Origin of the sequence: Bartonella sp. WD12.1, from assembly GCF_002022415.1 — a bacterium.
Taxonomy (GTDB): Bacteria; Pseudomonadota; Alphaproteobacteria; order Rhizobiales; family Rhizobiaceae; genus Bartonella.
In genome coordinates, this window is the sequence record NZ_MUBG01000001.1 from 1,095,756 (window position 1) to 1,145,000 (window position 49,245).

40 protein-coding genes, 3 tRNA genes, 2 rRNA genes and 2 pseudogenes (2 of these 47 running past the window's edge) are annotated in these 49,245 nt (G+C 36.6%); 21 read left to right on the forward strand and 26 right to left on the reverse strand.

Features of this window, described 5'->3' with window-relative positions:
* On the forward strand, positions 1-450 hold the 3' portion of the coding sequence (locus BWD121_RS04850) for an RNA methyltransferase (protein ID WP_078663611.1). Its footprint begins 366 nt before the window's first position; only the last 450 of its 816 coding nucleotides appear in the window; its start codon lies off the left edge, out of view; the stop codon is at positions 448-450.
* Positions 451-500: 50 nt separating this feature from the next.
* On the opposite strand, the gene mnmA is transcribed toward BWD121_RS04850, so the two are convergent.
* A complete protein-coding gene (gene mnmA / locus BWD121_RS04855) occupies positions 501-1,730 on the reverse strand; it encodes a tRNA 2-thiouridine(34) synthase MnmA (protein WP_078663612.1) in 1,230 nt (409 codons plus the stop codon).
* A gap of 358 nt (positions 1,731-2,088) precedes the next feature.
* Between mnmA and BWD121_RS04860 the strand changes: the two genes are divergently transcribed.
* Complete coding sequence (locus BWD121_RS04860) at positions 2,089-2,364, forward strand: DUF1153 domain-containing protein (RefSeq protein WP_078663613.1); 276 nt, start codon at positions 2,089-2,091, stop codon at positions 2,362-2,364.
* A 162-nt stretch (positions 2,365-2,526) separates the two neighbouring features.
* Here the strand turns inward: BWD121_RS04860 and BWD121_RS04865 are convergent, their stop codons facing one another.
* A complete protein-coding gene (locus BWD121_RS04865; RefSeq protein WP_078663614.1) occupies positions 2,527-2,877 on the reverse strand; it encodes a flagellar export protein FliJ in 351 nt (116 codons plus the stop codon).
* A gap of 583 nt (positions 2,878-3,460) precedes the next feature.
* Between BWD121_RS04865 and BWD121_RS04870 the strand changes: the two genes are divergently transcribed.
* Positions 3,461-4,162, forward strand: coding sequence for a response regulator transcription factor (locus BWD121_RS04870; protein WP_010704078.1), 702 nt, complete (start codon positions 3,461-3,463; stop codon positions 4,160-4,162).
* Between the two features lie 179 nt (positions 4,163-4,341).
* Here the strand turns inward: BWD121_RS04870 and BWD121_RS04875 are convergent, their stop codons facing one another.
* The gene (locus tag BWD121_RS04875) at positions 4,342-4,980 is read right to left on the reverse strand and encodes a histidine phosphotransferase family protein (protein ID WP_078663615.1); all 639 of its coding nucleotides are present in this window, start codon (positions 4,978-4,980) and stop codon (positions 4,342-4,344) included.
* A 209-nt stretch (positions 4,981-5,189) separates the two neighbouring features.
* On the opposite strand from BWD121_RS04875, the gene BWD121_RS04880 reads away from it, so the two are divergent.
* Positions 5,190-5,783: an EipA family protein gene (locus tag BWD121_RS04880; protein ID WP_078663616.1), complete on the forward strand. Its 594-nt coding sequence runs from the start codon at positions 5,190-5,192 to the stop codon at positions 5,781-5,783.
* A gap of 400 nt (positions 5,784-6,183) precedes the next feature.
* On the forward strand, positions 6,184-6,432 hold the full coding sequence (locus BWD121_RS04885; protein WP_078663617.1) for a hypothetical protein: 249 nt from the start codon (positions 6,184-6,186) through the stop codon (positions 6,430-6,432).
* Positions 6,433-7,355: 923 nt separating this feature from the next.
* Here BWD121_RS04885 and BWD121_RS04890 read toward each other — a convergent pair.
* Positions 7,356-8,474 carry a DegT/DnrJ/EryC1/StrS aminotransferase family protein gene (locus BWD121_RS04890; RefSeq protein ID WP_078663618.1) on the reverse strand — a complete coding sequence of 373 codons (1,119 nt, stop codon included), beginning with the start codon at positions 8,472-8,474 and terminating at the stop codon, positions 7,356-7,358.
* A 48-nt stretch (positions 8,475-8,522) separates the two neighbouring features.
* Complete coding sequence (locus BWD121_RS04895; RefSeq protein ID WP_078663619.1) at positions 8,523-9,479, reverse strand: Gfo/Idh/MocA family oxidoreductase; 957 nt, start codon at positions 9,477-9,479, stop codon at positions 8,523-8,525.
* 168 nt (positions 9,480-9,647) lie between these two features.
* Here BWD121_RS04895 and BWD121_RS04900 point away from each other — a divergent pair.
* A tRNA-Met gene (locus tag BWD121_RS04900) sits at positions 9,648-9,724 on the forward strand.
* 286 nt (positions 9,725-10,010) lie between these two features.
* On the opposite strand, the gene BWD121_RS04905 is transcribed toward BWD121_RS04900, so the two are convergent.
* The 8 genes from BWD121_RS04905 to xseA all read right to left on the reverse strand — a co-directional run bounded on the left by BWD121_RS04905 (position 10,011) and on the right by xseA (position 20,241).
* Positions 10,011-10,775, reverse strand: coding sequence for an ABC transporter ATP-binding protein (locus BWD121_RS04905; protein ID WP_078663620.1), 765 nt, complete (start codon positions 10,773-10,775; stop codon positions 10,011-10,013).
* Complete coding sequence (locus BWD121_RS04910; protein WP_078663621.1) at positions 10,762-11,646, reverse strand: ABC transporter ATP-binding protein; 885 nt, start codon at positions 11,644-11,646, stop codon at positions 10,762-10,764. The genes BWD121_RS04905 and BWD121_RS04910 overlap by 14 nt, the downstream gene beginning before the upstream one ends.
* A complete protein-coding gene (locus tag BWD121_RS04915) occupies positions 11,639-12,568 on the reverse strand; it encodes an ABC transporter permease (protein ID WP_078663622.1) in 930 nt (309 codons plus the stop codon). Before BWD121_RS04915 ends, BWD121_RS04910 begins: the two co-directional genes overlap by 8 nt.
* A 1-nt stretch (position 12,569) precedes the next feature.
* Positions 12,570-13,643, reverse strand: coding sequence for an ABC transporter permease (locus BWD121_RS04920; protein ID WP_078663623.1), 1,074 nt, complete (start codon positions 13,641-13,643; stop codon positions 12,570-12,572).
* A gap of 114 nt (positions 13,644-13,757) precedes the next feature.
* Complete coding sequence (locus BWD121_RS04925; RefSeq protein WP_078663624.1) at positions 13,758-15,359, reverse strand: ABC transporter substrate-binding protein; 1,602 nt, start codon at positions 15,357-15,359, stop codon at positions 13,758-13,760.
* 403 nt (positions 15,360-15,762) lie between these two features.
* Positions 15,763-17,388, reverse strand: coding sequence for an ABC transporter substrate-binding protein (locus tag BWD121_RS04930; protein WP_078663625.1), 1,626 nt, complete (start codon positions 17,386-17,388; stop codon positions 15,763-15,765).
* Positions 17,389-18,221: 833 nt separating this feature from the next.
* On the reverse strand, positions 18,222-18,848 hold the full coding sequence (locus BWD121_RS04935; protein WP_078663626.1) for a DNA-3-methyladenine glycosylase I: 627 nt from the start codon (positions 18,846-18,848) through the stop codon (positions 18,222-18,224).
* Complete coding sequence (gene xseA, locus BWD121_RS04940) at positions 18,826-20,241, reverse strand: exodeoxyribonuclease VII large subunit (RefSeq protein ID WP_078663627.1); 1,416 nt, start codon at positions 20,239-20,241, stop codon at positions 18,826-18,828. The genes BWD121_RS04935 and xseA overlap by 23 nt, the downstream gene beginning before the upstream one ends.
* Positions 20,242-20,715: 474 nt before the next feature.
* On the opposite strand from xseA, the gene BWD121_RS04945 reads away from it, so the two are divergent.
* Positions 20,716-20,997 carry a DUF6460 domain-containing protein gene (locus BWD121_RS04945; RefSeq protein WP_078663628.1) on the forward strand — a complete coding sequence of 94 codons (282 nt, stop codon included), beginning with the start codon at positions 20,716-20,718 and terminating at the stop codon, positions 20,995-20,997.
* A gap of 285 nt (positions 20,998-21,282) precedes the next feature.
* On the opposite strand, the gene BWD121_RS04950 is transcribed toward BWD121_RS04945, so the two are convergent.
* Complete coding sequence (locus tag BWD121_RS04950) at positions 21,283-21,711, reverse strand: hypothetical protein (RefSeq protein WP_078663629.1); 429 nt, start codon at positions 21,709-21,711, stop codon at positions 21,283-21,285.
* A gap of 337 nt (positions 21,712-22,048) precedes the next feature.
* Here BWD121_RS04950 and BWD121_RS04955 point away from each other — a divergent pair, with 337 nt between their 5' ends.
* The 3 genes from BWD121_RS04955 to BWD121_RS04965 are packed head-to-tail and all read left to right on the forward strand — an operon-like array spanning position 22,049 to position 25,437.
* Positions 22,049-22,795: an electron transfer flavoprotein subunit beta/FixA family protein gene (locus BWD121_RS04955; RefSeq protein ID WP_078663630.1), complete on the forward strand. Its 747-nt coding sequence runs from the start codon at positions 22,049-22,051 to the stop codon at positions 22,793-22,795.
* Between the two features lie 51 nt (positions 22,796-22,846).
* Positions 22,847-23,779 (forward strand): electron transfer flavoprotein subunit alpha/FixB family protein, encoded by a 933-nt coding sequence (locus tag BWD121_RS04960; protein ID WP_078663631.1) that lies wholly within the window; start codon positions 22,847-22,849, stop codon positions 23,777-23,779.
* The gene (locus tag BWD121_RS04965; protein ID WP_078663632.1) at positions 23,776-25,437 is read left to right on the forward strand and encodes an electron transfer flavoprotein-ubiquinone oxidoreductase; all 1,662 of its coding nucleotides are present in this window, start codon (positions 23,776-23,778) and stop codon (positions 25,435-25,437) included. Before BWD121_RS04960 ends, BWD121_RS04965 begins: the two co-directional genes overlap by 4 nt.
* Before the next feature lie 246 nt (positions 25,438-25,683).
* Here the strand turns inward: BWD121_RS04965 and BWD121_RS08610 are convergent, their stop codons facing one another.
* From BWD121_RS08610 to BWD121_RS04995, 6 genes and pseudogenes are all read right to left on the reverse strand, one after another.
* Positions 25,684-26,856, reverse strand: a complete 1,173-nt coding sequence (locus tag BWD121_RS08610; RefSeq protein WP_078663633.1) for a flagellin — start codon at positions 26,854-26,856, stop codon at positions 25,684-25,686.
* A 134-nt stretch (positions 26,857-26,990) separates the two neighbouring features.
* Positions 26,991-27,794 carry a pyrroline-5-carboxylate reductase gene (locus BWD121_RS04975; RefSeq protein ID WP_078663634.1) on the reverse strand — a complete coding sequence of 268 codons (804 nt, stop codon included), beginning with the start codon at positions 27,792-27,794 and terminating at the stop codon, positions 26,991-26,993.
* 350 nt (positions 27,795-28,144) lie between these two features.
* The gene (locus BWD121_RS04980) at positions 28,145-28,513 is read right to left on the reverse strand and encodes a YraN family protein (protein ID WP_078663635.1); all 369 of its coding nucleotides are present in this window, start codon (positions 28,511-28,513) and stop codon (positions 28,145-28,147) included.
* Between the two features lie 4 nt (positions 28,514-28,517).
* On the reverse strand, positions 28,518-29,405 hold the full coding sequence (gene rsmI / locus BWD121_RS04985; RefSeq protein ID WP_078664076.1) for a 16S rRNA (cytidine(1402)-2'-O)-methyltransferase: 888 nt from the start codon (positions 29,403-29,405) through the stop codon (positions 28,518-28,520).
* A 48-nt stretch (positions 29,406-29,453) separates the two neighbouring features.
* A pseudogene (pyrF, locus tag BWD121_RS04990) lies at positions 29,454-30,154 on the reverse strand (orotidine-5'-phosphate decarboxylase).
* Between the two features lie 66 nt (positions 30,155-30,220).
* Positions 30,221-31,315 carry an Mrp/NBP35 family ATP-binding protein gene (locus BWD121_RS04995; protein ID WP_078663636.1) on the reverse strand — a complete coding sequence of 365 codons (1,095 nt, stop codon included), beginning with the start codon at positions 31,313-31,315 and terminating at the stop codon, positions 30,221-30,223.
* Positions 31,316-32,110: 795 nt separating this feature from the next.
* Here BWD121_RS04995 and BWD121_RS08615 point away from each other — a divergent pair.
* The 9 genes and pseudogenes from BWD121_RS08615 (at position 32,111) to BWD121_RS05045 (ending at position 39,607) form a co-directional block, all read left to right on the forward strand.
* A complete protein-coding gene (locus BWD121_RS08615) occupies positions 32,111-33,283 on the forward strand; it encodes a flagellin (RefSeq protein WP_078663633.1) in 1,173 nt (390 codons plus the stop codon).
* A gap of 261 nt (positions 33,284-33,544) precedes the next feature.
* Positions 33,545-33,679, forward strand: a complete 135-nt coding sequence (gene rpmH / locus BWD121_RS05010; RefSeq protein WP_007476702.1) for a 50S ribosomal protein L34 — start codon at positions 33,545-33,547, stop codon at positions 33,677-33,679.
* A 115-nt stretch (positions 33,680-33,794) separates the two neighbouring features.
* Positions 33,795-34,166, forward strand: a complete 372-nt coding sequence (rnpA, locus tag BWD121_RS05015) for a ribonuclease P protein component (protein ID WP_078663638.1) — start codon at positions 33,795-33,797, stop codon at positions 34,164-34,166.
* A gap of 11 nt (positions 34,167-34,177) precedes the next feature.
* Entirely contained in the window at positions 34,178-36,016 is a 1,839-nt protein-coding gene (yidC, locus tag BWD121_RS05020; protein WP_078663639.1) for a membrane protein insertase YidC, read from the forward strand.
* Positions 36,013-36,659 (forward strand): annotated as a pseudogene (gene yihA / locus BWD121_RS05025) (ribosome biogenesis GTP-binding protein YihA/YsxC). Before yidC ends, yihA begins: the two are co-directional and overlap by 4 nt.
* 122 nt (positions 36,660-36,781) lie before the next feature.
* A complete protein-coding gene (locus tag BWD121_RS05030; RefSeq protein ID WP_078663640.1) occupies positions 36,782-37,474 on the forward strand; it encodes a glutathione S-transferase family protein in 693 nt (230 codons plus the stop codon).
* A gap of 487 nt (positions 37,475-37,961) precedes the next feature.
* A complete protein-coding gene (dapB, locus tag BWD121_RS05035) occupies positions 37,962-38,768 on the forward strand; it encodes a 4-hydroxy-tetrahydrodipicolinate reductase (protein ID WP_078663641.1) in 807 nt (268 codons plus the stop codon).
* Between the two features lie 30 nt (positions 38,769-38,798).
* Entirely contained in the window at positions 38,799-39,428 is a 630-nt protein-coding gene (locus BWD121_RS05040; protein WP_078663642.1) for a 2,3-bisphosphoglycerate-dependent phosphoglycerate mutase, read from the forward strand.
* Between the two features lie 94 nt (positions 39,429-39,522).
* Positions 39,523-39,607 (forward strand) — tRNA-Leu (locus BWD121_RS05045).
* A 351-nt stretch (positions 39,608-39,958) separates the two neighbouring features.
* Here the strand turns inward: BWD121_RS05045 and BWD121_RS08680 are convergent.
* The 3 genes from BWD121_RS08680 to BWD121_RS05060 all read right to left on the reverse strand — a co-directional run bounded on the left by BWD121_RS08680 (position 39,959) and on the right by BWD121_RS05060 (position 41,193).
* The gene (locus tag BWD121_RS08680; protein WP_346418132.1) at positions 39,959-40,291 is read right to left on the reverse strand and encodes a YqaJ viral recombinase family protein; all 333 of its coding nucleotides are present in this window, start codon (positions 40,289-40,291) and stop codon (positions 39,959-39,961) included.
* Positions 40,292-40,675: 384 nt separating this feature from the next.
* A complete protein-coding gene (locus BWD121_RS05055) occupies positions 40,676-40,963 on the reverse strand; it encodes a hypothetical protein (protein ID WP_078663643.1) in 288 nt (95 codons plus the stop codon).
* The gene (locus BWD121_RS05060; protein ID WP_078663644.1) at positions 40,960-41,193 is read right to left on the reverse strand and encodes a hypothetical protein; all 234 of its coding nucleotides are present in this window, start codon (positions 41,191-41,193) and stop codon (positions 40,960-40,962) included. Before BWD121_RS05060 ends, BWD121_RS05055 begins: the two co-directional genes overlap by 4 nt.
* A 1,219-nt stretch (positions 41,194-42,412) precedes the next feature.
* On the opposite strand from BWD121_RS05060, the gene BWD121_RS05070 reads away from it, so the two are divergent.
* The gene (locus BWD121_RS05070) at positions 42,413-43,324 is read left to right on the forward strand and encodes an outer membrane protein (RefSeq protein WP_078663646.1); all 912 of its coding nucleotides are present in this window, start codon (positions 42,413-42,415) and stop codon (positions 43,322-43,324) included.
* 1,237 nt (positions 43,325-44,561) lie between these two features.
* Positions 44,562-45,569: a YrzE family protein gene (locus tag BWD121_RS05075; protein WP_346418133.1), complete on the forward strand. Its 1,008-nt coding sequence runs from the start codon at positions 44,562-44,564 to the stop codon at positions 45,567-45,569.
* 1,026 nt (positions 45,570-46,595) lie between these two features.
* Here the strand turns inward: BWD121_RS05075 and BWD121_RS05080 are convergent.
* The 3 genes from BWD121_RS05080 to BWD121_RS05090 form a co-directional block, all read right to left on the reverse strand.
* Positions 46,596-46,672 (reverse strand) — tRNA-Met (locus BWD121_RS05080).
* A 114-nt stretch (positions 46,673-46,786) separates the two neighbouring features.
* Positions 46,787-46,902: ribosomal RNA gene (gene rrf, locus BWD121_RS05085) — 5S ribosomal RNA — on the reverse strand.
* Positions 46,903-47,006: 104 nt separating this feature from the next.
* Positions 47,007-49,245: ribosomal RNA gene (locus BWD121_RS05090) — 23S ribosomal RNA — on the reverse strand; it runs 574 nt beyond the window's last position.

Sequence of the window (49,245 nt, forward strand, 5' to 3'; positions counted from 1 at the left end):
TTGGTGCCAGTTTTATGCGGTATTTCTAATCATGATAATATGGGTGCCATTTTTCGCAATGCAGCTGCTTTTGCCTGCCATGGTATTATTGTTGATAAAACTTCATGCGATCCGCTATATCGAAAAGCAATTAGAGTTTCTGTTGGTGCTGCTCTAAAAATACCTTATACACAAGGCACTGATATTGATAGCATTATTGAAGCTTTAAATGATGCGGACTTTCATCTTTATGCCCTTTCCCCTTCTGCTCCACGCTATCTCAAAGAAGCAAAATCAACAAAACGCACTGCAATTATTTTGGGAGCGGAAGGTGATGGTTTGCCAGCTCATATTCTACAAAAATCAGAGACTTTACGCATTCCTATGGCTTATGGTTTTGATAGCCTCAATGTTGCTACCGCATCAGGTATTGCATTAGCACATTTTGCTGACTTTGATAAACTCAACTAAAAGTGAAAAATATTTTAAACTGTAAATACGCATTTTATTAGCTTACTATTTTATTTGCACGCAATAGCTTCTTTAATCTGAGGAAAAGTAATAGTTTTTGTTTCTAAATTATGCAAAACTTGTTTTAACATTGCCTCAGCACCTGCAGAACGTTCTGAATGTGTAATAAACCCGCCCCCCAGAACACGCGCCTCATTACTATTCTCACTATAAAAAACACAGGCCTGCCCAGGAGCAACCCCACTCTCGCTTTCTAATAAATCAACAGAAAAGACACTATTTTGATAATGTAAACGAGCTGGGCGTGGAGGACGCGTTGAACGAATTTTGACGACTACATCAATACCATTAGAAGGAAAATTGTCCAATTGCTCATCACCAAGCCAATTTACATCACGCAAAAAAAGTTTATGCGTTTCTAACATCTCACGCGGACCAACAATAACGCGCGCATTTTCCGCGTCGAGATAAACTACATAAAGCGCTTCACCAGTTGCAATCCCAATACCGCGACGTTGCCCAACAGTATAATTAATAATTCCTGAATGTTCGCCCAGAATTTGCCCATTGATATGCATAATAATTCCAGGATTTGTAGATTCTGGGCGCAATTTTGTGATAACATCAGAATATTTTCCTTGTGGAACAAAGCAAATGTCTTGGCTATCATGCTTATCGGCAACAACAAAACCCATTTCTGCTGCTATTTCACGAACACGTGCTTTTGGAAGATCTCCAAGTGGAAAACGCAAATAATCAATTTGCTCTTGCGTTGTGGCAAAAAGGAAATAACTCTGATCACGCTCAGCATCAAGAGGACGAAACAATGCTCGGTGCACACCACAAGAACGACTACGAATATAATGACCTGTTGCCAAAGCATCTGCACCTAATTCACGTGCAGTTGCCAATAAATCAGAAAATTTAACAGTTTGATTGCAAGCCACACATGGAACAGGTGTTTCTCCATGTGTATAGCTTTCTGTAAAAGGATCAATTACAGCTTCGCGAAATCGCTCTTCATAATCAAGAACATAATGAGGTATCTTCAATGTTTCTGCTACACGACGTGCATCTTCAATATCTTGTCCCGCACAACACGACCCCACACGATGCGTTGCAATACCATGATCATAAAGTTGCAAGGTAATTCCAACCACATCATAACCTTCTTTTTTTAAGAGGCCCGCCACAACAGACGAATCAACGCCTCCAGACATTGCAACAACAATACGAGAGTTTTCGGGCTGTCCTGGCAAATCAAGGCTATTTAAAGACATATGCTCATTCTCTACTTAAAATATGCGCTAGTAAATGGATTGTTTTCATATATATACACACTATCCATTATCTCTTTATATTGTTTTTTTATCCTTCCTACAACTAATAGTATCAGATTTTTAAAGAAGTGATGCAAAATGCAAAGAGACAGATAAAAAACAAAGAAAACAGCTTTTTTTCATTTTTTTTTAATAAAAAACTTTATCGAGAATGTCATAATGTACTGTTTTATTTATCTTTTATCTGTCCCTTTGTATTTGAACCGATTTTATTAATTTTTTTTCAACGTGTTTAGTTCTTTTTTAAAGCTCACGCTTTACAAGCATCTTAGGTCCTTGAACAAAAGTAGAGAATACAATGACCGATTTGATAAAAACACAAATAAAATATGTGATTGGCCCGGATGGTAGTCCACTTACAATTACCGACCTGCCACCACCAACAACAAAGCGTTGGGTTATCCGCCGTAAAGCTGAAGTTGTTGCTGCTGTCAGAGGTGGATTGTTAAGTCTTGATGAGGCGTGTCAACGCTATACTTTGACTGTAGAAGAATTTCTCTCATGGCAAAGTTCGATTGATGAACACGGCTTAGCTGGATTACGGACAACAAGAATCCAACAATACAGGCATTAATTGCCATTGATAGTGATGGATTTTCAGGCCTTATACTTAAAAATAGCCAGATTTTAAAAATCTGGCTATTTTCTATTATGATCCACAAACTAAAAATTTATATCTAATCTACAGTTTGTATCATTCAATCATAGAGTGCGAAACCTTACAAAAACATGGTCACTACTCACCTACTGCTCTTTTATTTTCTCGCACTTCAAGAACTTGTATACGTTGCAATTCTGTTTCAACTTCATGTAAAGTAATTTCAGCATTTGCTTTTTGAAGCTGTAAATCACGAATTGAATCTGTTAAATTATTGTGCCGTTTGCGTGCTGCACGAGCAACAGTCGAATAAGCAAAATGATGAATGTCATTATTTCCAGATTTACGTTCTTCACTGGCAATTTGTGCCTCTAACTCTAGCACCATTTGTTCAAATTCTTTGATCATTATTTCAAGCTGTGCAATTTCACGACGCTTCTCACGTACTTGAAACATTTTTAATCTTATCATATTCTGCTGCGACTTCATACTCATTACTCCTTGATTGCGCTAACAAAGAACGCACATTTCCCCTCTGACACAGATTTCTAGCACCACCCTTTCAACAAAAAAAGTAAACCATTCTTTTTTAGTCGAAAAATAACTCTTTTCTGTCTTCTTTAAAACACTTAATAAACACAATGTATTTACAAAGCATCAACTACTTATTCATTTTTCATTCCTATTATAGAATCAAAGAAACTTAAAACACAATAAATAAACTTCATAATTTTGAACAAAAAAATAATTATAAATAATCTATTATAAGATTTATTTTAAGTAAAAAATTAACAAAATAAGTAACTAATTTTTCTATTTAATTAAGAAAAGTAAGATTCTTTCTAAAATATTTTATTAACCTCTTCCAAAAATGAAAATATTTTGTTAACCACTATCTCAGATAGTGGGGAGAAAATAGTGGTGATTGTTACGCGTACCACTGCATTGTTTACAAACACTTTTAACAGTTAAGTGTTTGATTTTGTTGTTTTTTATCAATGGTGGGTTCTACCAATTGTATAAATGAAGAGCTCCTCTTGATTCGGAAGGAGCAAAGTGAGGAATTTTTAAAATGCGCGTATTATTAATTGAAGACGATAAAACAACCTCTCAAAGCATTGAATTAATGCTAAAATCAGGAAATTTTAATGTATACATTACTGATTTAGGTGAAGAAGGCGTCGATTTAGGTAAGCTTTATGATTATGATATTATTTTGCTTGATTTAAATTTACCTGATATGTCAGGTTATGATGTTTTGCGGACTTTACGATTAGCAAAAATAAAAACCCCCGTTCTTATTCTTTCGGGTATGAGCAGCATTGAAGATAAAGTGCGTGGTTTTGGTTTTGGTGCTGACGATTATATGACTAAGCCTTTTCATAAAGAAGAGCTAATTGCGCGTATTCACGCTGTCGTGCGTCGTTCTAAAGGGCATGCACAATCAGTTATTGTCACAGGTGATCTTACTGTCAATCTTGACAATAAAACAGTTGAGATTGCGGGTCGTCCCGTTCATTTGACTGGCAAAGAATATCAGATGCTAGAGCTTCTTTCCCTACGCAAAGGAACCACACTCACCAAAGAAATGTTTCTCAATCATCTTTATGGTGGGATGGATGAACCAGAGCTTAAAATTATTGATGTCTTCATCTGCAAGTTGCGTAAAAAATTGGATGCTGTATCATCGGGAGTTAATTATATTGATACAGTTTGGGGACGCGGCTATGTATTACGTGATCCATCTGAAGAAAATATACGCAAAACCGCTTAAATAATAAAATGCATAAGTGCGGTTTTGGAATGTTAAGTGTGAAGTTTTATTTCTTAAATAAAGGTTTTACACAATGATTTCTTTTATACAAAAATGCTTGTGGGTTAGTTAAGAAAGGCTAAAGTCATTCTATTAACCCACAGGATTAGGGTATTTTTAGTATAGTATAAACAATCTATTTAAAGCTTCTTTGTGCTTTCCAAAATAATATGACTATCAGTTTCATGTATATTTAGTGTCATAGCTGTTAGCTCAGCCAGTAATACTGTATAGTAAAATTGAATTGCGTGAGCATCAATTGTTTCTTCCAATACTTTTTTATTGTATAATTCAATAAAACGAGGGGGAATACGTAAAATTTGGCCGCAAATTTCAAATCGGAAAGAGCGTGTATTTATATCTTGTACAATCGTCACAACTATCTCGCCACCACGGGAAATGGTTGTATTTGCAATTAATAATAAATTCAGCAAAAGCTTAACTTCATTTTTTGGTAAAAGTAAATCAGAAGCTTGCCATTTCAAAGTTGCCTTTTCTTCTGCCATATACTGTTGAGCAACTTGCTCAGCAAAACGAGTATCTACCTGACTATCTACTGATCCTGAAGCACCAAAAGCTAATCGGAAAAATTGTAAGCATGCAGAAGCTTTTGAAACAGATGAACGTACCAATTGCAAAGCATCTTCTTCAACGCCTCCTTCATCATAAAGCTCCATCGCATTTTGAATGGCACCAATAGGTGAAATTAAATCATGGCAAATACGGCTACAAAGCAGCGCAGTAAGATCGGCAAACTTCAAAGAAACAGTTGATGTCATAATTTATTGATAACTCCCGAACTTAAAAATTTAAAACTCATTTTATGCTAGAACTTTTAACATTCAGTGCATATATGAAAATTAATAACTACATTAAAAAAATTTTGTGAGACAACTTTAAGGATTTAAACAGTTTTATGCCTTATTTTCTATTTAAATTGAATAAAAACTTTAACATCCTTTTATATGACAACTAAAAAGAAAATCCCATGACTCTCTCTTTTTTATCACGCTGGACTACAAATATTGTACTTTTGATAGCTCTTTTATTTGTAACGGTAGGTTCTGCAAACGCTGAACTTCAACCAATGGAAAAAAACAAATATTATTCAATGCAAGAAATTATCGGTTCTGGCCATAATTTTTTTGGACAAACTACAAATAATCTAGCAACTGCAATTGAAAATATTTTTTCGCGATACGGTCTTCCAAATGCTTATATTTTAGGAGAAGAAGCTTCTGGTGCTTTTTTTGCTGGGTTAACTTATGGTGAAGGGCAAATCTTTACCAAAAATTATGGTCAGCATAAAGTCTTTTGGCAAGGGCCATCTGTAGGGTGGGACTTTGGCGGTCAAGGCTCTCGTTTAATGATTCTAATTTATGATCTCAATGATATAAACAATTTATGGGGACGTTATGGCGGTATTTCAGGTTCAGCCTATTTAGTTGCGGGAGTCGGTTTTCATGCTCTTAAACGTAATAATACTTTATTGATTCCAATACGTACGGGGGTTGGTGCACGTCTTGGCATTAATATGGGATATTTAAAGTTAACACCCATGCCAACATGGAACCCATTTTAAACAATGTCTTATTGAAAGTAAGAAATGATGCGAATTAACCAATTCTTCTTTTATTTTTAGCGTTTCTATTTTCTGGGTTTAAGAGGATGTGTTGTTCTTTTTATTTGGCAAAATACTCTTTGCCTCATACATCAATTTGTTTCTATAACAGTTCCGTTATCACTTAATGCAATACAAGAAAGCTCTGATTTTTTATGCTCAAGTATGCTATAAAACTGATATACAATGACAAAAATACAATTTTTCAAAGATAAAATTCGATTCAATCAAGCAAAAAGCAATTTTTCCGATTGTTTCTACCTATATAATAGGCTCTATATCCCCTTAAACAAGAGCTAAATCATATAAAAACAAGCAACATATTCTTTGTGATAAATCTCTTATAACGGAAACTAACGCTATGCGTAAAAAAATAGAAGATTTTCAACAACGCTTATTAAAAATTCAAATCGATGACCTTAACAGTGATTCTAGCAATCAACTGCTCAATGAGCTGCGTAAAGAAACAAAAGAATTAGCTGCTACATTAGCTGCCCAAATAGCCTTAAAAGAAGGTGAAGATTCACCCATCAATACATTGATCAAAAACTCCAACAGTAAAAGTGATCTTGCATCTTGTATTCGCCAAAAAATAATCCGTACTACATAAATATTTTCTACATAACTGTCTTAATATTAGCTAACGTTTATACATTAAGAAGTTACTGAAGCGGTTAAATGGTGGTTGCAATTTTCTTCTTATGTTTAAAATTATACACCTTTTAACGATAAAACCCCCAGCATAAAAAACTGCCTAAATTATAATCTTTAAAAGCTTTTATAAGCGATCTAAATTACTATAAATCTTTAGACATCTTTTGTCGCAATTACTAATAACACATAAAATGTCGAAAAATTTCTTATATATCTCTTAACCATAACCGGTTCATGTTATATTTTATTTGTTTCGCGATCGTTTTTGGAAAATGCAATCATTATCTTATTTAAGCATTTACAGTAATCTTATAATATCAACTACTTATAATCACTAAATAATTTAAACTCTAATTTCTATATTAGGATAAAAACCCTTATTATGATTATAGTGACAATTGAATTATAAACCACAACATTCATTTGGAATAATTTTGAAATTTTGTCTCTTCTTGCTTTTTATATTGATCTATAAAGCACTGCTTACTCAATTGGCAATTATCTTATCTTTTTTTAAAGCCATTATTGATATTTTTCATGATGAAAAAACATTATAACGCTTATAATATTTTTAGCTTACATATTATCAGCTTGTTATTTAAATTTTGTTTTTCAATCTACCCGTTTATTAAAAGCCGTTTATATGGTTGCTAACAAAGATAAAGATTATATCAATCAATGACCTCACTATTATAAGTATTCTCATCGTATTTTGAGAATAAAAATATACTTCTCTCTATGAGAACCTTGTTGATGAGACATGTATAATTTAAAATTCATTTGATAAAATCACAGCGTAAAAAATTCTCTTCAAAAATGATGCATTCAAAAAATGAAAAGAATATAACAGGTTAGTCTTTTAAAAGTGCAAATATTCTCTTAAGAATGATAAAAATTTCTTATGTGTTGAATAATTACATCCTGATCACTTTGCGATAAATAAGGATGCATAGGCAAGCTTAAAACACAATCTGCTAAAGATTCAGAAACAGAAAGAGAATTCTTCACGTAGGGAAAGTGTTTATAAGCTGGTTGTAAATGCAATGGAGTATTATAATAAACCATTGTAGGAATGCTGTTTTTTTGTAAATACATCTTTAATTGATCGCGATTTTTCACCTTAATAGTATATTGCGCATAAGCACAACGAATATCTCTTCCTACTTCTGGAACTGTTACAATATCTTTTAAACCATTAGAATAACGCTGAGCAATTGCCACACGCTTTTCCATCTCGTCTTCAATGATTACAAGTTTTTCTAATAAAATTGCAGCTTGAATTGTATCCAACCGTGAATTTAAACCAATACGAACATTATCATATTGTGTTTTACCTTTACCATGAAACAAAATCGAACGTAAAAGCGCTGCGAGACCATCATCATTGGTCATCATAGCACCTCCGTCACCATAACACCCTAGTGGTTTTGCTGGATAAAAGCTTGTTGCTGCAACATCACCAAAAGCCCCGCACATAACATTCCCTACTTTACCACCTATCGCTTGAGCAGTATCTTCAATAACAAAAAGATTTTCTCTCTCAGCTATTGCAGAAATTTTTGTATAATCAGCAGGCAGTCCAAACAAATCGACCGAAATAATTGCTTTTGGCTTGAACTGTCCCTCCTTCTTTATCATTTTGATTGCTTCACCAAGTTTATTAACGTCAATATTAAACGTATCTGGCAAAACATCCACAAAAACAGGTTTTGCTCCTACTAAAGCAACTACCTCAGCTGTTGCAGAAAACGTAAAGCTTGGGCAAAAAACAGCATCACCTGGACCAATATTCTTAGCCATGAGGGGCATCATTAATGCATCAGTTCCATTAGCACATGCAACCACATGTTTAACGCCAAGATAATCCGCCAATCGTTCTTCAAACTCTGTTACTTGCGGCCCTAAAACATACTGACCACTGGCTACCACACGCGCAATTGCGGCATTAATTTTTTCTTCAATGCGTGCGCGCTGCGCCCCAAGGTCGATAAATTGCATATTAACTCCATTGATAATTATAAGAATATGAAAGTACTATTTATTTTTTCATCTCCGATGATCGATATTAGCGGCGATTAAAGTTCGTAAAACAGCAAGAGCATCGTCGCCATTTGTACGAGGTACTTGACGCGTTTCAATACAATGAAGAAAATGCTGCAACTCATAAGTAAGTGGTAAACCCTCACAAATATCAATATAATTTAATTCATCAGAATGAAAAGCCCACTCTTTATTTTCCTGCCAAACAGAAAAGCGGCAAAATGCTAATTTACGGTTCCATGGTTCCATATCATCAAATACAAGCATAGCTTTTGTACCAACGACTGTTAAACGTCTTTCACGATAAGGACTAAGACGTGAAGTAAAAAGATAGCTGCGTATACCATTTGGAAACGCCATATGAATATGTGCAAAATCAGAAAGTTGGTCAATCACTGCAGCACCTTCTCCGCGAACTTCAGAAGGTTCACATCCCGTCAAAGCTAAAATCATTGAAAGATCATGAGGAGCAAGATCCCATAAAGCATCACTTTGCATATGAAATTTTCCAAAACCTAATCGGTGAGAATAAATATAACGCACATCTCCCAATTCTTTATTCACCACTAATTCACATATTTTTTCAAAAGCAGGATGAAAACGTAAAACATGGCCTACCATAAAAATCCGCCCATATTCATTAGCCATATGAACTTGGCGCTCAGCATCAGCCATATTTAAAGCAATTGGTTTTTCAACCAAAACATCTTTACCATTTTTTAGAGCACGTAGTGCATTGTCTGTATGAAATTGCGGAGGGAGTGCTAACACAATCGCATCGATATCCCCATGAGTAAAAAGATCATCAGGCGCTATAGCTTTAACGTTATGCGCGTTTGCAAAACTCATAGCCCGATTAGAATTAATATCAGAAACTGCTGCTAAAGCTCCAAGACTTTGGAGTGTTCGTATATGATTTCCACCCCAATAACCGCATCCTAAAACCGCTACACGTGGTGTCATTTTTACACCTTATTTGCCTAACTCTATGAAAATTATATTTCCATTCATTCCATATCGGGGATGAAATAGAATGACAAGAGAAAAGCTTAAAAACGATGCTTGACATCTTACTATTCTACCTCTTATATCCGCCAAAGGTAAAATTGTTTTGTAATATCTTTCTGTTTTGGCGGAGTAGCTCAGTAGGTTAGAGCAGAGGAATCATAATCCTTGTGTCGGGGGTTCGAATCCCTCCTCCGCTACCAGCGCTTTTTTATAGCACTTTTAAAAGGAATTCTGCACCATTGGTTTTTGAAGAATTCTATTAGATAATTATAAACAACTTTTTAGAGAAGAATAATAGTAAAACCTCTAAATCAACAAGCAATCATATTACTAAAATTTTAGGCATCAAGCTCATATTTATGATAATATTTTTAATAAAGGCAAAAAAATCGAAAGATAAAGAAAATTTCTCATTTTAGCCCAAGAAATCCAAAATAAAGAAAACCTCTTCCATTTTTGTAAAACTAATTATGTTTTTCTTCTTTATTAAGAAATTGGCTTAGTACTCGCTTTAAGAAACATTTTTGTATAATCATGTTGTGCACGCAAATGACGCAAATTACTATTACTTAACTCTTCCAAAATAACTCCTTGATGCATAATTCCAATACGCTCACATATATGCGCAACAACAGGAAGATCATGGGATACCATCAAGTAGGTTAATTGTTTTTCTCCTCGTAATGATTTCAATAAATTCAAAATTTCAGCCTGTACAGATACATCCAGTGCAGATGTTGGTTCATCTAGCAACAAAACTTCTGGCTCAATAATCAAAGCACGTGCAAGAGCAATACGCTGACGCTGCCCTCCTGATAACTCGTGCGGATAACGATAAAGAAATGAAGAATCTAAACCGACAGAATGCAAAACATCGTGCACTCTTTCTTTTTGATTATCCATGCCATGGATCGTAAGAGACTCCGAAAGAACCGTATGCACCATTTTCCTTGGATGAAGCGAAGCATAAGGATCCTGAAAGACCATTTGAATACGGCGTAAAAAAGTTTTGCTTTTTTTCTTTAATACTTCCTGTCCATCAAAGGTAAAATGCCCCCTATAATCGGGAATAAGCCCAACTAATGCATTCAAAATGGTTGATTTTCCGCATCCTGATTCACCAATCAAACCATAAGATTCACCACGCTTAATATGAAAATTGACTTCCTTAACAACCTTTACCGCCTTGTGCCCACGTCCAAAGGTTACAGACAAATCAAAAACCTCAATAATATTTTTACAATTGGTCATGGTAAGTTCCTTCAACGCCATTAACAATTGTTGGACCATGTAACCAATCAGGATTCCGCTCAGGGACAAATAAAACGCCAACCGGTTTATCAAGCCGTGGTAAACTTTGTAAAAGAGCCTTAGTATAGGGATGACATGCACGAGATAAATCACGTGCAGGCAACTCTTCCAATATACGACCGGCATACATCACTAAAACACGATCACAAAAATCAGCAATCAGATTTAAATCATGACTAATGAAAATAAGTCCCGCCCCAGACTTTGTTACAAGTTCATCCAATATTGCTAAAACCTGACATCTCACAGTGACATCAAGTGCAGATGTTGGCTCATCTGCAATAATCAAATCAGGTTTAGGGATAAGCATCATAGCGATCATAACACGCTGTCCCATTCCACCTGATATTTCATGAGGAAACAACCGCATAATACGTTCAGGATCGCGAATATGAACAGATTCCAACACAGAAATTGTTCTTTCCCATGCCTCTGTTTTTGAAACACGATAATGAATACGGTAAGCCTCCATGATCTGCTTCCCAATTCGCATCAATGGATTAAGTGAATATTTGGGATCTTGTAAAATCATCGAAATACGCTTTCCCCGAATAGAGCGCATCTGATGCTCACTGGCAGCCAATAAATCTATATCATTGAAGCACATTTTTTGAGCTTTGATAATTGCTGATCTTGAATTTAATTTTAAAATCGCACGCCCAGTTGTCGATTTTCCCGATCCAGATTCTCCAACAATTCCAATTTTCTCTTCTCCTACAGCAAAACTAACGCCACGTACAACTTCTAAAATTCCACGCGTTGTAGGAAATGAAATGTGTAAATCTTTTATCTCTAATAATTTTTTATCCATTGCGCGGATCCAATATATCACGAAGTCCATCACCTAAAAGATTGAAGGCAAGACTTGTAAGCAATATCGCACAACCTGGTACTGCTGCCAACCACCAACTTGTCATCATAAATTCACGACCAGTCGAAAGCATAACGCCCCATTCAGGAGTTGGTGGTTGAGCACCCAACCCCAAAAAACCAAGACCAGCAGCTGTTAAAATAATTGCAGACATATTTAACGTTAACCGTACAATCACTGAAGGAATACACATTGGTGCTATATGGAATAAAATAATTCGCCACACTGATGCACCTTGTAGAAAAACTGCTGCAACATAATCAGATGAACGTATGGTTAAAGTTTCTGCGCGCGCTAAACGTGCTATTGGTGGCCACGCTGCCATTGAAATTGCAATTGCTGCATTTTCAATACCTGGCCCTAAAGCCGCCGAAAAAGCAAGTGCTAAAATCAAACTTGGGAAAGCAAGAAAAATATCTACAATACGCATTAAAACCGTATCAACCCACCCCCCCATATAGCCAGATATAGTGCCTACAATCAGCCCTATTGGACCTACAATAATTGTCGTTAAAAAAACAATATAAAGGGTAATACGTGCACCAAAAATTAATCGACTAAAAATATCACGGCCCAACTCATCAGTCCCAAAATAATGTAGCATAGATGGTGGTTGCAATCGATGAGTAAGATCATTGCTAACAATATCATAGGTAGCAATCCAAGGCGCAAAAATCGCGCACAAAAGAATAACAAGGATAATAGCTAATCCCAATACAGCTGAAAAATTACGAAAAAAAATAGTCAATGAATAATAAAATCTTTGTATATTTGCCTGGATTGTTGACTGCGGAACAGATTCATTCAACCAACGACTCAAAGAAAATGACGACCGCGGATTATTATGATTACTTATTGTCATATCAACGTGTCCTTGGATCAAAAAGCTGATAAAGAAAATCAGAAAGTAAATTAATAGCGACAGAAAAACATCCTATAAGTAGCGTACAACCTACAACTGCGTTCATATCTCCTGCAAAAAGCGCATTAGTTAAATAACGTCCGAAACCAGGCCAAGCAAAAACTGTTTCTGTCAACACAGCGCCTTCCAACAAAAACGCATAAGAAAGGCCAACAACAGTAATAATCTGAACAGCAGAATTACGAAAAGCATGGCCCCAAACTGTTCGAGCCCATGACAATCCTTTAACACGTGCTGTAAGAATATATTCCTGATTAAGCTGTTCAATCATAAACCCACGAGTCATACGGCTAATATAAGCCATAGCACCAAAAGCTAGAATTAAAGCAGGCATAATAATGTGACTAAAAACGTTGCCAAAAACTTCCCACTGACCCTGCATAGCAGAATCCCAAAGAAATAAACCTGTTTTGGGTTCAAAAGAATATTCATAAAGAAAATCAATACGCCCTGGCCCACCAATCCAACCAAGTTTAGCGTAAAATACTAATAACGCCATCAATCCAAGCCAAAAAGCTGGTGTCGAATAACTTATCAATGTAAAAACACGAACGAAATAATCAATAAATGAATTACGATACATTGCTGCAAAGACCCCTAAAGGAATACCCAAACTTGTGCCAATAATAACAGCAACCGTTGCAAGCTCTAACGTTGCAGGAAATACACGTAAAATATCTTCCAAAACAGGACGCCCAGAAGTCAAAGCGTCCCCCAAATCGAACAGAAAAATATTTTGAAGATAACTCCAATATTGTACAATCAATGGCTGATCGAGACCTAATTTATAAAACATTGTATCATAAGCTTCCTGACTAACATTATCACCCAGGATAGCAATGACAGGGTCTAAAGGTAAAAGACGACCAATAAAAAAAGTGATTGTCACTAAACCAAATAATGTAATTAATATCGAAATTAACAGCTTAAATGACCTAAAGAAAAAAGGCCATACATGCAGATTTCTCTGCTTTTGTGTTAATGCCACATCAGCTTTTGAATCCGATAAAACCATTATGGTAATTCCCCACACATTTATAAAACCTATGCTTTGCGATCTTTTCTAGCCATATAAAAATACATCGCACTCGCACACTCATATGACTCTTATTCGTAACAGAATTGCAACTTACTTTTCTGCTTCACTATAGCGAATTTCAAAACTATTCCAAAACCATTTTTTGACCTTAGGCCCCATACCAATGATATAATAGGTCTGAAATAAATAAGCCATAGGACCATGATAAAGAATATAATGCTGCAAATTGCGATATTGTTCAAAGCGTTTATTTTGATCTTTCTCAGATAAAGCATCCATCATCATTTTATTAACCTTTACATCATAATAGCCAGCCCGCCAAGCCAAATACATGTTGTGCTTTTGAGTAAATGTTGGATCAGGATTAAAAACATGACGTATCGAAGATAAATGCCCATCGGGAATTGTTGTATGCCACCCCATTATAGCAATGTCATAATTTCCTCCACGAACGCGGCTTAACAATTGAGTTTGTGTCATTTTTTCAATTGTAAGGTCAATCCCGATTTTGCGCGCATTTTCCTGGATAGACTGTGCAACAGATGACATATAGGAAAGACTACCAATTAAAAGATTGGCTTTAAATCCATCTGGATAACCTGCTTCACTTATTAATTGTTTTGCCTTTTTTAAATCCAATTCAAATGGCATTCCTTCTTTTTCATCCAAAGCGCCTGGCATACCTAACGGCATATAACTTGCACGAGGAATTGCAATACCTTTCAAAACTGTTTTACCAAGATTGTCATAATCAACAAGATAACGCAGCGCCAATCTTACTTTTTCATGAGCCAAAATTTCTCTTTTATTATTCAACGATAGATAAACAGATTGTGGCCGCAAAATACGATTAATCTTGATAGGCCCTCCTTGTTTTTCAATGTCTAAAACATCTTCTGAAGAAAGGTCACGTGCTATATCCACATCACCCTTTTCTAAAAGTAATCTCTGGCTTGTTGATTCAGCCACATGAAGTACCAAAATTTGTTTAATTTTTGGCTCTTCTCCCCAATAATGTTGGGTAGCTTGTAAAACAACCCGCTCCCCGGGGAGCCAACTAACCAATTTATAAGGACCAACACAAGCCGAATGAGTAGCTAAATACTTATTCCCCATATCACCATTAACACTATTTATTTCAAGTGTTTTCCGATCAAGCAAAGCAGCAGTATAAGTTTGCCCAATTGTAGCCAATATAAGATGAACAGGATAAGGCTTATCAAAGTTTAACTGTAAAGTTGTATCATCAAGAGCTTGAATATTGGTTTCAACATTTTCTTTAGTAAATCCAAAATCTCCCAAAGATTGAGAAAAACCCAGATTTAATTTAATGATTCGCTGCATTGACCAAGAAAGATCTTTCGCAGTTGCCACCCTTCCATCATCAAATTTTAAATCATCACGAAGATGGAAAACAATTCTTTTTCCATTATCTAAAACATCCCAAGACCGAGCCATAGCAGGACGAATTTTTGTAGAATCATGTTTATCAAACTGGACCAAAGAACTACAAATATTACTCAATAATTCACTTGTTACAATTTCAACAGATTGAGCAGGATCAAAATTACTGATTGAATCAATGTTCCATGCCATTACTAATGTATTTTTAGGCGGCATACTCAGCGCTACTGGCATTAAACTACTAAAAAAAACGATTAATCCTAATAAAGCACCAAAACTCTTTAGCATTACTTTTAATTCCCTTTCATCCCCCTTTTTTACAGTGTTTTACTGTTTCCAAATAAAGTTATTACGATTTCTTTATTAGCTTTTTTTCTTACAAAACATTTATGTGTACGTACTCTCACTCTACTCTATTTATCCAACTTAAACTCAAAAATGCTCTTAGTCTCTTTTCACATATTTAAAGCTATAAATTACCCATAATATATGAGCAAGTGTACCAAGCAATATTACTTACTACGTGTTGTTAATATTGATCAAATACACATAATTTGAACTTTTATGAATGAGCTACCCCTTACAGTTTTGTAGTATAAATCACTAAAAGTCATTTTTATGCAAGGGGCTATTGCTCATTACTAATCTTATAACTATTCACCCTTTATATTTCTATTTGTCTAAAATACGCTTATTTTTCAATTGAACTATAGAAAACACGTGGCGCACTATTCCAAACCCATTTTTTAATAACAGGTGAAACAGCTATAGTATTATACTTTTGAAACAGAAAAGCATAAGGCCCTTTTTGCATAAGTTCACGCTGCAAATCAGCATATCGTTGTGCTCGTTTTTCTAAATCCTTTTCAAATAGAGCGTCTTCAACTTGCTGATTCATATTTGCATCAAAATATCCTTGTTGCCAACTAGGATAAGCCGTATTTTTAGCCTCAAAACGATTGTCGGGATTATAAACAATGCGCAAAGCCATCGTATGAGGATCTGCAGACTCATTAACCCATCCTAAAAAGGCTGTATCAAAAGCACGTGCAGAAACTTTTGAAAACAATTGTGCACCCGCTACACGTTCAATTTTAAGGTGCACACCCACCTTTTCTGCATTATCTTGAATAGACTGAATAATCGGTAAAGTATAAGGAGCCCCTCCCACAATGACATGTGCCTCAAACCCATTTGGATAACCTGCATCGACTAAAAGCTGTTTAGCTTTTTGAAGATCAAGCTTGAAAGGCAATCCTTCTTTTTCATCCAAAGCACCAAAAACACCTATAGGTATAAAACTAGAACGTGGAATACCAATACCTTTCAAAACTGTTTTACCAAGATTGTCATAATCAATAAGATAGCGCATGGCCAAACGCACTTTTTCATTAGCAAAAATAGGGTTTGTCATATTAAAACCCCAATACATCATAGCTGGCTGTAATATTCTTTCAATCCTGATATCTGTTGTTTTTTCAAGATCTTCCAAAGCCTCAGGCGTTAAGTCACGTGCTACATCAACATCGTTTTTTTGCAATAATAAGCGTTGCGTACCAGATTCAGAAACATGGCGAATTAAAACTTGTTTAAGCTTAGGTGCTTTCCCCCAATAATTGGAATGAGAACGTAGTAAAATAGCTTCTCCAGGGCGCCAACTGACCAACTGATAGGGCCCAACACAAGCCGCATGAGTTGCTAAATAGCGGTTTCCCATATCATTATTTTTTTCGTGTTTCATAATCGTTTCACGATCGAGCAACATAGCAACACGATTAGCAGCAATATTATTAAGAATAAGCTCCGCTGGATAAGGCTTATCAAATTTCATTACCACAGTTTGCTCATCCGGCGCGTAAATAGCAGAATCAACCGTTTGCGCTGTAATACCATATTCATTAAGTGTTGCCGCATTAGCCATATTCAACTGAATAACACGCTTCATGCTCCAAACAAGATCACCAGCACTGGCAGGTCGACCATCAGCAAACTTTAAATTATCACGCAAATGAAAAGTAATCACCGTGTTATGATCATCACTTGTAACATTCCAACTCTTTGCTAAATGTGGAACCATTTTGGTTGCATCACTTGGATCAGTATCAACCAAACTATCACAAATATTATGAATAATTTCACTGCTATAAGAATCGTTGACTTGAGCAGGATCAAATGCATTAATCGCATCAAGATTCCAAGCCATCACGACTGTATCAGCAGGTGTTTTTGCTGACACTTGTTGCAACAACATACCTACAGCCATAAGAGCAGAAACAAAAGAACAGCTCCCTTTTAACATCTTCTTTTTTATATTCATAGATCTTTCCCTTAAACTCTTATTTTATAAGTTAACTATTTTAGTTGAATTAGTAAAAGTTTATATCAAATAAATATAATGCGAACATTCTTTTAGACGATCATTTCCTTCTTTATGCACTGAATTTATTTTTCAATTACATTTAAAAACATACAGCCGTACTACTTTAACTCATTCTTTAATAATACAACGATTTTGATATTGTGATTTTAAAACGGACTATAAAAGTATGCTCTATGAATTCACACTTAAAAAATAAATATCTTGTTTTTTCTATTCTTGTAAATTCTTCTCAAACAATACTTTAATTTCAACTTAAACTGGTTATCATGGTTATCGACAATACGTGAAATTATTATATAAAATTTGCAAAGCAATTTCTCTCACATCACGGACCTTTATCAAAAGCACATGCGTAAGCTTCTAAAAATAATCATATTATTAAATACATTTAATTTTAAAAGCGCATGTCTACTTCTGTTGTGTTAGCTTGAAATAAAATTGGGTAATCAGTAAAATACAAAAAAATATTCTTGCATACTATTTTACCTTTAAGTATACCCAAACAACTTGCTCCAATGTTTCAATTTGCTTTATATTTTTAGCAGTTAAACGCTGGATTTTGATTTAAAATAGAGAAGATGAAATCTGTTAAGCTTAAAGTATTTTCCACTTAATAAGCGCACAATAAAATTGCCATTTAAAGCGTCAATATATCAATAATCAATCTCTATATAATGCATGTACCTTTTTTCTAGATACGTATTTTAGTTTGTCATGATCGTTTATAATTAAGAAACAAATAAGGTTAGCTAAAATAAATCTTCGCAGATTCACCGACAAAAACACCCTTCAAGATGATCATTAACTATGCCTACTGCCTGCATAAAAGCATAACAAGTAGTGGGACCAACAAATGTCCAACCACGTTTTTTCAAATCTGTAGAAAGACGAATAGAAGCGGCTGTTACAGGATTGTCCTGCCACATTTGAAAATCTACCTTTTTAGGACGCTCAGACAGCGGTGGTTGAAAAGACCAAAAATAGTGGGATAAACTGCTCTGTTCTGCTATAATTTCTTGTGCCCTAAAAGCATTATTAACCACCGATCGGATTTTCCCATGATGGCGAACAATACCCTTATCTTGCATTAACATTTTAATTTTGGCTTCATCATAATGAACGATCTTTTCAAAATCAAAGTTATCAAAAGCACTGCGAAAATTGGAAATTTTTTTTAAAATTGTTAACCAAGAAAGCCCCGCCTGAAAACCTTCAAGACAGATTTTTTCAAATAAACGCAGATCATCAAAAACTGGTTTTCCCCATTCATGATCATGATAAGCGCAATAAAGCGGATCAGTTCCTGCCCAAAAACAACGAACTTTTCCATCCACCCCCATCAAAAGTCCTTCATTGAGTACAGAATCTACCGCATCAGAAGAGTGTTCCTTGATCATTTTTTTGCTGTTTTATCCGTTTGTTTTTTGAAGCACGATTAAGTGTTGAAACGCTAACTTCACCATCAAAAAAACGTAAATTCATCTGACCTGTTTTAGGCAATTGCACTAATCGTTTAACCGGCTTATTATCTTGACCTAATGCCAAAACAAAACCCCGTTCTAAAATATTCTGGTAAGAAGTGCTTTTTAAAAGCCTAAATGCCATCTCTGCCTGAGCACGTTGTTTTTCAACATTGCGTGAGAAAGCACGACGAAGATGTATCGTATATCCTTTTACATTATATCGTGCTTTCTCACTATTTAGCAAACGCGGAGAAAACCGAACATTAAGAGCACTAAAATAAAAAAGTTTTTTCTCGTAGCTTATACAAAGAGCCCGTTGCAACCGGCTTGAAATTTCATCAAAACCACGACGTGGCAAAGCGAGTAATTGATCAGCAGTAAGTAAACCTCGTGAAACAGCACGCAATTTTTGTTGATGAAAACTAAAATAACGTGTCAATCCCGCACGAAGACGTGCACCAAATGACGCTAATTGTACTTCAAGATCAACTTTAACAGGAACAGCTCTTTCTGCTGCTCCCGTAGGGGTTGGTGCCCGCCAATCAGCAGCATAATCAATTAAAGTCCAGTCTGTTTCATGCCCAACTGCAGAAATAACAGGAATAGTCGATGCATGAACAGCACGAACCACCGCTTCATCATTAAAACCCCATAAATCTTCTAAACTCCCTCCCCCGCGTGCTACAATAATAAGATCAGGCTTAAATAAAACACCACCTAAAGGTAGGGCGTTAAACCCCTCAATAGCACAAGCTACTTCTCGACCACTCGTTTCTCCCTGAACTCTTACAGGCCAAACTAAAATATGCAAAGGAAAACGATCTGATATACGATGAATAATATCGTGAATAACAGCTCCCGTCGGTGATGTCACAACCCCTATAATTTGAGGCATATAAGGCAGTGGCTTCTTTTTTGCTTCATCAAACAAGCCTTCACCTGCAAGCTTTTTCTTACGATTTTCTAAAAGTGTCATTAAAGCACCAACCCCTGTTGGCTCAAGAGCATCAATGACTATTTGATATTTTGATGAACCTGGATAAGTAGTAAGTTTGCCGACAGCGATCACTTCCATCCCTTCTTCAGGAGGAAATTTAAGCTTTTCCATTACGCTTCGCCAAATAACAGCCTCTAACCGAGCTTTATCATCTTTTAAGGCAAAATACGCATGACCTGAAGCATGAACACCACGATAACCAGATATCTCCCCCCGTACCCGTATATAAGCAAATTTGTCCTCAATAATGCGCTTTAAAGCACCTGATATTTCAGAAACACTAAATTCTGCTACATTTGTTGCCACCGGTTTTGGACTAAATAAATCCATCGTATTTTTCAACTCTCTTAACCTTAAAAACACTCAACTCAAACTGTAACATAAATACATCTTTATGAAGATGAATAGTATCTCTATAAAGCGGAATCTCTTGAAACATATTCTATGCACAACATATTAACGCTTCCACAACAACATTGTATTGAGAAATGCTCACCATCATCCAAGAGGTGAAAATTATTGGTAATAATTACCAATAATGCCTGATGAAATCTAAAAATTAAATAACATCAAGCAAACAATGAGAAATTCCTATGAAAATATTACAACAATTGCCAATTAAACATGAAAGCAGTTCAAAAAAACAGCTCAAATGTTACACAAGTATTTAAGGATGTAAAATTTGAGAGCAAAACCTAAAAAACAAAGAGCAAAATAACGATAAAATCTGTCTTCCTCCCCCATTATGTGTATATCATTTACACTACATACATAGTTTAGTATTATATTTGAAGTCACGTCAAAATGAAAAATAGAAAAAAATCACACAATTCTCTTCATTCATTTCTTGGTGGTACACCAGGACGTATTGCTGTAAAACTGCTTATCCTTTCATTTTTCACTGGAATTGCGATAAACATCCTAGGGTGGACACCTATTGATCTTATTTGGGAAATAATAGACTTCCTTCAATCTCTATGGGAAACAGGGTTTATGACTTTTGTAAACCTCTTCCATGTGACCTTAGCTGGTGCAGCAATTGTTATGCCTGTTTTTCTTTTTTTACGCATCTTTCGTAGAAAATAAAACACTTTAAGGAAGCTTTCTTTTTAAAAAACAAATTTCCATAAAAGCTTTGTTACGAAAAGAAGATCTTAAAGACCTTTTTTAAAAAAGTACATATCAAGAGGTTTTAACTAAACAACTAGATAATTGAATATCAAAAAGACTTCCCCTTTTGAAAAAACTTACAGAATTTTATTAAGAAATGTTCTATAGCTTTTATTGGTAAAGAACTAAAACTGACTTTGTTAAGGTAGATTCAATTGACTATTTCCCGGAAAATTGAGTCTCTCTTGATGCCCGAAATGTTTAGTTTTCTTCACATGTCATATGAGCAAGATGACGCACAACAGAATTAATTGATTGTGCATGAGGAACATGTTGCTTCATGACAGTTTCTTGTAAACTTTTCTTTTCATGAAGCAGTTTTTGAACAAGTCTTTCTATCTGTTCCAAACGTTCAAACAGCTTTTTTTGCGCTTGATTACGTGCAGAATGCTCAGCTAAAATTGCCCGGCTAATTGTATCTAAATAAGATTTAATACTATTATCTACAAAGCTCTGCATAATTAATTGATTGGGCACTTTTTTTATCTGCATTTGTGTGTAAACGTAGCGCAACTTAGTAGCAATATCGGACATAGTTATCTCGGCATGCTTTTTCGTTTTCTGCTTTTGTTCAACAACAAAAGTAGAAAGTTGATTATGTACAACCGGGTTTATAACATGACGTTTCATATTCACAGATGTATCCCTTTTCATCTTTTTCAAGAAATCATACTTATAATAGAGAGTGTGGCTCATTTTAGTAAATAGAGCTTTAAAACGACTAAGAGAAATTGAAATAATAATATAAGAACAAAGTTAACTAATAAAATTAATAGAAATGTTACTAATTTTCACCCCATTCAATTCTAACACAACACCTAACTGACCTGTTCTTACCATTGACCAAAGGCTTATATCTTTATAGCAATGTTTTTTTAAACCAACTTGTTGGCATCAATCTTAAATGATTTGGTTTCTTGTGGTTATTATTATAAAATAGTGACTATATAAATTAAAGAGGATCATTATGAAAATAATTGTCGCTGTCAAACGTGTTGTTGATTATAATATCAAAATACGTGTTAAACCCGATGGCACAGGTGTTGATCTATCCCATGTAAAAATGTCTATGAACCCTTTTGATGAAATCGCTGTAGAAGAGGCTATTCGGCAAAAAGAAGCCGGTAAAATCTCAGAAGTTGTTCTTGTTTCAATTGGGCCAGAAGAAGCACAAGAAACCTTACGGACAGGACTTGCAATGGGTGCTGATCGTGCTATCCTTGTCAAAACTGAAGAAGTGCTTGAGCCTTTAGCAATTGCAAAAACTCTTAAAACAATCATTCTTGAAGAAAAACCAAATATGGTTTTTTTAGGCAAACAAGCAATTGATGATGAAAGTAATCAAACCGGACAAATGTTAGCAGCTCTGCTTGGTTGGGGGCAAGCAACATTTGCCTCACACCTAAACATAGAAAACCATCAAGCTATTATTACTCGCGAAGTAGATGGTGGTACGCAAACCATTTGCTTACCTCTTCCTGTTGTTATGACTACTGATTTGCGATTAAATGAGCCGCGTTATACTTCTCTTCCTAATATTATAAAAGCTAAGAAGAAACCTATTGAACAAAAAGCGCTTTCTGATCTATGCATAGATACACGAGCGCGTTTAACAGTGCTTAACATTGAAGAACCTCAATCCCGTCAAGCAGGAGTTACAGTAGCAAATGTAGCGGAGCTTGTTAGTGCACTTAAAAAAACAAGTTGTATTTAAAATACAATAATAGATAATCAAAAGTAACAATGCATAAAAAGGCAATAACTTATGGCAATTCTCTTATTGGCCGAACATAATAACCATTCCTTGTCAGAAGAGACTGCAAAAGCACTCACTGCAGCTCATTTAATTGGTAATGATGTTGATATTTTAGTCTGTGGAACAAAGGTTCAAGCGATTGCAGAAAATAGTGCCCAATTAGCTGGTGTCCGGCAAATACTTGTTGCTGAAGCTGATTACCTAGCACATCAATTAGCTGAACCTGTAGCAGCAACAATTGTTGAACTTGCCAATAACTATGATGTAATCATGGCAGCTTCTACAAGTATTGGCAAAAGTGTAATGCCGCGCGTAGCTGCTTTCCTTGACCTTATGCAAATTTCAGATATTATTGCCGTTGTCTCATCTGATACCTTTAAACGACCAATTTACGCAGGTAATGCCATTGAAACTGTGCGTGCAAATGACCGCCAAAAGGTTATAACAGTGCGTACAGCCTCTTTCACTCCAACTCTCCAAGGAAATTCCGCTCCCATTAAAACAATAACACCAGCTCCTAACCCAAACCTTTCTTCTTTCGTAACAGAAGAGGCCAACAAAAGTGATCGCCCCAACCTTACATCAGCACAAATTATTGTAGCAGGTGGACGTGGATTTGGCTCACAAGAAAAATTTATGGAACTACTTTTACCGCTCGCAAACAAATTAGGAGCTGCGGTGGGTGCTAGCCGTGCGGCAGTTGATGCAGGTTATGCTCCAAATGATTGGCAAATTGGACAAACAGGAAAAATCGTTGCTCCTCAACTCTATATTGCTATAGGCATCTCTGGTGCCATTCAGCATTTAGCAGGAATAATGGATGCACAAATCATTGTGGCTATTAATAAAGATGAAGAAGCCCCTATCATGCATATTGCTGATTACGCCCTCGTCGGTGATCTTCACCACATCATTCCTGAGTTAGAGAAAGCTTTATTATGAATGTATCTACACATCACCAACGTGAAAGTATGGAATTTGATGTAGTCATTGTAGGAGCAGGACCTGCAGGCCTTTCTGCCGCAATTCGTTTGAAACAAAACAACCCCAAGCTTTCTATTGTAATTCTCGAAAAAAGCCCCGAAATCGGTGCTCACATTTTATCAGGTGCAGTGGTTGATCCTATCGGCATAAATACACTTTTACCAGAATGGCAAAATGAACAAAATCACCCTTTCAAAACACCTGTTACTAGCGATCAATTTTTTCTACTGAAGCCAAAGAGCACTAAAGTATTACCTAATATTTTTCTCCCAAAAATCTTATCAAATGATGGTTGTTATATCATTTCACTGGGGAGTGTTTGCCGTTGGTTAAGTAAAAAAGCCGAAGCGCTTGGTGTTGAAATTTATCCCGGATTTGCTATATCTCAGGTCATTTATAATGATAAAGGAGCTGTTATTGGTGTCCTTACAGGTGATATGGGCATTGAAAAAGAGGGAACACCTGGAAAAAATTATATTCCTGGCATGGCTTTACTAGCAAAATATACCCTCATTGCAGAAGGAGCACGTGGCTCAATTGCTAAACAACTCATACAAAAATTCGATCTTAGCAAGGACCGTGAACCACAAAAATTTGGTCTTGGTCTTAAAGAACTTTGGGAAGTTGATTCCTTAAAGCATAAACCTGGTTTAGTTCAGCATTTCATCGGCTGGCCATTGGATAATAACACTGGTGGTGGAGGTTTTCTTTATCATCAAGAAGACAATTTGATTTCTGTTGGCCTTGTTGTACACTTGGATTATAAAAATCCTTATCTCTCTCCTTTTGAAGAATTTCAACGTTTCAAAACACACCCCAAACTGTATGAACTTTTAAAGGGTGCAAAGCGCCTTGCTTATGGTGCACGTGTCATCAGCGAAGGTGGCTGGCAATCTGTACCAAAACTCACCTTTCCTGGTGGTGCACTGATTGGATGTTCTGCTGGCTTTGTTAATGTACCTCGTATCAAAGGCTCACATAATGCCATATTATCCGGTATACTGGCAGCTGACAAAATAGCTGACGCCCTTGCTCAAAGTCGTGCCCATGATGAAGTCAAAGAGATCGAAGATCATTGGCGCAAAGGTCCTATTGGAAAAGATCTTTATATAGCACGTAATGTTAAGCCTCTCTGGGCAAAATATGGTACAAAATACGGAATTAAACTTGCTATATTTGATATGTGGTGGCAACAGATTTTTGGCTTTTCTTTATTTAGAACACTTCCTCATGGAAAACCAGATTATGCATATTTGGAACCAGCAGAAAAATTTCAACCTATAGCTTACTCCAAACCAGATGGTATTGTGACTTTTGATTGCCTTTCCAGTGTAGCACTTTCCAATACGCATCATACGGAAAATCAACCTTGCCATTTAAAAATAGCCTCACTGGAAAAACACAAGAACTCTGAATATGCAATCTATGGGGGACCTTCTACACGCTATTGCCCCGCTTGTGTCTATGAATGGCTAGACCATAATGATCATAAAATTTATATCATTAACGCCTCAAACTGCATCCATTGTAAAACATGTGATATTAAAGATCCTAACCAAAATATCAATTGGACTTGTCCGCAAGGAAGCGAAGGACCTTTTTACCCAAATATGTAATTAGCGTCTTATTACCTTTTTCGCCAAAAACTAAAACCCCTATATTCTAAAAAATTCAGCTAAAAATTGTGATCTACATACTGACGCTTATAAGGCACGTTTGACCTTACCCCCCTTAACCCATGTTTAAATCAGCTAAGTTAGACTGCTCTTATTAGAAAAACTAAGCGTATACTCATTATTTGAGCAGTTAATAAAAAAGGCCATGCAGGTGCGCAGCCTTTTTCACGTAAAAACTCTATAAAATTAATTACGGAACAAAGATAAGATATTCTGACTACTTTGGTTTGCAATAGAAAGAGCCTGAATACCAAGCTGTTGCTGAACTTGCAAAGCAGACAATTTTGCAGATTCTGCATTCATGTCAGCATCAACCATTGAGCCAATCCCTGCATCAACATTGTCTAGCAATCTTTTAACAAAGTCGAGCTGGATATTCACTAAGTTAACTGCAGAACCAATCTTAGCACCAGCAGTAAGAGTTACATCAACAGCATCACGCACTGTATTCTGAAGGCTACCTAGAAGGATATGCTGTGCTTCTGCAGACAATTTATCAACCCCAAACATTTCAGTGAATTCAGCTAAGGTAATCTGATCAGTTACTTCTTTAAAAGCAGCTTTCGCTTCTCCCCAAGCTTCTTCACCACCTTCTAGAGCTTCTACAGCTTCTTTTAATGTTGTCTTCTTTTCTTCATCCAAAGGATCAGCAGCCAATGCAGCTTTTGCTTCTGCAACAGCATCTTCTAACTCTTTGTAGGTTTTTTCTGCTTCATAGAAAGTCTCAAGAGCCTCATCAAATTTTGTTTTCTCTTCTCTAGAATCATCTCCTGCTGCTGGTGCTGGTCCGAAGATTCTCTGAAAAACACCGCCAGTCATATCAATGGTGCCATCCTCACCGAGAACACCAAAATTCAACTCACGACCACCAACTTCAACCATGTCAACATAAACAGCTGCACCTTCACGACGATAACCAGCAGCTATGCCAACAGTTTGACCACCACTGGAAAGCATGTTTTTACCACCAAACGAAGCAGACTGAACTGCATTCGAAATATTTGTCATATTTGCTTTCATCGACTCTTGAAGTTTAGCAATATCACCACCGCTCTTTTCATGAACAGAAATCATTGACTTTTGGATATCATCAAGTGCTTCTTTAGTCAGATCAACAGCTGTGGCAGCAATGCTTACCTGCTCTTTACCCAAGTTAATGGCATCAATAACAGCACTCATTGTGTTACTGTCGTGTCTCATCATTGATGAAATAGACCAGTAAGCTGTGTTATCAGCAGCACTGTTGATACGCAAACCTGTTGAAACACGGTCTTTTGATTTATCTAAATTAGAATCAATGGTACGCAACGTCTGCAATGCAGTCATTGCAGATCTGTTAGTAAGTATACTTGAACCCATAATCTCGTCCCTATAACGAAAAACAATTAAAAAGGGACATGCTATTTTTATAGCTAATGATAGAGCGACATCATGTCTGCCAGATAAATTTGGCCTATCACTTTTTGTAGTGCTATCAGACTAAAAAATATTGTTCAAGCATTTTTTTGGTCTGTGGATAAAACTTCAATTTTTTGCAAAGTAGTTTCAAGGGCCGTTATTAAAGCAGCCCGCCCGCCTTGGTTAGAAAAATAATTTGATAAAAGTTCATTTGTTCCTCCCTTAGTTGAGAATTCTCTCTCAAGAATTGCGAAATCAATAGGTGCTGAACGATGCGCTTTTGTTGTTTTGCGCATTTCATCAGCAAGATTTCCAAACATCGTGCTAAGGAAATTTACTGACTGAGGTTTTTCTATTCCTTGTATCACTAACCATTGGTGTACTGTTTCTATAAAATTAAAGTACACTCCCATAAGTGACCCAGCTGTCATGAAAAGATTAAACTGATCTTCACTTTCAAGCGCCAATGTGCCACCTAATTTATCAAACATAGTACGTAAAAATGGATGATCCGGATAGATTGGTGTTAAATTTTTGCATTTTGCTACAAAAGGAAGAGGAATAGCACGATAAACTTTATGGTTTATCCATTTCTCAATATCTGCTGCTCTAGCCATTGCAAGTACAGAAACAACAAGTTGTTCTGGGTGAAAACGAAGAGGGCGCAATATCTCTTCAGCAACTTGATTGCGCAGACAAAGGAAAACACAATCACTACTATCTAGCAATGCTTGGTTATTTTCAGCAATTGTGACTTTATCATAATCACGGGAAAGACGCTGTGCTATTTGTGTGTTGCGTGGTGAAACAATAATTGAATGCACCTCAAAAGTGCTAGCCATTAAACCATCAATCATTGCAGCGCTAATTGTACCCGTTCCCAAAAAGCCAATTTTCATGTCTCTCCTCATTTTCACAATTTAAAGTGGATCTCAAATCAGCTCTTAACATACTTTACTGTTATTGATTCACGAATAGTTGGTAATAAATATCCTTAAAGACTTTAGTAGGCCACCCTCAACATAAATTAAGGCCATTGTTTCTCTGTAAAATCTAGATAAAGCAAAATATGATTTCTGTATAGCATTATTCCAAAGTTAAGATATGCATCTTGCCACTTAGCGTAATTGCTTCACTCAGTTAATGGATTTTATCCGCGTATAAAAATTAATAACAAGAGCAACATATAAATAGGGAGAATAATCAATCCAAAATATTTTTAGCTGATACAATAAACGGTATAGAAAGTTTATCTATGAGACTCAATAAATGCCGGAATATGATGTGGCCAACACCACGGTAAAATTGCAATTAGGTCAAAACGTATACATAAAAGAGAGTAATCTTTTTGCTGTGCTAACCAAACATTAGCTGCCGATATAATACGTTTTTCATTTACCTGACAAACTGCAGTCATTGTTTCAGTTAATGTTGAACGTGCTTTTACCTCAACAATTAAAACAAGATTTCCACGCCGTGCAATTAAATCAATTTCACCACATTTTGTTTTGAAACGCATTTCAGCAATATGAAATCCTTTCAAACGTAACCACCAAGCTGCCCACTTTTCCGCTCGAATACCTTTATAGAAAGATTTTTGTTTATGCTTTTTTTGCATAATCCTATCCTCCCTTTAAAAGAGTTGATCGTTGGAAAAGTTCTTGTTTTTTCAAACCTGTTTTTTTTGCAACTAAAGCAGCCGCTTTCGCTGCAGGATATATACTAAGCAACTCTAGTAACATCGCATCGATTTCTTGAGTACTCATTTGCTGTAAAGATGCTGTTGCTTCTCCAACGAGTATAACAATTTCTCCACGGACACGAGTTTGTTTTTCATATTTTTCAACCAAATTTCCTAAATTGGAAACATCTATTGTTTCAAACTTTTTTGTTAATTCACGACATATTGCAGCTGACCGGTCAGCTGTGAAAATAGTAACCATATCTTGCAAAGTTTCTACAAGACGGTGAGGCGATTCATAGAACACTAAGGTCGTAGGTATCGATTTTAATTGTTCCAGTCGTTTTTGGCGTTGCATTTTCTTCGCACTTAAAAAACCTGCAAAGAAAAAACTATCTGTAGGAAACCCTGTTGTTACAATAGAAGCTAAAAGAGCTGACGCACCAGGAATTGGAACGATTTTGTAACCAGCTTTACGCGCCTCTTTTACTAATTTAAATCCTGGATCAGAAATAAGTGGTGTCCCAGCGTCTGACACAAGGGCTACTGTTTTATTTTCTGCCAAAGCTTCTAGTAATTTCACTCCTGCTTTTTGTGCGTTATACTCATGATAAAGAAATGTTTTTTTCTGAATACCGTAATGTTCTAACAGAACACGTGTTACTCGCGTATCTTCACAAGCTAAGATATCAACTTGTGCAAGGACTTGCAAAGCACGGATAGTTATATCTGCAAGATTTCCGATAGGTGTTGCCACTAAATAAAGCGCTGGTTCTATAACTGGTGCACAAAAAGCATGAGAACCTATAAAATATACTTTTTCACTCACACTCTTCTGCATATCCAGTGCTTTCTCTTCAAAACTTTAGCAATAGTCTCATGAACAATTGTCAGACATTTCTGCTAAAATTTTCTTTGTTGCAGCTAAAGGATCAATAGCTTGAATAATAGGCCGCGCCACAACAAGATGACTTGCACCAGAATCCAACGCTTTTCTTGGTGTCATGACTCGTTTTGATCATTCTTATCGCTCCCCTGAGGGCGAATCCCTGGCGTTACTAATGCCATATCACTTCCAATTACTCTTCGCAAAGCTTGCGCTTCAAGTGCTGAAGCAACAATGCCACCCATTCCTATTTCTCGCGCTTGCTCAGCTCTTTTGAGCACTAATTTTTGGGGAGTGTCTTTATAACCAGCATTTTTTAAATCGACTTCATCCATTGATGTTAAAACTGTTACCCCCAGTAAACATAAATCACTTCCTTTAGCCACTGCAACAGCTGCTTTCATTGCTGTTGGATATGCATGAATCGTCAGCATTGAAACACCTAATTTTGCAATATTTTCTACAGCTCTAGCAACTGTATGATCGATATCTAACAATTTCATATCGAAAAATACTTTTTTTTGCGCTTGAATAAGGTCTTTGGCTAATTCCATTCCACCGGAAAAAAACAACTGATAACCGATTTTATACCAGCTAACACAATCACCCAATTGCGTAATCAATTTTTCTGCTTGTTTAATATCCGGAACGTCTAACCCCACAATCAAACGTTCACGCATCGTACTTACCATTAAAACACTCCCTTATATTTTAGGATTACTTCACCTTAAGCGAGACTTTACTCAAAAACAATGAAATTAAGAAAATCTTCCTTTTATTTGATGAACAATTGCACGGTAAAGATTGGCATGCCGACCTTCCGGTTCAGCGATAAAAATTGGCACTCCGTCATCTGAAGAAAATCGAAAAGTTGCATCGAGTGGCACTTCTGCCAAGAAAGGAATATCTCGGTTTTCTGCTTCTGTACGCACAGTGCCATGACCAAAAATATCATAGCGTTTTCCTGTATCAGGTGCAATAAAGTAGCTCATATTTTCAATAAGCCCCAGAATACAAACCTTGACTTTTGTAAACATTTCCACAGCTTTGCGTGCATCAACTAAAGCAAGATCTTGCGGAGTAGAAACAATCAACGCACCTGTTAACGGCACTTGTTGAGCTAGTGTTAATTGTGCATCTCCTGTTCCAGGTGGCATATCAACTACCAAAACATCGAGAGGCCCCCATAAAACATCCCTTAGTAATTGGGTTACAGCTGCCATCACCATAGGACCACGCCATACGATTGGTTTTTCCTCTTCAACTAAAAAGCCCATCGACATTAATTTAAGGCCAAACTTTTCAAGAGGTTGAATTTTTTTGCCATCAATCAATTGTGGTTTTTGATTTACAAGCCCTGTCAAACGTGGCAAAGATGGACCATAGATATCTGCATCCATCAAACCTGTTTTAAAACCAGCATCCTGTAAGGCTAAAGCAATATTTATTGCCATTGTGGATTTGCCAACTCCTCCCTTTCCAGAGGCAACAGCAATGATATGCCGTACATTTTCTATTGGCATTTTCATAGGTAATGTATTTGCTTTACGTTTCTGTGCAGAAAAAGCTGCATTTTTGTGTGTTTGAGAAAGTGTTGGTGATTGTTTTTCTTCCGTAAGCGTGACAACAACTGCTTCAACTCCATCCATAGCATATACCACTTTTTCAGCAGCGCGGCGTAATGGTTCTAATTCTTGTGCACGTTCACGGGGAACCGTAATGGAAAAGAAAACCTTACCACCTGTAATGAATATTTCTGAAAGCAACCCAAGCGATACAATATCGCTTTCAAAATTTGGTCCTTTAACTTTACGCAGTTCTTCACGAATAGCTTCACGTGTGACAGGGACCACACTCTTTCCTCTCTATACAAATGCTAGATAATGTAGCAATAAAGAGAAAAAATATTCACGTCAATCATCTTAGTATTTTCTTTGTTAAAAGTTATAAAGTTGCGGTGTAATAATTGTGTTTTTTCAAAATGCTAATTCAAGGTGTAAAACTAATTTTATACAAAAATTTTGGAAAAAAATGCATTGTAGAATTTCGTTACAAATACTTATTTTAAATCATTGTACGAATTTTGCTACAATTCTCTGAAAAATAATCCAAAATTTGAAAACCTTATTGATATTGTAAAGTGATGCATCATTTTCTACTTTATTTCAATTTTTTGATCATTCATTTGCAGTACAACAAAATAACTACAAATTATCCTATGTGCACCACTTTCTTTAACATGGTCATCAATAAGAACTACACTTAATTCCTGATAAGAGAAGTTTAGTTCTGTTAGTTAGAGCATACATTAGGGAAATAACGTCAAATGTATCTATACTTTAAAAGCTGTATAAAACAAAAGAATCAGTGGTGTAGATCACGATTTTTACCTGAATAAAATTATATTTATTAGAATATCGGGGGTAGTTTTGTGAAGAAAAATAATAATTTTACTTACAATGTATTTGAGAGCAAAAAATTGAAGCTTTATCCACAGACCAAAAAAATGCTTGAACAATATTTTTTAGTCTGATAGCACTACAAAAAGTGATAGGCCAAATTTATCTGGCAGACATGATGTCGCTCTATCATTAGCTATAAAAATAGCATGTCCCTTTTTAATTGTTTTTCGTTATAGGGACGAGATTATGGGTTCAAGTATACTTACTAACAGATCTGCAATGACTGCATTGCAGACGTTGCGTACCATTGATTCTAATTTAGATAAATCAAAAGACCGTGTTTCAACAGGTTTGCGTATCAACAGTGCTGCTGATAACACAGCTTACTGGTCTATTTCATCAATGATGAGACACGACAGTAACACAATGAGTGCTGTTATTGATGCCATTAACTTGGGTAAAGAGCAGGTAAGCATTGCTGCCACAGCTGTTGATCTGACTAAAGAAGCACTTGATGATATCCAAAAGTCAATGATTTCTGTTCATGAAAAGAGCGGTGGTGATATTGCTAAACTTCAAGAGTCGATGAAAGCAAATATGACAAATATTTCGAATGCAGTTCAGTCTGCTTCGTTTGGTGGTAAAAACATGCTTTCCAGTGGTGGTCAAACTGTTGGCATAGCTGCTGGTTATCGTCGTGAAGGTGCAGCTGTTTATGTTGACATGGTTGAAGTTGGTGGTCGTGAGTTGAATTTTGGTGTTCTCGGTGAAGATGGCACCATTGATATGACTGGGGGTGTTTTTCAGAGAATCTTCGGACCAGCACCAGCAGCAGGAGATGATTCTAGAGAAGAGAAAACAAAATTTGATGAGGCTCTTGAGACTTTCTATGAAGCAGAAAAAACCTACAAAGAGTTAGAAGATGCTGTTGCAGAAGCAAAAGCTGCATTGGCTGCTGATCCTTTGGATGAAGAAAAGAAGACAACATTAAAAGAAGCTGTAGAAGCTCTAGAAGGTGGTGAAGAAGCTTGGGGAGAAGCGAAAGCTGCTTTTAAAGAAGTAACTGATCAGATTACCTTAGCTGAATTCACTGAAATGTTTGGGGTTGATAAATTGTCTGCAGAAGCACAGCATATCCTTCTAGGTAGCCTTCAGAATACAGTGCGTGATGCTGTTGATGTAACTCTTACTGCTGGTGCTAAGATTGGTTCTGCAGTTAACTTAGTGAATATCCAGCTCGACTTTGTTAAAAGATTGCTAGACAATGTTGATGCAGGGATTGGCTCAATGGTTGATGCTGACATGAATGCAGAATCTGCAAAATTGTCTGCTTTGCAAGTTCAGCAACAGCTTGGTATTCAGGCTCTTTCTATTGCAAACCAAAGTAGTCAGAATATCTTATCTTTGTTCCGTAATTAATTCCATAGAGTTTTTACGTGAAAAAGGCTGCGCATTCGCGTGGCCTTTTTTATTAACTGCCCGAATGATAAATATATTGCTTAAATTAATAAACTTCTTGTATATTTTTAAAATACGAAAAAATAATCTAAGATTGACTTTTTTATGCTTTTCCTTATAGGGTAGCATTTACCTTAGAATTATCTGATGGAATAGGATTATTCATCGAGCATATTATTGTGCTATAGAACTAAGAAGGGCCGCACAACGGTATTTGAATAAATGAAACGTACTTATCAACCCTCTAAACTTGTTCGTAAACGCCGCCATGGATTCCGTGCCCGTATGGCAACAGCTAGTGGGCGTAAAATCATTTCAGCTCGGCGTAATCGCGGACGGAAGCGGTTATCTGCTTGATTCTTTGAATTTTTATAACAAACTAAATGTCGTTAGTTATTTTTTCGTTATGAACCTTTGATGCCTGTCTTTTCTGTAAAAGGCAGGCATTTAGTAAAGCTACGAAGCATCTTTCATGAAGCAAAAACACCCCTGTCGCATTCGTAAAAGAGCAGATTTCTTGGCTGTACGCACAGGAGAAAAACGACGTGGTCCTCTATTTCTACTTGAAATTAAACCCCGCGAACAAACAGCAGAAGTAAAACATCCTCTTGTTGCACGTGTAGGCTTTACTGTAACGCGTAAAAATGGCAATGCCGTCAAACGTAATCGCATTAAAAGACGTTTACGTGAAGCAGTTCGAGTTGGACTAAAAGATAATATAGAAGCAGGAACTGATTATGTCATTGTTGCTCATCCCGATGCACTTCACGCACCGTTTTCATCTCTGATCAATGAATTAAATCGACGAATAAAGCCAAAAATTAAAAACCAGCAACGGCAATAGGATAAGTACAAATGGAATATAATCGTAATTTTTTTATCGCCATTGGATTGTCTCTTATTATTTTTGTTGCATGGCACTTTTTTTATGTTGCTCCCCAACAAGCAAAACTACAAGAAATGCAAATAATGGCACAACAATTGTCAAAACAAAGTTCAGAACTTCCCTCAGCTGACATGCATTTCTCTGATGCTGATCAAACAAGTGGATCGGGATCTGTATTTGATCGTCCTATGACACCCGAAAACCGTAGTGCAGAATTGACTAAAACAAATCGTATTGCAATTAAAACTGATGAATTGGAAGGTTCCATTAATCTTGTTGGTGCACAATTTGATGACCTTTTTCTTAAGAAATATCGCTTAACTGTAGATAAGGGGTCACCGGAAATTGCCTTGCTCAATCCTAATGGATTTAATACAACCTATCTTGCTGAATTTGGTTTTACGAGTTCATCTCTACCAGCAACAGCATTGCCACAATCTCATACACAGTGGAAGATAGAAGGTGAAAATACAACTCTAACTCCTTCAACGCCCGTCACTTTAATTTACGATAATGGACAAGGACAAATTTTCCGTCGTACTCTTTCAATCGACAATCATTACATGTTCACCATTGAAGATTCTATCAAAAATGAAAGTGCTAACCCCGTATATCTTTCGCCTTATGCCCGAGTTGCACGTGCCGCTCCACCAGAACATACAAATGCAACTTATTTACTCCATGAAGGTATGATTGGCATCGCGGGTGATTCACTCAAAACAGAAACATATAAAAATCTAGAAGAGCTCAACCCAAATCCTGAAAATGGTCAGAAAAGTATGATCTTCTCTAAAGTTACAGGAGGTTGGATTGGTATTACCGATAAATATTGGGCTGTAGTGGTTATTCCCCCACAAGATCAAGAATATACAAGTCGTTTTATTTATTTTAATCAACTAAATACCCACTATCAATCCGACTTGCAAAGTTCTCTTTTAACAGTTGCCCCCAATGAAACAAAAACTATTACAAATCATCTCTTTGCGGGTGCAAAACAAGTTGAAATCATTAATCGTTATCAAAACCAATTAAAGATTAAGAAATTTGGCCTTTTAATTGATTGGGGTTGGTTTGATTTCATCACTAAACCAATGTTTGCTCTTATTGATATTTTTTATAAGCAAACAGGAAATTTTGGTATTGCCATTCTTCTTGTTACAGTGCTCCTGAAAGTACTTCTGTTCCCGCTTGCTAACAAATCTTATAAATCTATGGCACGCATGAAGTTAGTGCAACCAATGATGCAAGAAATAAAAGAAAAATATGCAGATGACCGAGTTAAACAGCAACAAGCAGTGATAGAATTGTACAAAATTCAAAAAATCAATCCCCTTGCCGGCTGTTGGCCAATGCTAGTTCAATTTCCAATATTTTTTGCTCTTTATAAGGTTCTTTATATTACCATTGAAATGCGACATGCACCTTTCTTTGGCTGGATTCAAGATTTAGCAGCGCCTGATCCAACTTCTATTTTTAACCTATTTGGCTTATTGCCCTATGAAGTGCCAACGTTCCTTATCCTTGGTGCGTGGCCTTTAATCATGGGGATAACAATGTTTCTACAGATGCATATGAACCCAACTCCCCCAGATCCAACACAAGCTATGATTTTTACATGGATGCCAGTTATTTTTACTTTTATGCTAGCTTCCTTCCCAGCTGGTCTTGTTATTTATTGGGCTTGGAATAATACATTGTCAATTATTCAGCAAGGCATCATGATGAAACGTCAAGGTGTGAAAATTGAGCTTTTTGATAATCTTAAAGCTATGTTCCATAAGAAATCTAAAAAAAAAGGACATAAATGACAAAATGTCTTACAACTTCTGGGATTTTTTTTCGCAATTGGATTTTCATTCGCAGTGTGCCTACAATACAATGTCTTCCACCTGAAGGTCCCCCAGAAATTGCATTTGTAGGACGCTCTAACGTTGGAAAATCTTCCCTAATCAATGCATTGGTACAACAAAAAGGTTTAGCACGCACTTCAAATACACCAGGACGTACTCAGGAACTTAATTATTTTATACCTGAAAGCTTAAGTGATCGGAAAGAAGACTTTCCCCCTATAGCGCTTGTCGATATGCCGGGTTATGGTTTTGCCAAAGCTCCCCCAAATTGTGTTGAAGCGTGGACACGTCTGATCTTTGATTACTTGCGAGGTCGTACAACACTCAAACGTGCTTACGTTTTAATTGACTCACGTCATGGAATTAAAAAAAATGATACAGATGTTTTAGATCTTCTGGATAAAGCAGCAGTCTCTTATCAAATTGTTTTAACAAAAAGTGATAAAATCAAACCAAATGCACTTGAAACCTTAGTAACTGCTACAAAAAAAATATTTTAAAACATCCGGCTGCTTATCCAGAGTTGCTCATCACCTCTTCACAAAAAGCTTTAGGTTTAGAAGAATTGCGTACAGCTATCTTGCAAGCAGTTACGCAATAAAATGATATTTTTATTAATAGATTATTAAACATAACTGTTAGCAATTACTAATGATCTTGTTCTTTCAACAAAGCGCCTTTATAAAAATCTTTTTATCTTAAAGATTTATTGGCACGTAAATTATGCTCACACTTTTTCATCATCCCCTATCTTCTGCCTCTCGTTTTATACGTCTTATTCTCGAAGAATATGGTATAGCAACCCACCTTATTGAAGAGAATGAATGGGCAAGAAAACCTGAATTTCTCGCACTTAACCCAGCGGGACATTTACCTGTTTTTCTTGCAGAACATGAAATACCACTATCAGGCGCTACTGTGATTTATGAATATTTAGATGAAACGCGTGGTAGCTTACGACCAGGTAAACAATTTTTTCCAGCAAACCCTTTAGAACGCGCTGAAGTACGCCGCCTTAATGATTGGTTCTTAAACAAACTTGAAAATGAAGTTACGCGTCATATTGTGCGAGAGCGAATTTATAAACGTGAAATGCCATTAACGATTGGTGGTGGAGCTCCTAATTCGCAAATTTTACGCAATGCACGTGCTAATATTCCACCACATATGAATTACTTGAATTGGCTTTGCACATCTCGTGATTGGTTAGCTGGGTCTATACTGTCTTATGCAGATTTAGCAGCTGCAGCTTCTATTTCTATACTTGATCTTTTGGGAGAAATTGATTGGGAGCAATTCCCTTCTATTCGAGAATGGTATATGCGGATCAAATCTCGCCCTTCTTTTCGCCCTCTTTTAAATGACCGGATCCGTGGAGTTACGCCTAGTTCCCATTACGCTGATCTGGACTTCTAATTTGTCAATGAATACTATAACTTTTAGAATAATCTTATATTGACCAATAAATAGTGATCTTAGTTAGAATTTTTATCAAATTGTAAAAAAACAATTCCTGTATATTATTAATACCAAAGGAAGTATTAAACTTTTTTCATATAACAACAAGAAATAATATTATTAAAATAATTTATATATAAAATAAAGTGTATATTAAAATTTATAATTAATATACTATGTATAGAATTAATTTATTATTCATTGTAATTAAATATAATAAAATTATACTAAACTTCAAAATATACTTTTGAAATATTTTACATACATTCGCAATAGTCATTGCTATAATGATAAAATATATTGCTTATACAAGCTTTATATAAATAAGTCATCAGTTTAAACATTTTAAATATACTAAATTTAGATTTATATGGAAAAAGAATAGTTGGCAAAAAGAAAATAATTTGCCTATAATCAAGGAGTAAAGTGTTACAAGGAGAAAAACATGCGCCTTGCAGTTGTTGGTGCCAATGGGAGAATGGGGCGTGCGTTAATTACAGCTCTCCAACATAGAAAAGGTGTAGAACTTTGTGGTGTGCTTGTGCGTAAAGGATCACCTTTTGTAGGAAAAGACGCCAGCGTATTAATTGGCTCAAATCTTCTTGGAATCTCAATTACTGATGATCCTGAAAAAGCCTTCTCTGACGCTGAAGGTATTTTAGACTTTTCCCAGCCACAAGCTACTATTATCTACGCTGATTATGCAGCCCAAAAAGGCATTGTTCACATTATAGGAACTACAGGGTTTAGTAAAGAAGAGGAAGCACAAATTGCAACTTCTGCGATGCATACAACCATTGTTAAATCTGGGAATATGAGCCTTGGAATTAATCTTTTGGCAAGCCTTGTAAAGAAAGCAGCTAAAACATTAACATTTGAAGACTTTGATATTGAAATTTCTGAAATGCACCATTCTGGCAAAGTTGATGCTCCTTCTGGAACAGCTCTTCTTCTTGGAAATGCAGCAGCAGAAGGTCGCAATGTTCAACTCCAAGATGTCTACGTTAGCGAACGTAAAGGCCATACAGGCGAACGTAAAAAAGGCACTATTGGTTTTGCTTGTTTACGGGGTGGAACAGTTGTTGGGGACCATAGCGTTATCTTTGCAGGTGCAAATGAACACATTGTTCTTTCACATTCAGCACAAGAACGTTCTATTTTTGCCAACGGTGCATTAAAAGCAGCTCTGTGGGCGAGAAATCATAAAAATGGTCTTTACTCAATGCTGGATGTTTTAGATCTGAACGATTAACATTAATCAATCAATTGCAGGAAATTTATAATGGGACGTACACTTGTATTAATCCGTCATGGACAAAGTGAATGGAACCTTAAAAACCTTTTCACTGGCTGGAAAGATCCAGATTTGACAGAAAAAGGTCATACAGAAGCAATAAAAGCAGGAAAAAAACTAAAAGAATCTGGCTTAAAATTTGATGTTGCTTATACATCAGCCTTACAGCGAGCACAAAAAACTGCTCAGCATATTTTAGAACAAACAGAACAAACAGATTTGCAATTGATAAAAAATCCAGCATTGAATGAACGCGATTATGGTGATTTATCTGGCTTAAATAAAGATGATGCTTGTCAAAAATGGGGGCAAGAACAAGTGCATATATGGCGCCGTTCTTATGCCATTGCCCCACCTAATGGAGAAAGCCTGCGCGATACAGGTGCACGTGTCTGGCCTTATTATTTTTACCATATCCAGCCCCATATTTTACGCTCCCAAACTGTTTTAATTGTAGCACATGGTAATTCTCTTCGTGCTCTTATTATGGCACTTGAAGGTCTAAGCACTGAAGAAATCGTATCTCAAGAATTAGCAACTGGTGTCCCTATTATTTATGACTTCAATTCTGATTCAACAATTTTATCAAAAAAATCATTACGCCTTAAATTATTATAATTGCAATTTATAGAGATAAGCCTCTTAATTCTAATATTTTAATGAACTAATGATCATTGACAGAGTTACTTCCCAAGCTTAGATAAATTCTATTGCCCAGATGGCGGAATTGGTAGACGCGCAGGTTTCAGGTACCTGTACTGCAAGGTGTGGAGGTTCGAGTCCTCTTCTGGGCACCATTTTTTGTTTTTAATGTATCGGAATATATAGATTTTTACTTAATTAGATAATTTTTAGACCACCCTTCCCACTTTATATAATTTTACCTAAATTGTTGTTATTTGCAGCTTATTTTTTTGGTATGAATGCCAAGATTTTTTTTTCATCTTACTCATTTACCCAGCTTATATGGTTGGAGAAAAGTTCCTTATATCACCCAATTCGAATTGGTGTTAATATATTGAAAAGCCATGTATACTCACGTGTTATGACATATCTATCACCATCATTAATATCATCTTATTGCCTCTCTCTTTAATGAATGGGAGCGCTTAAGGAGACATGTAAGTAACAGAGCACCCCCATAAGATTTAAGAAGCTTGTATAAAGATTTGCATTTCTTGTTCTATTTCTTCTAAAAATTTTTTGACAGCTTTATTTAAGCGTTCAATCTGTTCATTATCGCGTGAAATGCGTTGAATTTTGATATATAAATGAGCGTATTGGCTTTTAAGCTGAGGATTATAGCTGACAAAATCACACCATTTTCGTCCTGTGCAAGCCATTTGGAATTGCATTTGTAAGATATATTCAGGTTTGATTTTACCATCTTGTAAAAAACATACATGCGTTGTTGATTGAGAATATTTAACTTTTATAAGGCCTTCATCCCCAATGAGACCATCAGGAATAGTGCCTGCCATTTCAATTGTCGGATGGGGAATAAATCCACATCGGATGACAGCAATCTCACGTTTGAGGCTGTTTTTTAATCACCCTCTCTTTGCGTTTATTTCCCCATTTTATAGCTGGCATTTCATAAGATGATTTTATTTTACCTCCTAAGCATTTTGTGATAAATTTGAGTTTGTACTCCTCATATTTACTTGTCAGCAAACTTTTAGCTGTTCTACTGATAATGCTATCAATGTTTGAAGCTATAACTTTTCTTAAACGCGCCTGAAACCACTCTATTTGTGTTTGTTTTTTAACTGTTTGATTTGCGTAAGCAATTCACCAGATACCCTTTCGTTTTGGGGATTATAATTAGTCTTATTTGCAGCAAATAATCTTGTGAATAAGATCGGCTACACCTTCTTCTTTATAAAAAGCTTCATCTTCTTCATAAAAAAAAGACCAACAGAACCGAGAGCATAACGTGCACATTGTTTAATTGCTTCATTCTGCAACATGCGAACAGGATATTTTCGCCAATATTCTGTATCCTGTTCGCATTCTTTTAAATATTCGGATATTCTTACTGGGTGTTTCACGTTTTTCAAATACATAGCACCTGTAACAGAAAGCAGATTATCTTCACTATCGGTGTTTTTCTGAAGTTTTATATCATCGAGGTTAGGACTTGATTTGATCATCTTGATCCACCCAGCAGTTGTAGCAACTGGGATGATGCCATTTTTTTAGGAACAGCGTATATTTCCTTTTCTAAAGGATTTAATCCATGCCCATCGGCAAGATAAACAAAGTCTTCAAAATCTTCTTCAGAAATATTGAAATTGATACAGGTTTTGAAGAGTGCTTCACGAAATTCTTGTTCTGATAAATTATATTTCTGCGCTACTTTTGCTATGGTGAAAGTTGTCATCTTATTTTCCTTAATTTTGGATGCACCTTACCTGTGGTGTGAAAAACGCGTATGTTGAAAGACTCATGCTTTAATGTGATATCTTTTATATGCGCACTATCTTTTGAATTTACCTCCCTCAAGCACGCTAATTCTTTGTTCGTGATTTTTGCACTAGAAACGGTCTTTTCTATTGCGCTGAGTATTTGAATAATGCGGATTATACAATCCATTAGTTTTTTATTGATTTTACTCTAATAATGATAATAAAAAACCACTTGGAACACAACAATAAACCCAATAAAAATAACTAGAAAATTTGGGCTCTAGCTCTAACATTTTTGCCGCTTGGTTTAAACTAAACAGCCCACAAGATCGTTTTAAATATTCAAGTATTTCTGACTTTGAGTTAGACCAGTAATAATATGATCCTTGCGTTCATTTGCATTGGCAAATGTTTGTTTCTAAATTATGGAATAGACATAATATGCTTTAGTGTTATTTTAATTAATGTAGTAACACAAATAAAGAATTCTAAGAATTTAGAAGTAATTTTGCCTATAATATTGTTGTAAGGTAGGATATTCTACCTACAACACAAAAAACAAGAAATATTAAAGGTAGTAAAAAATATTACTTATACCGTTCCATCAACAAAGCATTTAAAGCTTCAAGCTTTTTCCTATTTCCAAATGAAGCACACGTTATAAGTTTTATATTTTCTTCGAAAATATTGAGCCAATTATTATTGTTATATGACATTTGTATTTCTAAATGCATTAAAAATAGCTATTAATTTATCCACAGAAAATCTTTTTCCTCCTTTGTGCAACCTGTGATCTATACACCAAAAAACAGGGACAATCTTTTCATATCACAGCTATTTATAGCATTAAGTATTATTGAGTCAGAAGCTGGGAAAAGAGTAAGAACAACACTCCCACGAAAATAACTTGATGTCTACATTAATGATATTGGAAAAATTTGCTGAATTAGGTGATTGTATTGTTCTGCTTGCTCCTAAAAAACCTAAAAAAACAAAATGATTTATTGCTAAAATCACTTTGTTTATTATATGTAAAGATACCGAAAGTAAGCACATATAAGCTTATTCTCACATAAAAGTCCTGGAATATGCCATAAAGCATTGTCTTTAAGACAAAGAAAAAATCAATATTTTGTAAATTTTTTGATGCAAAAATAACATTACGTATTTAAAATATTACCTTTGGAGAAAATTATGAATACAAAATGTTTAATAGCTACATCTATTTTCACTTTAGCTGCAATTTCTTTAGTACAAGCAGCAGATAGTATAGTCCCTAAAGAAAATTATAAAATGGGTGTTTCACCAATTGTTAGATACCCTACCTTTTCTTGGAATGGTTTTTATATTGGGGGGCAGGTTGGTGGCTTTTCAAGCAAGATTTCTGCAATGAGTCATGATGATGATATTCCTTTACTACCTACTACGAGTAGAAGACCTACAAAATGGGTTTCAGTTAGTGAAAAATTTTTGCCTAAACTTTCTGGTTTCATAGGTGGTCTTTATGCAGGTTCCAATGTTGATCTTAGTAATGGCCTTATCCTAGGCATTGATACAGATATAATTTTATCTGCACGAAAAAATACAAAAACTATCGTAATTACCCCTCCATCTAGTGGGAGTGATATTCCAGAAGAAAATAACTTAACAACAAACAATGAGAATAGCCAACAGAACGAACGGTTCAGAAGAGCTGTCCAATTAAGAGAAAATACAATTAATACAGAAGAGGCAGAGAAAAAAATAACATTTGAGTATACCTTAAACCAAAAATGGACTGGTGCTACACGGATACGTATTGGTTTTGCTGTGGATCGTATTATGCCTTATATTGCTGGTGGGATTGCTTATGGACAATTCCAAAATATTATATCGCTATCAAGCACAGCAATAGAAGATAAAGAACTTAATAGTATGGTGGATGAAACAAAAACAATGATTGGTTATACTCTTGGTGCTGGTATTGATTTTGCAATGACCGACAATATTATTTTGCGGGCAGAGTATCGTTATTCAGATTTCGGAAAAAAGAAATTTGCTAAAGATAGCTTTGAACTTCATTACAAGACTAATGATTTTCGTGCTGGAGTATCTTATAAATTCTAATTTCTTGTATATTGTATAACCTAATCACTAAAAAGCCTTGTTTCTAACAAGGCTTTTTTATTTGTTACATTTTTTCTCTAAAAAATTATCATACAGTATAATTAAACTTGGCATAAAAAACATCTTCCCACATATCGCAATAAATCAAACTTTGGAAAACAATAAATAATTTCAGTTGTTTAATCCGCTATATTGATAGATTCAAAATATTTTTGAAACACTTATATTAAAGCTAATAGCTAAAATCTATCAAGCTACTCCTAATATAAACATCGCATATCATTCTAATAAGATAGAATATTGTTTTAAAAAATTCTTCACATATAATTTTTTGCTACTGAATTATTCATATTGAACAAGTAAAAAATAATTTTAACAATCTCAAATAGTATTGATGTTATTTTTGCATCCAGTGTAGTAAGTTTAAGCCAAAATCATAATGGCAATAAGCTAAATTACTAAGCTTTTATATTTCGCCATGCATTACTTACTCCAATCAGTAGTTCTCCTCTCTATTAAGTAACACTATTTTTGAGCATCTTTTTCCCCTAATTTTTCTTTATAACCTGTAACACTAGTTACTGACGTTTTTCTTCAAATAAATGAACGTCATTAATAGAGCTTTTTTATTTTTAGTGTGTATTTTTATCACATTTGACCTATTGTGAGCACTCTTTCTAAGACAGTGTAATTCTTATCTGCTCTATCAGCAAAAGCATCAATATGCTCAAAAAATAACAAGAAACAATATCATCGTTCATTGTTTTATAACTTTGATCAGCATCAGCAATCTATTTATAACCCCACAAAGCAGCCATAACACAAGTTGCTCAATGCGGCCGCCAATAAAGAAAATAATAATATATTCCTAGCACACCATAATACTATAATATGCTCTCATCATTCATTGCAGTAAGAACAGTGCAACCATTCACAAGAGCCCATCTTACAAAAGTTCCCGCACCTAAAAATCACAATAAGAAACCCCATTACACCGCTATAACACTGTACTACTCTCTAAAGAGCATCACATCATTGATCCCTTTAGTAAATAGATTATTATAAATGATCATGACAGTGAGACACTTTATTTTCAAGGTTTATTTAAACGGAATATAGCTCTCTAAAGACCTGGCATCATTAGGCGTACCCTTTCCTTCTATCAATATCTCCCTAGATTGAAACATAGACGCAGATCATGCGTTGTATATCAATACTCATAGAAGGAGATAAACAAATGGAAACGCGCATTCCAACAGACACATCATTAAATCCACATTTTCATGGAGAAAAAATTGTGGAACCTCAGCGTCCAATATTTCATAGGCCTCTTTCTTGGTCAGCTCTTTTTGCAGGATTGATCACAGCTATTGCTACTTCAATTTGCTTTTCTTTTTTGCTCGCAGCTTTAGGTTTAGGACAAATTGACCTCTATTCTTCTGCACCTTTTGGAGGAGTTTTGATGTCTGTTGGCATCGGTTCCATTATTGTGATGTTCCTCAGTCTTGCTATTGGTGGTTTCGTTGCTGGACATTTTGCAAAACAAGCAGGAGCAGCACATGGCTTCTTAACCTGGGCTCTTCTCATGCTTCTTATAACACTTCAGACAACTCTGTTCGTTTCCGGAGCAGCGCACATGGGGGTTCAAACCCTCTCAAGCGTTGCATCTAGCTCCAAAAACGCCATTTCTAGCCTAGGAAAAGGGATAGGTACCCTCTTCTCATCTTCAGACTACGACTATTTTAACAAACTGTTGAGTGATAAAAACAGCCATAAAATTGATTTTGACAAACTAGGCAAGGATTTACGAACAGTGCTTAACGAAAGCAACATTCCAGCTCTTGACCCTAAACGTTTGAATAGTGTTTATAAAGAGAGCGTAGATGATATACAGTCTGTCATCACAGCTTTGATGCACAATCCTGCTGGTTATCCTGTCTATCTTAAGAAGCTAGGCAATCGTTTATCTAGCCGCCTTGAAACGATTACAGATAATATTGATCGCAGTGATGTCATCCGCGCTCTTATGAGCAATGGCATGACCCAGGCTGAAGCTGAACACACTGCAGATCGTGCAATCACTCTTTATCAATCAGCACGAGTAAAAACTGAACAGGCAATCAAAAATTTCAACCAACAAGTTGACACACTGTCTCATCACCTTGAAGAAACAGCAAAAAAGCTCAAAGCTTTGCAGATAAAGCTATTGGAACAGCTTCCACAATTGGGTGGTGGAGCTTTTTAGGTAGCCTTATCGGTGCTGTTATTGCGACTGTATGTGGCTATTATGGCTCCAAAAGCCGTAAACATTGCTACCTACTTACAAGCTTTGCCTAAAAAGCACTGCTGCAATGGATCATAATTGATCATTACAACAAGAAAGCTGCTAACTCATGGCAGCTTTCTTTCTTAAAAGGAGAAACAATTACCTCTAGCATTTCGAAAGATGGACAAGTGCATGCTTAAAACATCTACCAACATATAAAAATATCCCCTTTTCTGTTAGCATATAGGTGATTTTATAATCTAATTTTTAGTTTGCTAGCTTAGTGTTTAGCATATTTAGAGTGTTTGTAGCATTATTATGCAATAGCGTAGCCCTACTTTTTTTCCAGATGAAAGAAGCAAATAAGATCTGACAAGAAAGCCTTTTCCCTTTTTTATCAGTGCTTTTATTGCCTTGATGAAATACGCACGATGGCTAAAATGACAAAAACTTAAATACAAACACGACCTTTGCAAAGTATATGACACTTTTAAAAAGCTGAAGAAACACCGCAAGTTTAAAGCTTGATACCTATATCAACATTCACAAGAAACACCATAATCATTCTTTTTTATAAAAAGCCAAGAGTGACCTTTCTAACCTTGAACCCAAACAAGATTATTGAGCACTGCAACGACACCTTTTACAGCGCTATATCTCATAAAAAAAAGAACAAATGCTTTGTATCCCTATCATTTATGCACCCTACCATTTAAACAAAACAGATACACCCATTTACCCGTTTGTAGTAGATAAAAAGGAGTGCAGAAGAAATAACCTCTCGCCCCTCTTTGAAGAGGCAACAAACATATAAGCGGCCACGCAAATATATAAGAACTATGTATTTGTATTATGAAGACGAGAAGAGAGTTGCAGAGAAACGGTCAGATAAGAATTTTACAGCAGATATAAAAAAAGATGAACGAAAGCAATAAGAAGCAATTATTGATTTCCCACAGTGATGTTTTTTTGAGAAGAGAGTACAGATATTGTTAGGATTTTTGTTGGTTGCGGGGGCAGGATTTGAACCTGCGGCCTTCAGGTTATGAGCCTGACGAGCTACCGGGCTGCTCCACCCCGCGCCATTGCAGAGATCCCACAGTTATTGTGACGATGATATTTTTTGTAACAAAATCACTTGACTGCTGACCTCTATTGAAGACTTGTTTGAGAAGACCCTTGTATGTTTTTAACAGACCTGGCAGTGACTTACTCTCCCGTGCCTTAAGACACAGTACCATCAGCGCTGGAACGTTTCACGGCCGAGTTCGGGATGGGGATCGGGTGCAGGCATTCCGCCATAACCACCAAGTCAGCTAAGAACATATAAAGGAACGAGAACTGGTTTTTTTGCTTAGTTTTTTGTTTATTGAAAATACAATAAACAAAAATAGGGAATGAATATAGGGAATGGGAACGATCAAGCCTATCGAACGATTAGTATCAGTAAGCTTCATATGTTACCACACTTCCACACCTGACCTATCAACGTGGTGATCTTCCACGGTTCTCAGGGAATACTCGTTTTCAGGTGGGTTTCCCGCTTAGATGCTTTCAGCGGTTATCCCGTCCGTATATAGCTACCCTGCTATGCGGCTGGCGCCACAACAGGTCCACCAGAGATACGTCCATCCCGGTCCTCTCGTACTAGGGACAGATCCTGTCAATATTCCTACACCCACGGCAGATAGGGACCGAACTGTCTCACGACGTTCTGAACCCAACTCACGTACCGCTTTAAATGGCGAACAGCCATACCCTTGGGACCTGCTCCAGCCCCAGGATGCGATGAGTCGACATCGAGGTGCCAAACAACCCCGTCGATATGAACTCTTGGGGGTCATCAGCCTGTTATCCCCGGCGTACCTTTTATCCGTTGAGCGATGGCCCTTCCACACGGGACCACCGGATCACTATGACCGTCTTTCGACTCTGTTCGACTTGTCAGTCTCACAGTCAGGCAGGCTTATGCCATTGCACTCAACGAACGATTTCCGACCGTTCTGAGCCTACCTTCGCGCGCCTCCGTTACTCTTTAGGAGGCGACCGCCCCAGTCAAACTACCCACCATACACTGTCTTGAATCCGGATAACGGACTGCAGTTAGACATCCATATCCATAAGGGTGGTATTTCAAGGATGACTCCACAAGAGCTGACGCCCCTGCTTCAAAGTCTACCACCTATCCTACACAGATAGACACAAATGCCAGTGTAAAGCTATAGTAAAGGTGCACGGGGTCTTTCCGTCTAACCGCAGGAACCCCGCATCTTCACGGGGAATTCAATTTCACTGAGTCTACGTTGGAGACAGCGGGGAAGTCGTTACGCCATTCGTGCAGGTCGGAACTTACCCGACAAGGAATTTCGCTACCTTAGGACCGTTATAGTTACGGCCGCCGTTTACTGGGGCTTCAATTCGATGCTTGCACATCTCCTCTTAACCTTCCAGCACCGGGCAGGCGTCAGACCCTATACATCGTCTTGCGACTTCGCAGAGCCCTGTGTTTTTGGTAAACAGTCGCTACCCCCTGGTCTGTGCCACCCTTTAACGGTTGCCCGAAAAAGGGTCACGCTTCTTCCGAAGTTACGCGTGCAATTTGCCGAGTTCCTTCAACGTAGTTCTCTCAAGCGCCTTGGTATTCTCTACCTGTCCACCTGTGTCGGTTTCGGGTACGGTCTATACGTGGGAGCTATTTCCTGGGACTACTTCACTGCAAGATCAATCCAATAAGACCTTACAATATACGCAATCCGTCACTTCCCACAGGTCCACGAATATTAACGTGGTTCCCATCGACTACGCCTTTCGGCCTCGCCTTAGGGGCCGACTCACCCTGCTCAGATTAACTTTAAGCAGGAACCCTTGGACTTTCGGCGAGGGAGTCTCTCACTCCCTTTATCGTTACTCATGTCAGCATTCTCACTTCCGATACCTCCAGGAGCTCTCACGAGTCTCCCTTCACAGGCTTACGGAACGCTCCGCTACCACTTACTCATAAGAGTAAATCCACAGCTTCGGTGTATGGCTTGAGCCCCGTTACATTTTCGGCGCAAAGACCCTTATTTAGACCAGTGAGCTGTTACGCTTTCTTTAAATGATGGCTGCTTCTAAGCCAACATCCTGGTTGTTTTGGGATCCTCACATCCTTTCCCACTTAGCCATAACTTAGGGACCTTAGATGGTGGTTAGGGTTGTTGCCCTTTCCACGACGGACGTTAGCACCCGCCGTGTGTCTGCCAGTGAGTTCTTCCAGGTATTCGGAGTTTGGTTAGGTTTGGTAATCCGGTGAGGACCCCTAGCCCATCCAGTGCTCTACCCCCTGGAGAATTACACTAACGCTCTACCTAAATAGATTTCGCGGAGAACCAGCTATTTCCGAGTTTGATTGGCCTTTCACCCCTAGCCACAAGTCATCCCAATCTATTGCAACAGATACGGGTTCGGCCCTCCAGTAAGTGTTACCTTACCTTCAGCCTGCTCATGGCTAGATCACTCGGTTTCGGGTCTAATCCAACGAACTGAACGCCCTATTCAGACTCGCTTTCGCTACGCCTACACCTATCGGCTTAAGCTTGCTCGTTAGACTAAGTCGCTGACCCATTATACAAAAGGTACGCCGTCACCCAGAACGTATCTTGGGCTCCGACTGTTT

Excerpts from the sequence above, each read along its gene's own strand:
- BWD121_RS04860 (WP_078663613.1), top strand. The coding sequence starts at position 2,089 with ATGACCGATTTGATAAAAACACAAATAAAATATGTGATTGGCCCGGAT.
- BWD121_RS04975 (WP_078663634.1), bottom strand. The coding sequence starts at position 27,794 with ATGAAAATTGGCTTTTTGGGAACGGGTACAATTAGCGCTGCAATGATT.
- BWD121_RS05075 (WP_346418133.1), top strand. The coding sequence starts at position 44,562 with ATGGAAACGCGCATTCCAACAGACACATCATTAAATCCACATTTTCAT.
- BWD121_RS04865 (WP_078663614.1), bottom strand. The coding sequence starts at position 2,877 with ATGAAGTCGCAGCAGAATATGATAAGATTAAAAATGTTTCAAGTACGT.
- BWD121_RS04980 (WP_078663635.1), bottom strand. The coding sequence starts at position 28,513 with ATGCAAAAAAAGCATAAACAAAAATCTTTCTATAAAGGTATTCGAGCG.
- BWD121_RS04925 (WP_078663624.1), bottom strand. The coding sequence starts at position 15,359 with ATGCTAAAGAGTTTTGGTGCTTTATTAGGATTAATCGTTTTTTTTAGT.
- BWD121_RS04905 (WP_078663620.1), bottom strand. The coding sequence starts at position 10,775 with ATGACCAATTGTAAAAATATTATTGAGGTTTTTGATTTGTCTGTAACC.
- rpmH (WP_007476702.1), top strand. The coding sequence starts at position 33,545 with ATGAAACGTACTTATCAACCCTCTAAACTTGTTCGTAAACGCCGCCAT.
- BWD121_RS04885 (WP_078663617.1), top strand. The coding sequence starts at position 6,184 with ATGCGTAAAAAAATAGAAGATTTTCAACAACGCTTATTAAAAATTCAA.
- BWD121_RS04930 (WP_078663625.1), bottom strand. The coding sequence starts at position 17,388 with ATGAATATAAAAAAGAAGATGTTAAAAGGGAGCTGTTCTTTTGTTTCT.
- BWD121_RS05040 (WP_078663642.1), top strand. The coding sequence starts at position 38,799 with ATGGGACGTACACTTGTATTAATCCGTCATGGACAAAGTGAATGGAAC.
- BWD121_RS04895 (WP_078663619.1), bottom strand. The coding sequence starts at position 9,479 with ATGACACCACGTGTAGCGGTTTTAGGATGCGGTTATTGGGGTGGAAAT.
- BWD121_RS04960 (WP_078663631.1), top strand. The coding sequence starts at position 22,847 with ATGGCAATTCTCTTATTGGCCGAACATAATAACCATTCCTTGTCAGAA.
- BWD121_RS04890 (WP_078663618.1), bottom strand. The coding sequence starts at position 8,474 with ATGCAATTTATCGACCTTGGGGCGCAGCGCGCACGCATTGAAGAAAAA.
- BWD121_RS04945 (WP_078663628.1), top strand. The coding sequence starts at position 20,716 with ATGAAAAATAGAAAAAAATCACACAATTCTCTTCATTCATTTCTTGGT.
- BWD121_RS08615 (WP_078663633.1), top strand. The coding sequence starts at position 32,111 with ATGGGTTCAAGTATACTTACTAACAGATCTGCAATGACTGCATTGCAG.
- rnpA (WP_078663638.1), top strand. The coding sequence starts at position 33,795 with ATGAAGCAAAAACACCCCTGTCGCATTCGTAAAAGAGCAGATTTCTTG.
- BWD121_RS04915 (WP_078663622.1), bottom strand. The coding sequence starts at position 12,568 with ATGACAATAAGTAATCATAATAATCCGCGGTCGTCATTTTCTTTGAGT.
- BWD121_RS04950 (WP_078663629.1), bottom strand. The coding sequence starts at position 21,711 with ATGAAACGTCATGTTATAAACCCGGTTGTACATAATCAACTTTCTACT.
- BWD121_RS05055 (WP_078663643.1), bottom strand. The coding sequence starts at position 40,963 with ATGATCAAATCAAGTCCTAACCTCGATGATATAAAACTTCAGAAAAAC.
- BWD121_RS05060 (WP_078663644.1), bottom strand. The coding sequence starts at position 41,193 with ATGACAACTTTCACCATAGCAAAAGTAGCGCAGAAATATAATTTATCA.
- yidC (WP_078663639.1), top strand. The coding sequence starts at position 34,178 with ATGGAATATAATCGTAATTTTTTTATCGCCATTGGATTGTCTCTTATT.
- BWD121_RS08610 (WP_078663633.1), bottom strand. The coding sequence starts at position 26,856 with ATGGGTTCAAGTATACTTACTAACAGATCTGCAATGACTGCATTGCAG.
- BWD121_RS04965 (WP_078663632.1), top strand. The coding sequence starts at position 23,776 with ATGAATGTATCTACACATCACCAACGTGAAAGTATGGAATTTGATGTA.
- dapB (WP_078663641.1), top strand. The coding sequence starts at position 37,962 with ATGCGCCTTGCAGTTGTTGGTGCCAATGGGAGAATGGGGCGTGCGTTA.
- BWD121_RS04920 (WP_078663623.1), bottom strand. The coding sequence starts at position 13,643 with ATGGTTTTATCGGATTCAAAAGCTGATGTGGCATTAACACAAAAGCAG.
- BWD121_RS05030 (WP_078663640.1), top strand. The coding sequence starts at position 36,782 with ATGCTCACACTTTTTCATCATCCCCTATCTTCTGCCTCTCGTTTTATA.
- BWD121_RS04910 (WP_078663621.1), bottom strand. The coding sequence starts at position 11,646 with ATGGATAAAAAATTATTAGAGATAAAAGATTTACACATTTCATTTCCT.
- BWD121_RS04935 (WP_078663626.1), bottom strand. The coding sequence starts at position 18,848 with ATGATCAAGGAACACTCTTCTGATGCGGTAGATTCTGTACTCAATGAA.
- BWD121_RS04875 (WP_078663615.1), bottom strand. The coding sequence starts at position 4,980 with ATGACATCAACTGTTTCTTTGAAGTTTGCCGATCTTACTGCGCTGCTT.
- mnmA (WP_078663612.1), bottom strand. The coding sequence starts at position 1,730 with ATGTCTTTAAATAGCCTTGATTTGCCAGGACAGCCCGAAAACTCTCGT.
- xseA (WP_078663627.1), bottom strand. The coding sequence starts at position 20,241 with ATGGATTTATTTAGTCCAAAACCGGTGGCAACAAATGTAGCAGAATTT.
- BWD121_RS04880 (WP_078663616.1), top strand. The coding sequence starts at position 5,190 with ATGACTCTCTCTTTTTTATCACGCTGGACTACAAATATTGTACTTTTG.
- BWD121_RS04870 (WP_010704078.1), top strand. The coding sequence starts at position 3,461 with ATGCGCGTATTATTAATTGAAGACGATAAAACAACCTCTCAAAGCATT.
- BWD121_RS05070 (WP_078663646.1), top strand. The coding sequence starts at position 42,413 with ATGAATACAAAATGTTTAATAGCTACATCTATTTTCACTTTAGCTGCA.
- BWD121_RS08680 (WP_346418132.1), bottom strand. The coding sequence starts at position 40,291 with ATGGCAGGCACTATTCCTGATGGTCTCATTGGGGATGAAGGCCTTATA.
- BWD121_RS04955 (WP_078663630.1), top strand. The coding sequence starts at position 22,049 with ATGAAAATAATTGTCGCTGTCAAACGTGTTGTTGATTATAATATCAAA.